Genomic DNA, 54,883 nt, shown 5'->3' with positions numbered 1-54,883 from the left:
CTGCCTGGAGGGCGGCCACCGGAAGGAAGCGCGTAGCCTAGCACCGGGCGACGGCCCCGGCAATCGAAACCAGGCCAAGTCCTTGTTTAGTAAAGAGCGCTCGACCCGTGCCGGGCCGGGAAGCGTCGTGCCGTCAGTAGATGGCCGCCAGCGTCCGCTGCAGGGCCGCGGGGTCGGCGACGGCGATCGCTTCCACCCGGGGGTCCGCGAGATCCACGGCCTGGCCTGTCGCCACGCTGACCGCCCGGCTGATACCGGCGGCATCGAACTCATCCGGGCGCAGCACGATGGTGGCCGGCGCGGCCCCGTCCGCACGCTTCGCCCCGCCGGGCAGGTAGATGCAGCCGGTCACGAAATCCACGCCGAAAGCGACCAGCCCGGGCACGAGGAAAACGATCAGTCCGGCGGCGTCGAGGATGGCCACGCCCGGATCGATCTGTCCCGACTTCTGGCCCTTGCGTTCCGGGTAGATCAGCAGGCCGCAGGCCGTGCCCTGCAACACCAGCACGACCAGCGTCAGGGTGGCAATGATGCGCTTCATGGAGCCCTCCAGTGGATTCACCCGGGCTTCCCTCCCCCGGGCCGGCCGAACAACGCGGCAAGCTGGTCGCGGGCAGCCGCCTCGGCGGCTGAACCGGCGGCATCCCAGGCGCCCGGGCGCGGCCGGAAATAGTCGCAGAAATTCGCCTGTTCCTTGTTTCGTACCTCTTCGGCGTCCTCCTCGCGGCACTTGCGCTGGATACGCGGGTCCCAGGAACGGCACATGCGGCAGACGTGCAGCTGGGCGTGGCAGGCCGGACATTCCTCGAGGCGGCGCAGCGGCAGCGACAGCGCCGCCAGCGAGGCCCCGCAGTGCCAGCAGACCAGGTCGTGGCTCATGGTGGCGGCATTATAGCCAGCGGGCCGACCCGCCCGGCGGCCGGGGCCGCGGATTTCCCGGGCGGTGGCCGCAGGCGGCCCTTATAATGCCGCGCTTCCTCCGCCCCGGCACCCGTGACATGTCTGCTGCCAGCCGCCTGCGCAACATCGCCATCATCGCCCATGTCGATCATGGCAAGACCACCCTCGTGGACCAGCTGCTCAAGCAGTCGAGCACGCTGGACGAGCGCTTCGTGCTGCCCGAGCGCGCCATGGACTCCAATGACCTGGAGCGCGAGCGCGGCATCACCATCCTCGCCAAGAACACCGCCATCCGCTGGCGCGACTGGCGCATCAACATCGTCGACACCCCGGGCCACGCCGATTTCGGCGGCGAGGTCGAGCGCGTGCTGTCCATGGTGGACAGCGTGCTGCTGCTGGTGGATGCCGTCGACGGGCCCATGCCGCAGACCCGTTTCGTCACCCAGAAGGCCTTCGCCCGCGGCTTCACGCCCATCGTCGTCATCAACAAGGTGGACCGCGACGGCGCCCGGCCCGACTGGGTTCTGGACCAGACCTTCGACCTGTTCGACCGCCTCGGCGCCACGGACCAGCAGCTGGATTTCCCGGTGATCTACGCCTCGGCGCTCAACGGCTACGCCGGCCGCAGGGCCGATGTGCGGACCGGGGACATGACGGCGCTGTTCGAGGCCATCGTCGAGCATGTGCCGCCGCCGGCGGTGGATGTGGACGGGCCGCTGCAGCTGCAGGTCTCCAGTCTCGGCTACGACTCCTACGTCGGCGTGCTGGGCGTCGGCCGCGTGACCCGCGGCACCATCACGCCCAACACCGCCATCAGCGTGGTGGCAGCCGACGGCAGCACGCGCCAGGCGCGCCTCGGCGAGCTCTACGGCTTCATGGGCCTGAAGCGCACGCCGGTGCAGGCCGCCGCCGCGGGCGACATCGTCGCCTTCAGCGGCGTGGAGGAGCTGCGCATCTCCGATACCATCTGCGACCGCAACGTGCCGGAGGGCCTGCCGCCGCTGCAGGTGGACGAACCCACCATCAGCATGACCTTCCAGGTGAACAAGTCGCCGTTCGCCGGCCGCGAGGGCAAGTACCTCACCAGCCGCCAGATCCGCGCGCGCCTCGACCAGGAGCTGCTGCACAACGTGGCGCTGCGGGTGGAGGAAACGGAGGACGCCGACAAGTTCAAGGTCTCCGGCCGCGGCGAGCTGCACCTCTCGGTGCTCATCGAGAACATGCGCCGCGAAGGCTACGAGCTGGCGGTATCGCGGCCCGAGGTCATCGAGCACGTCGTCGACGGGGTGCGCTGCGAGCCCTGGGAACAGCTCACCGTGGATTTCGCCGAGGAGCACCAGGGCGCGGTGATGAGCCGCATCGCCGAACGCAAGGGGGAGCTGCTCGCCTCCCAGCCCGACGGCCGCGGCCGGCTGCGGCTGGACTACCGCATCCCGGCGCGCGGACTCATCGGCTTCCGCACCGAGTACCTGACGGCCACCGCGGGCACCGGGCTGATCTACCATGTCTTCGACCGCTACGCGCCGCGCGTGCCGGTCGCCATCGGCCAGCGCATCAACGGCGTGCTGGTGTCCAACGTGGCGGGCAAGGCGCTCGCCTACTCGCTGTTCAACCTGCAGGAGCGCGGCCGCCTGTTCATCGGCCACGGCGAACCCGTATACGAGGGCATGCTCGTCGGCATCCACAGCCGCGGCAATGACCTGGTGGTGAATCCCACCAAGGGCAAGCAGCTGACCAACATCCGCGCCGCCGGGTCCGACGAGAACATCCTGCTGACGCCGCCGATCCGCTTCTCGCTGGAGCAGGCGCTGGAGTTCATCGACGACGACGAGCTGGTGGAAGTCACCCCCGGCAGCATCCGTCTGCGCAAGAAACTGCTCACGGAGAGCGACCGCAAGCGCGCCTCGCGCCTGCCGGCCTGAGACAGGAGGAAGACCGCATGACCAAGGACACGCTGTTCCTGCTGAAGCCCGACTTCCACAACGATGGCAAGGGGCCCTTCTATTGCCCCGATTGCGCGCTGGTGGAGGGCCTGCTTTCCTACTATCCGAAGCTGCGCCACAAGATCGACGTGCACTACGTGGACTTCGCCCGGCCGCGCACCGCCATCGTCGCCCTGCTGGGCGAAGCCAACCAGGGCTGCCCGGTGCTGGTGCTGGCCGACGGCCGCCGCGTGCTCGATGCCGGCATCGAGGTGCAGGAGGCCCAGGGCCACCGCTTCATCGCCCGCGAAGCCGACATCCGCCGCTACCTGTCGGGCAGCTTCGGCATCGGCCACGCGGCCTGAGGCCCGGGCAGCCGGCTCCAGGCCCGGCCTGATCGCATGCCAGGCCCCGAGGAGGAAGCGCGCAACCGCCCCAGGGGCCGCTCGCTGCGGCCGCTGCTGGCGCTGCTGCCGTACCTGCGGCCCTACCGCGGCACGCTGGTGCTCGCCGTCATCGCCCTGCTCAGCGCCTCCGGCCTGATGCTGGCGCTGCCGGTGGCGGGCAAGTACGTCATCGACCACGGCTTCTCCGCGGGCGGCGGCGAGCGCATCAACCTCTATTTCACGGGGTTTGCGGCGCTGGTGGTGCTGTTCTGCGCATTCGCCTCGCTGCGCTACTACCTGCTCGCCTGGATCGGCGAGCGGGTGGTCGCCGACATCCGCGACCGGATCTACGCCCACGTGATCCGCCTCGACCCGGCCTTCTTCGAGGTGACGCGCACCGGCGAAGTGCTGTCGCGGCTCACCGCGGACACCACCCTGATCCAGTCCATCGCCGGCGTGAACTTCTCCATGGTGCTGCGTTCGCTGGTACAGCTGCCCGGCGCGCTGGTGATGCTGGCCATCACCAACATCCGGCTGATGGGCGTGATCGTGCTGTTCATCCCCGCGGTCATGGCGCCGGTGATCCTCATCGGCCGCAGGGTGCGCGCCCTGTCCCGCGCCTCCCAGGACCGCATTGCCGACACCAGCGCGCTCGCCAGCGAGTCGCTGAATGCCGTGCAGATCGTGCAGGCCTTCACCGCCGAACCGATGCTCACACGCCGCTTCCATGCAGCGGTCGAATCGAGCTTCGCGACGGCCATCGACCGCACCCGGGTACGGGCAGTGATGACCTTCGTCACCTTCGTCGCGGTGTTCGGCGGCATCACCTTCGTCGTCTGGGTCGGCGCGCGCACCGTGCTCGCCGGCGGCATGAGCTACGGCGAGCTGGCGCAGTTCCTGCTCTACGCCATGTTCACCGCCACGTCGGCAGGTACCCTCACGGAAATGTGGGGCGAGGTGCAGCGCGCTTCCGGCGCCACGGAGCGCATGGTGGAGCTCCTCGACGCCAGGCCGGCGGTACACCTGGCCCCGCAGCCGGTCGCCATGCCGGCGCCGGGACGCGGCCACATCCGCTTCGAGGGCGTGGGCTTCAGCTACCCCTCGCGCCGGGAGCAGAGGGCGCTCGACGGCTTCAGCCTGGAGATCCGGCCCGGCGAGCGCGTGGCCTTCGTCGGCCCCTCAGGGGCCGGCAAGAGCACCACCTTCCAGCTGCTGCTGCGTTTCTACGACCCGCAGGCGGGACGCATCGTCGTCGATGGCGTGGACATCGCCAGCGCGGATCCGGCCGAGCTGCGTGCGCGTATCGGCCTGGTGCCCCAGGAGACCATGATCTTCGGCGACACCGCCCGCGAGAACATCCGCTTCGGACGTGCCTCGGCAACCGATGCCGAGGTGGAGGCGGCAGCGCGCTCGGCGGTCGCCGCCGGTTTCCTCCGCGAGCTGCCCCAGGGCTTCGACACCTTCCTCGGGGAACGCGGCATGCGGCTCTCCGGCGGCCAGCGCCAGCGGCTGGCCATCGCCCGGGCGATCCTCAAGAACCCGCCGATCCTGTTGCTCGACGAGGCCACCAGCGCGCTCGACTCGGAGAACGAGCGGCTGGTCCAGCAGGCGCTCGACCAGCTGATGGAGAACCGCACCACCATCATCATCGCCCATCGCCTTGCCACCGTGCTCAAGGCGGACAGGATCGTGGTGATGGATCGCGGGCGCATCGTCGACATCGGCACGCACGATGAGCTGGTGGCACGCGCGCCGCTGTATGCGCGGCTGGCCGAACTGCAGTTCGGCGCGCCCGACGCGCCACCCGCCGCGGCCGCCACGGCCTGACCGCGGCCATGCGGCCGCTGGCGCCCCGGGCCGTCGCCGCCTAGACTCGCCGCATGGGCAGCTGGTCAGTCGCCATCGCCGCCAGCATCTTCCTGATACTGCTCGGCCTCGTCACCCACTGGAGCCTGATACTCCTGGGCGTGCTGCTGCCGCTGTGGCCCGTGCTCAGCGAACTCATCCGCCGGCGACGGCAGCCGCCGCCTGCCTGAGCCCGCCAGCCGCGCTCAGTGCGGAGCCGGCCGGGCCAGGGTATCCGCCACCGCCTGGTCGATCCACCTGAGGAAGTTCGGGTGCTCGGAGATGCCCTTCTCCTGGAAGCGGAAGTCGAGCCCCGCCAGGTCCTTCTGCAGCTTCGGCTGCACGCCTGCGACATTGATCACGTAGGGCACCACGATCACGTCCTCGCCCCGCACGCGCGCCTCGCTCACCTTCGCCCGGAAGGCCCTGGCGTTGGCGGCGCGCACCGGCGGCGGCGCATCGTCCTGGATGTTGAGGGCCTCGACGCTGGCGAACCGGCTCTGCTGCTTCAGCCAGGCGGCGAGCTTGCGCAGCTCGACCAGGTCGCGCTCGTTGTCGGCATTGTCCTCCGGTCCGTGGGCGATGATCACCACCGCCTCCTTCGCTTCGTCCCGGCTCAGCTCGCGGGCATGGTCCAGCAGGATCTGCCCGACCAGCGGGCTGTCATTGACCGAGCCGGTCATGAGCATCGGCGCCTTGCTGGTCACCTGCGGCACCTTCGCATACGCCGCCTGCCCGCGCAGGCCGAGGATGTACTGCCACTGCCGGCGCAACGAGCGGTAATCGCTGGTGCCGTAGTCCACCGCGACGATGGTCTCCACGCCCGCGGCGTTGAGTTCATCGGCGGCCTGCTGCAGCGCCTGGCTGGTCGTCATGGCCATGCCGAAGGCAATCGCCGTCGGCTGCCGCGCCGCCAGCGGTTCCAGCCGCGAGCGGAAGGTCTGGTCCGAAGGCTCGCTGACCCCGTGGTTGAGCACCAGCAGGCCCACCTTGCCCCGGACCTGTGCCGGGCTGATGTACCAGGCGTAGTCGGCCCGCATGCTGTTCATGATCATGTGCAGCACGTTGTCGGGCATGGTCGCGAACACCGGGATGTTGGCACGCAACTCGGCGGTGGCCTCCGGGCCGTGGTCGTGGGGGATCATCGGATGGCGACCCGGCTCGAGCGGATCGGGCTGGAAGTTGACGTCTCCCGCCGCCCGCACGGGACCCGCCATGACGAGGCCGGCCAGCACCAGGGCCAGCGATGGAAATGCCTTGTGATTCCTGATCATGGTCTGCTCCCCCGCGATGCCCGACCGGCGCTGGCGCCCGCCACCGCCCGATGGCGGACTATAGCAAGCCCATGCGCTCAGGACGGCAGGGTCGCGGCCAGGTCCGCCAGCAGCGCGGCCGCCACCGCAGGGGCCTTCAAACGAGCCTGGTTGAGTTCCAGCTCGATGCCGAGGTAGGGCTGCGCGGCGAAATGGCGGCGCAGCGCCACCACCAGGCCGTCGGCGGTACCCCGGTACGGGTAGTTGCGCCGCAGCTTCCAGTCGGGGGCGCACACCGCCATCCGCGACTGCCACTCACGGCAGAACGCCGCCTCCTCCGCACGCGCCGGGTCATAGAGCAGGCCCACGTCGGCATTGCGCCGCTGGCCATCGAGGACCGGCGTGAAGGAGTGCACCGACAGGTGCAGCACCTGCTCGCCGCGGTCGAGGTGGCTGGCGACCCAGGCGCGCAGCAGCCGGCGATACGGATGATAGTGGCGTGCGAGCACCCGCTCGCGCTCCTCCGCGGCCAGGCGCCGGGATGGCCCGGAGAACAGCGCCGGATGGCCGATGGAGCGGTTGAGGTCGACCAGCAGCCGGGTCACGGTCGCCGCGACCAGCGGCGCGTCGAGCCGCCGCTGCAATGCGCGTGCCGCCGCCAGCGCGCCGATGTCCAGGCCGCGGTGCGAGGCGAGCAGCCGCTGCCGGCCTGCAAAGAGCCGACGGTACGGCACCGGCACGCGGTTGCCGCCGTGCTCGCAGCTCAACAGCAGCCGCAGCGCCGTGCGCGGCGCCGGCTCAGCGGCGCGACGGCGCGGCATAGGGCTCGTCCATCGCCAGGCACTGGCAGAGCTGGCGGTACACGCGCTCCAGGTCACTGCGGCCCGGCTCGCGCGGCAGCGCCGCGACGATGCGCGTGGCGAGCGTGCCATGGCGCAGATAGTGTTCCAGCGCTCGCTCAGCATCGCGGTCCAGCGCCCCCGCCTGCGCCGCGCGCTCGGCGAGGACACCCCAGAGCTGGCCGACGCGGATACTGCTGCCGCGGTAGCCCAGCGCGGCGAGATAGCCGCTGTCGTGGATCTCGGTGGCCTCGGCATCGACGATGGTCGCGGCCAGGTAGCGTGCCAGCCCGGCGGTGTCCCGGTCCTGCAGCGACCGCAGGTCGCAGTGCCGTTCCTCGCAGAGCGAGCGCAGCACCGCGACGATGAGCTGCGCGAAGGCGAGGTCCATGCGCGGGCATTCCTGCACGTCGAGCACGCGGATCTCCAGCGCCATGCGCCCGAAGCGCGGGATCGCGCCCCGCGCATTGACCCACTCCTCGGCCAGCAGGCCCTGCGGGTCAAGCGGCGCCAGGTCGGCGTAGATGCGCCCGAGGATGCGCCGCTGGTACTCGGCGATGCCATACACCGGCTCGGGCACCACCTCGCCGGTCACCGAGGGGATGCGCCGGCAGTTGCCGCGGTAGACATCGAGCCGGTTGTCGGCGATGCCGGTGAGCCGCGCATCCATCACCGGCGAGCTGGCCGCAAGACCCGGCATCAGCGGCAGGAGGAAACGCACCGCCGCGTGCAGGGCGGCGAACTCCCGGTCGTCGGCGAAGGGCAGGTTGATGTGCATGCTCTGCAGGTTGGCCCAGCCGTGCCCCTTGCAGGAGAAGATGCGGTCGAAGCAGTCGTAGACCTCGCGGTTGTCGTGGGGCCAGAGCCGCAGTTCCCGCGACGGATCCATCCACGGGTGCATGGCCGAGGGCATCAGCGCCAGGCCGCGGCCCGCCAGCAGCGCGTTGGCCCTGGCGATCTCGCCATGGAAGCGCGCGGCCAGGCCGCCAAGGCCCGGTGCCGGGCCGTTCAGCTTGAATTCGATGACGTGCAGCGCCAGCTCGTTGTTCCAGGCCATGTCGCCATGGCAGTACTCGCCGGTGATGTCGCCGGCGGCCTCCGCCAGCAGCCAGTCCGCCCGCGGCGCGACGTCGAGGCTGTCGGCGGCGACGAGCATGTACTCGAGCTCGATGCCGAAACCCTGGAACAGCCGCAGCATGGCCGGACTCAGCGGCCGTTGCCGCCGCGGGCCGCCTCGAGCCGCGCGCGGAACACCTGCATCACCCGCTCGTACAGCGCATCGCCGAGTGCCTGGTCCTCGACGCCGCGCTCGACGCTGGGGTTGTCGTTGACCTCCATCACCACATGGCGCCCGCCGATCTCCTTGATGTCGACGCCATAGAAGCCGTCGCCGATGGCATTGGCCGCGCGCAGGCCGAGCTCCACCACCCCGGCCGGCGCCTCCTCCACCCGCAGCGTTTCCCAGCGCCCGCCGGTCAGCTTGCCGCCGGCCTGCTGCTTGTAGATCTGCCAGTGGTTGCGCGCCATGAAATAGCGGCAGACGTAGAGTGGCCGGCGATCGAGCACGCCAACGCGCCAGTCGAAGGAGGTGGGCACGAACTCCTGGGCCACCACCAGATCGCTGCGCTCGAGCAGCTGGCGCAGCGCTGCGCGCAGTTCGCCCGCATCCTGCACCTTCACCACGCCCTGGGAGAAGCTGCTGTCCGGCTGCTTGAGCACGCAGGGCAGGCCGAGTTCGCTGGCCACGCGCTCGACGTTGTTGCGATGGGCAATGACGGTCCGCGGCGTCGGGATGCCGAGGCGGGTCATGAGCTCGGCCAGGTACACCTTGTTGGCGCAGCGCACGATGGAGTCCGGGTCATCGATGACGATGAGCCCCTCGGCACGTGCCCGGCTGGCGAAGCGGTAGGTGTGGTGGTTGACCTGGGTGGTCTCGCGGATGAACAGCGCATCGAACTCGGCGAGCCGGCCGAAGTCGTCGGGGCCGATGATCTCGACCTCGAAGCCGTGGGCTTCGGCGGCGCGCTCGAAGCGCCGCAGCGCCGGCGGATCCGAGGGTGGCGACCGGTCGGCAGGGTTGACGAGGATGGCCAGCTCATGGCGCACCGCCGGCGCCTTCGGCGCCGGCATGCGCCGCGCGAAGTGCTGCTCGATGGCGCCGCGGAGGAACTCGCGCTGCCCGGCCGGGATGTCGCCCACCGGAATCGGCCGCAGGCCCTGCAGGCGCCATTTCGGGCGCCTGAGGAAGCTCGCCTTGAGCAGCGGCACCGGGAACAGGTTGAACAGCGCCTGGGCGAGGCGCTGGAACCTCGACTCCGGATGGTGGCCGAAGTAGACGCTGAGCTCGAAGCGCTCCTCGGCCATGTCCTGGAGCGAGCGCTGCATCAGCTCCTCGAGTTCCTCGGTGGGCCGGATCAGCGCCGGGGACTTGATGTCCTGCATGGTCAGCACGTCGGGCAGCGGGCGGTGGCCGCGGGCAGCCGCCAGCAGCGAGACGTAGTAGCCGCTCGCCTGGTAGGCGTAGGACTCGCAGAGGTTGTACACGCGCGGGCGCCGCAGGGCGCTGAAACGCGCCTCGGTCAGGTAGCTGCGCGCCGCCACCACCTCGGCCGACGGGATCTGCAGGGGCCAGTCCCGCGGCTCGTCCACCACGATCAGCGTAGCCATCGACGGCGCCTCGGCACCTCGATCACGAGCAGGTTGGCGTCATAGGTCAGGCTGCCGAGGAGCACGGCGTTGATGAGCCGATGGAGGTCTACCGAGTAGTAGCGCTGGCCGCTGATGGGATTCCATTCGTAGGGATCGGCGACATCGACCAGCCGGGTGGCGCGATCATAACCCGACAGCACGACGAAATGCCCGGCGGGCTGGCCACGCACGTCGTCGGCCACGCAAGTCTCCGGAATCTCGCGCCGGGCCTGGTAGAGGTAGGTGGCCGAGAGCCCGGTCATCACCGGCACGCCACGGCCGAGGAAGCGTCGCAGCAGCGCGGGACGCAGGTCCTCGAAACGCAGCTTGCCGCCGAGTTCGAGGAAGCGAATATAGCCGCTGCTGGCGAGCTTCAGCTTGGCGTCATCCTTGGCGGCTGCCTGGGCCTGCAGCCTGGCCATCAGGTCGCCGACCGGCAGCAGGGCCCAGGTGGGATCGAACAGCCGCAGGTTGTAGGTGTACAGCGTGACGCGGTAACCGCGTGCCAGGGCATGGTTGGCCAGGAAGACGTCCAGCGTGCCACCGCCGCTGCCGAGCATGTCGACGCCGCCGATGACGTCCTCGAGGCCGATGTCGTCGCCGAGGTAGCGGTAGATGCCGTGCAGGCAGGTCGGCCCGCAGGTGACTTCATCGGGCTGCGCGGCAATCTGGAATCGCAGCCGCTGGTGCATGGCGCCTCCCCCCGGTCCGCGCGGCCTCAGCCGGGGAACTCGGCGACCCCGGCGAGGCTGCGGAAGGGCTTGGCGAAACCGGTGTCGATCTGGCCGCGGATGCGGCCTTCCTGCAGGTCCACACGCGACATGACGCCGGTGAAGATGTTCGCCACCAGCGCAAAGCGTTCGTCCCGGCAAACGCGGATCATGGCGTAGCCATACTCGTCCAGCTGGATGCTGCGCAGGGTCCTGCCGGCCTCGTCGACGAAATCGATGAAGCTGCCGCGCAGGAGCAGCAGCGTGCCGTCGCCCAGGTAGGCGACGCCGGTGGTCCACTTGCGGGCGTACTCGGCGCCGCCGGGATAAGCCACCAGGTCCGGCAGCTGGCGGCCGGCGACCACGTCGAAGCGCATCACGCGCATGCCGAGGTCGGTGATGTAGCTGAGGATGCGCCCGCCCGGATGCATGGCCGTGTGGGTGACGCCGTGGAAGCCGGTGGGCGACACGGCGGTCTCGTTGTCGAATTCCGCGATCACCGACAGATCCGCGCCACGCTTCTGGATGCGGCCATGGCCCACCACGCCGGTGCCGGGCAGCAGCCGCATGTCGCCACCCTTGTAGGGACGGTTGCCCTTGAGGTACTCGCCGAGGTAGATGCTGCCATCGGGGCCGAACGCCACATTGCCCCAGGCACGACCGCCGGTATCGAAGGCGGGCAGCTGCCGCCCGTCGCGCCCCACGCGTACCACGCAGCGCGCGAACGGATCGAAGGCCCACAGCGTGCCGTCGGGGCCAAAGCCGAGGTTGATCACCAGGTGCGTCGTGCCTTCGGTGTACAGGGTCCCCCTGGGTACCAGGTCGCGATCGAACTGCAGGATGCGCCCTTCGCCGGCATGGTCATCCTGGGGGTCGTTCAGGTAGGTGCATCCCAGGAAGATGTCCCCCGGCGCGAACGGCTTCATGGTCGAGACCTTGGTCACGCTTTCTCCCCTGCCTGCGCTGCCATGCCGAAGGAGCCGTGACGGATTACACATAATCCGGCCGGCTGCCCCGATAGCATCTTACAGGCATAACTTCATCCGGTGCCCGACTCTCCCTGATGCGGAGCCTACGCCTCAAGATCCTCGCGCTCGCCGCGCTGCTCGTGGTCCTGACCCAGGCGGGGACCATCGGCGCGCTGCTGTTCACCGCCAGCCACGAAGTCGAACAGCGCATCCGCACCGATCTCGCGACCTCGGGCGACGTCCTCGATCGCGCCATGAAGCTGCATTCGGAGCGCCTGCGGGAAGCCATGGCCATCCTCGCCGGGGATCCGCAGTTCATGCGGGCCAGTGCCGCGGCCGATCGCCCTGCCCTGGCGCGTGCGCTGGCGCGCTCCATGGCTCAGTCCGACACCGATCTGGCGGTCGTACTCGACGCGGGCGGCCGGGTACTGGCCGGCACCGGGAGTGCGCAGTCCCTGCCGGATGTGCTGCCCGGTCTGCTGCGCATCGCGGCCGGCCAGGAGGCCGCGCGTGGCGTGCTGGAGACCGGAAATGCTGCCTACCATGTGACGACGGTCGCCCTCCACGAACCCGGCGGACAGGCCGTCGGCTGGCTGGTGACGGGCGTGGCGCTGAACGACACGAGAGCGCGACGCATCGCCGCCTTCGGCGGCCAGGACATCGCCTTCGTCACCGGATCCGGGGACAGCCTGCGGGTGGTCGGCTCCTCGCTGCAGGACATCGACCTGGCCGGGATCGGCGGGCGACTCGCGGATATCGATGACACCACCGGCGCGACGCTCGAGGCCCGCATCCGCGGCACCGACTACATCGTGGCCCACAAGGTGCTGGTGCCCGGATACCCCGATGCCCAGGTGCTGCTGTTCCAGTCGGTGGAACAGGCGATGGCCCCTTACCGGCTGTTGCGCTGGTCCGCCCTGGGCGTCGGCCTGTTCGCGCTGCTGGTGGCGCTGGCCGGGGGAGCGATCGTCACCCGCGCCATCACCCACCCGGTGCGGAACCTGGCTGCGGCGGCCGCACGCATCCGCGGCGGCGACTACAGCCGTCCGGTGGAGGTGGCCGCCAGGGATGAACTCGGCATGCTGGCCGGCGCCTTCAACACCATGCAGGGCGGCATCGCCGAACGCGAGGCGCGCATCACCTACCAGGCGCAGTACGACGCCCTCACCGGCCTGCCCAACCGCCTGTTCGCGCTGGAGCGGCTGGAGGAGGCCGTCACCAGGGCACAGGCCGCCTCGACACCGGTAAGCCTGCTGGTCGTCGAGCTCGGCAGCTTCGCCGACATCGCCGCGGCCCTCGGCCACGAGATCGGCGATGCGCTGCTGTCGCAGGCTGCCGAGCGGCTGCGGGCCAGTGCCGACGCCCGGCATACGGTGGCGCGGCTGGAAGGTGACGAGTTCCTGATCATCCTCGACGGCCTCGGCCTCGACGCGGCGCGGGAGCTGGCCGAGGACCTGCTGCGCCTGCTGGGCGTGGGGCTCTCGGTGCGCGACGTCAACATCAGTCTCGACGCCGTGGTGGGTATCGCGCTCTATCCCGAGCATGGCCGCGACGCCAATCAGCTGCTGCTGCGGGCGAGCGTGGCGAGGAACGACGCCCGCAACGCCCACGAACCCGTCCATGTCTACCAGGACGGGCGCGAGGAACGCCGCGTCCGCCAGCTGGCCATCCTCGGCGACCTGCGCCGCGCCGTGCGCCACGATGAACTGAAGCTGTACCTGCAGCCGAAGGTGTCGCTGGCCGATGGACGCGTCTGCGGCGCCGAGGCGCTGGTGCGCTGGGACCACCCGAGCTTCGGCTGGCTGCCGCCGGGCGAGTTCATCGGCATTGCCGAGCAGTTCGGCAACATCTCCCTGGTCACCCACTGGGCGCTGACCGCGGCGGTGCGCGAGTGCCGCCTGTGGGTGGAGGACGGGCTCGACATCTCGGTCTCGGTGAATCTCTCGGGCCGCGACCTGCTCGACCAGCACCTGCCGGTGTTCATCCTGCAGCTGCTTCGCGACCACGACCTCGCGCCGCGCTACCTCACCGTGGAGATCACCGAAGAAGCGCTGGTGCGGGACTTTGCGCGCGCCACCCTGGTGCTCGAATGCCTGCGCGACCTCGGCGTGCGCGTCTCCATCGATGACTTCGGCACCAAGTACTCCTCGCTGGCGCAGCTCAAGCGCCTGCCGGTGGACGAGCTGAAGATCGACCGCACCTTCGTCATGGAGCTGCCGCAGGACCGGGACGACGCCGCCATCGTCCGCTCGACCCTGGACCTGGCCCACAGCCTCGGCCTCGAGGTGGTCGCCGAGGGCGTGGAATCACCGGCCGCCCTGCAATGGCTGGCGGCCCATGGCTGCGAGCGCGCCCAGGGATTCCACATCAGCCGGCCGATGCCTGCCGAGGCATTCGGCAACTGGGTGCGACGCTACGGCAGCAACGCAGAGCACGCCGGGCACATCGCCCGCGCAGAAGCCGTCTGATGGCTACCGGGCCGCCCGGCCCGGACTAGGCCTCGGTGGGGGCCGTCACGCCCGCCGGCAGCGCGGCGAACACCTGGTCGTAGAGTTCCTGCTCCAGGCTCATCTCCGCCTCGGTCACGCCGGCCATGTAGGTCCAGTCGTCAATGGAGAAGAGCTTCTGCGCCAGCTCGGTGATGGCGCCATGGTGTCCCATGTTGGCGGTGATGTAGGCGGTATAGGCGCGGGCAACCCGCTCGAATTCCCCGACCGCGGCGGCGCCCTGTGCCCGCAGCGCATCGCGGGCCACGATCAGCGCGCGGAGATGACGCTGGTTTTCACCGAGGCGCGTGTCGAGGTCGTCGAGCGCCCGCTGGGCATCGGCATCCAGCGGGGTTCCCAGGCGGGAACGGATCATTTCCCCCATGCGCACGTCCTGGATATGCAGGCGGTGCATGGCGGCTTCGATGTAGTCCCCCTCGGCGATATAGAAAGGCAGGTAGGCCGGATTGCCCCGCGCGCCGTTCTCCAGGGCTGCCGACAGTGCCTGGCGTACCGACTTCAGCCGCCGACGCTCGCGGGCGACGCGCTCACGCAGGGGGGGATTGCTCATGCTGTCGTCCATGGCCGCGCTCGCAGCCTGTTGCGGGGAAACCGTCCAAACCTTGGGCGATCATAGCGCCTGGCCGGAGTCGCCGCGAGCCGGTGGCGTGAATCCGGCAGGAGGCACCGGCCCGGCTGGCGGCACGGGCAGGCCGATGCGGCCGCTGGCGGCGATGGGTAGCCGATCCGGGCCGCGCCGTTCCACGTAGACGACGCCCTCCAGCGAGTACTCCAGGCCCTGACCGGTGGCGTCGGCGGTCAGTGCGCGCAGCAGCGCGGGACCATCGCGCAGCAGGTGGGTTGTGACACGGATGTCGGCGTCCACCGCGGCGCCGGGTGGAACCTCCAGCGGGGCCAGGGTGCGTCCGGTGGCCGCCCCCACGCCGCCCAGCTCCAGCCGCAGCTCACCCCGCGAGATCTTCAGCGGCACGGTATTGGGATTGAACAGGCCGAGCCGCGCACGGAACACCTGGCTGTTGATGCCCAGCGCCTCGGGTTCCAGGCTGCGCAGGGTCACCGCCGGAGGATCCAGCGGTTCCGGCTCGACCAGGCTGCAGGCCGGCGCCAGCAGCACCAGCCCCATGGACACCAGCATGGCCCGAATCCGCCTCCGGCCCTCCATTCCGTCGATCTCCGTCCATCCGCTGCGGGCAGCATAGCACCGCCCTGGAACCGGCCGGCTCGGGACGGGGTGTGCGACGCAGCGGCGCCCGTATACTGGGCGCCGGCCGGTCCACGCCCCAGAGGAGAGACCCCATGCCCCGCCTTTCCCGCACCCTGTTCCTGATCGCGGGCGTCAGCCTGATGCTGGCCGCCATGCTCAGTGCCTATGGCTTCCACGGCCTGCCCGGCAAGGTACCGGAGGCGAAGCTGGCATCCTGGGGCTGGGCCACCCAGTTCCAGATCCACCATTCCATCGGCCTCATCATCATCGGCTTCATGCTGGCGAAGGCGCCGGCCTCGAAGCTGCTGCGGCTGGCCGCGGCGCTGATGATGACCGGCCTGGTGCTGTTCCCCGGCAGCATCTACGCCACCACGTTCGGCGCCCCCGAAATGCTGGTCGAAGTGGCTCCGCTCGGCGGCAGCTCCTTCATGGCTGCCTGGCTGCTCACCGGCATTGCCGGCTGGCGCCTGCCCGCCGCCTGAGCCGGCTGCCGAACCGCAGCGGCAATGCGCTATCCTTGCGCCGCAGCTGATACCGAGGGAGTCTCCAGCAGATGTTCCAGCCATTCTCCGCGCTGACGCGCCGCCTGGCGCTGGCGCTCCTCGCCTGCACGGCTGTTGCCTGCACCGGCATGGGCAAGCCATCGAAGACCGTGCTGGTCGCCGGCGCCACCGGCCAGACCGGCATGCAGATCGTCAGGCACCTGCAGCAGCAGGGCTACCGCGTGCGGGCGCTGGTCCGTGACACCGACAAGGCCCGGGAGCAACTCGGCGCGGACGTCGACTACGTGCAGGGCGACGTGAAGGATGCGGCGGCCGTGAAGACCGCCACGGCGGGCGCCTTCGCGGTGATCTCCAGCATCGGAGCCCGCGGCAAGGACGGCCCGGACCGGCCGGAAATGATCGACTACCAGGGCGTGCGCAACCTGGTCGACGCGGCCAGGGCCGCCAGGGTCCGGCAGTTCGTGCTGATCTCCTCGCGCGGCGTGACCCAGGCCGACCATCCGCTCAATCGCATGTTCGGCAACGTGCTGGTCTGGAAGCTCAAGGGCGAGGACTACCTGAGGGCCAGCGGCCTCGCCTACACGGTGATCCGTCCGGGCGGCCTGCTCAACGAGCCCGGTGGCATCAGCGACATCGCCTTCGAGCAGGGGGACACGCCGGTGGGCACGCGCGTGCTGTCCATCCCGCGCGAGGATGTCGCCATCGTCTGCGTCGAGGCCCTGCGCCACCCCGAGGCGAAGTTCCGCACCTTCGAGGTCCATCGCCTCGCCGGCCCGCCGCCTGCCGACTGGCAGGCGCGCTTCGCCGCGCTCAGGCCCGATCCGGCCCGCTAGCCGGTCGCTTCACCGCCGGAGGGCCGGCGCCGCAGCGCGTAGGCCTGCTCGTGCATCGCGGTGATGCCCCGCTCCTGGAAGCGCGGCTCCTGCCCGAGCACGTCGTTGCGCTCCAGGCTGGTCACGGTGAAATCGCGCGCGTGGCGCGCCCGAACCTCGGCTTCGTCCACCGCAAAGGGCGGTCCCTGGGCTGTCGCGGGCGTGTAGTCCAGCGTCACCAGCAGGCCGCGGGCGCCTGGCGCCAGCAGTTTCGCCAGATGGTCCACGTAGGCCCCACGCATCGCTGCGGGCAGGGCGATCAGCGCGGCGCGATCGTACCAGGCATCCACGCGACCCAGGTCCTGCGCACCGATGGCGAAGAAATCACCACAGAGGATCTCGATGCGGCCGGCCTTCAGCCGCGTGGCCGCGGGCAACACCTCCACCGTGGGCTGCAGGCGGTGTTCGGCGAAGAAGGCATCGGCCGCCAGCCGGCTCAGCTCGATGCCCACCACCTCATGTCCCTGCGCCGCCAGCCAGTCCAGGTCGAGGCTCTTGCCGCACAGGGGCACCAGCACGCGCGAGGCGGCACCGAGCACCGCATGGTGGCGCAGCAGCATGCCGTTCACGTCGCTGCGGTGGAAGCCGATCTGGCCCAGCTTCCAGCGCTCCATCCAGAAAGCGTGATCCACGATGCCTCACCTCCTGCCGCAGTCTGCCTGCTGCCGGCTCATTGCAGTGGCCGCGCAAGCCAGTCGGCGCTGCGGGCGCAGGGACTGGCGGCGTTGCTGCCGGCGCCGCAGTCGGGCGCTTGCCAGGCGATCTCGTAGGCCGGCCAGTAGATCTGGTCGAGCTTCAGCGTCAGCACGTCGGTGAAGCCGTTCCAGCTGACCGTGGTCAGCCGCACCGGGGCGCGGTCGGGCCTGCCGCGGACGGCGGCGATGAAGGCGTCGGTATCCGGCACCGGCCGGCCATCGACCGCGGTGATGCGCCGGCCGGCCAGCAGTTCGAAGCGGGAGGCGGGCGAACCGTAGGCGAAGAAGGCCACGTAGACGCCGTAGGGCTCCACGGCGCGCTGCGCCGCCATGTCGCGGTAGGGCGCCTGCAACAGCGCTCCCGCCCACATCATGGCGCGGCGCACGCCGCTGCCACCGAGCGCGACGGTGGCCAGTGGCAGGGCCTGCACACGGCCATCGCGCAACAGCAGCAGCTGCACCTGTTCCTTCTGGGCGGCGCGTTCGGCCTCGCGAAAGCGCGTCACCGGCTCGTCGTCGATGGCGAGCAGCAGGTCGCCCGGCTGCAGCAGTTGCGCGGCGGGCGTGCCCGCCACGGTGCGCAGCACGCTCAGCACCTGCGGCCGCAACGGGTCGTGCTCCTGCAGGCGCCGCACCCATTCCTCCGTCAGGCCGAGGTCACGGGCATTGGCCAGCGGCACCTGGGCCCACTCCACTTCCAGCGAGCGCAGCTCCCGCTGCTCGCGGGCCAGGTCGACGATCTCGCGCACCAGGTCCACCGGGATACCGCGATTCTCCTGCGCCGCCTCGCCGCTGCCCTGGAAGGAGAAGCTCGACCACAGCGCGGCGACATCGCCGCGCCGGTCGAGGATGACGCCATCGAAATCCCCCGGGCCATTGACCAAGTCGAGGGTTTCGAGGTTGCTCTCGCGGAAGCGCATGGTGCGCGACAGCGGATACTGCACGGGATTCACCGAGGCCACCTCGGTGTTGCGGAACACCAGCGAGAAGTCCGGGCGCAGGCCCACCACCTGGATGGCGTCACCAGCCACGGGTGCGCTCTTCGCCAGGCTGGCCGCGCGCACCGGCGTGTCGCCGATCAACGCCGGGTCGTAAGCCACCAGGGCGAGGTTGTGCGTCGGGTGGACATAGGCCACACGCCCGGGCACCTCGAGGTTGCCGCCGAAGGTGATCTGCACGTCACCCATGGCCTCCGGAACGGTATTGCGGTCCACCACCACGAAGCCGCGCGCGGCGTCCACCACCAGGCCGGTGCCGTAGTAGTGGCGCTCGGCCACGCCCGAGATGGTGTAGGGCATGTCGAACTTCACCATGACCAGCGAGGCGGCCATGCGATCGAGGCGCTGGTCACGCTGCGCGGCGAAGCGCGTCGAGCGCGGTTCCGGCGGCTTCGCGGCCGGCCCGGCCGCCAGTGCGCGGCAGGGCCACAGGCCGCTCTGGTCGTCGCGATGGCAGCGCTGCGCGGGAAACCAGCGCCGGTCCATGCGGATCACGCGCAGCTTGCTGGTGGTCGGATCCTCGAGGGCATAGTAGCGGACCGCGGCGCGCTGGCGGTCCGCCAGCGTGGCGAGCACCGCTTCCAGCTCATCGAGGTCGTTCACCGGCCGGTCGTCCACGCTGACGATGACCGCTGCCCGGGGTATGGCCGCGGTGCCGAACACGTAGCCCGGATTGGCGACGTAAATTCCGGAGACCGGGCGGTTGTAGTGCCGCGCCAGCTGCAGCGACAGCGGGTGGACCACCGCTTCGCCGAACTCCAGGTATTCCGCCGGCGATACGGCATCGAGGTCCTGCACGTCGATCGACAGGTCCAGCGGTATGCCGCTGCGCTCCACGGTGACAGCCACCGGCCGGCCCACCGCATCGTCGAGGATGGCCTCCAGCGGCACGAACTCCGCGACATCCCGGCCCTGCACCGCCACCAGCACGTCGCCCACCTGCAGCTTGCCGTCCGCGCTGCCGCCGGGAATCACCTGGCCGACCACCAGCATGCCGGTCTGGCTGGGGAAGCGCTGGCGGAAACGGGCCTCGGTCGCCTCGCGCAGCCCGAGCCGGCGCAGTTCGTCGTAGGGCTGCTGGGTGAAGACCGCCGCGAGGTAGCCGCGGGTGACCGGCCGGCCGGCGCGCAACAGCTCCAGCGCGCGGGTGACGCGGTCCAGGGGCAGGAAGAAGCTGGTGGCGGCGGCGCTGCTGCCGCCCGCATTGAGCGCCACGGCACGGCCGTCGATATCGATGACCGGCGAGCCCGAGGAACCGCCCGAGGTGCCGGAAGCGGCCTGCAGGTAGAAGGTGTTGAAATCATTGTAGTTGCCGCGCCCGTAATCGGGAGCGGGCCGGCGCAGGCGGGCGATGGTGCCGGAGAGGATGGAGAGCTGCTCGCCGGCATCGTTGCCGACCACGCGGATCTCGCGGCCCAGCCGTGCCCGCTCCGGCGCCAGCGGGATCTCCGCGGGCTTGATGTAGCGCAGCTTCGCCGGGTCGTAGCGGAAGAAGCCGAAGTCATGCACCGGATCGCGGTACACCGGCGTCAACTCCACCTCTTCCTGGTTGACGAACAGCGCCTCGGCACGCACCGGACCGGCCGAGACCACGTGCCGGTTGGTGAGGATCAGCCCGTTGCGGGCATCGACGACGAAGCCGGTGGCCTGCGCCGACTCGTTCCAGCTGGTGTCGAAGGCGCGGGTCGCATCGACCTTGATCGCCACCACGCCCGAGGCGATGCGCTCCAGCGTCTGGCGCCAGGCGACGGATTCCCCATTCTCGGCCCCGGCGGCTGCCGCGCCCGCCGGCAATGCCAGCCATGCCAGCACGGTCCAGGCCAGGCACTGCAGGACGCGCGCGCTGGTGCCCCTGTCGCCGGCGGCCATCACAGCGCGATGGCCTGGCCGAAGGCCGCCCGGTAGCCCGCCATCAGCGAAGCCGGCGTGAAGTGGTGGTTCTGCGTGCCCTTCTCGGCGATCTTCAGCGAACCGATCAGCGAGGCCAGGCGGCCGGTCTCCTCCCAGGCGAGGTTGCGCCCGATGCCGTACAGCAGCCCGGCGCGATAGGCATCGCCGCAGCCGGTCGGATCGGCGATGCGCACGGGCGACACCGGGGGGATGTCGATGCGCCGGCCGCCAGTGAAGATGGTCGAGCCCTGACCACCGCGGGTAACGACCAGCGCGCGTACCTGGCCGGCAATTTCCGCTTCGCTCCAGCCGCTGCGCTCGGTGAGCAGGCGCCCCTCGTAGTCGTTGACGGTCACCCAGGCAGCCTGGCTGATGAAGCGGCGCAGGTCCTCGCCGTCGAACATCGGCAGTCCCTGGCCGGGATCGAACAGGTAGGGGATGCCGGCGGCGGCAAACTGCGCGGCGTGCTCGATCATGCCCTGGCGTCCGTCCGGCGACACCACGCCGATGTCGATGCCGGCAGCCACCGGCACGCGGTTGACGTGGGCATGCTCCATGGCACCAGGATGGAAGGCCGTGATCTGGTTGTCGTCGAGATCGGTGGTGATATAGGCCTGCGCGGTGAGCGCCTCGGGGATCTCGGTGATGTAGCGCGGATCGAGCCCGTTGGCGGCGAGGCGCGCGCGGTAGCGGTCGAAATCGCGGCCGACGGTGGCCATGATCAGCGGCTCGCCGCCGATCAGCTTGAGGTTGTAGGCGATGTTGCCGGCGCAGCCACCGAGTTCCTGACGCATGTCCGGCACCAGGAAGGCGACGTTCAGGATGTGGATCTGGTCGGGCAGGATGTGGTCCCGGAAGCGGCCACGGAAGACCATGATGTTGTCGTAGGCGATCGAGCCGCAGATCAGTACCGACACGGTGTTTCCTCCGGAGTGGATCAGGCGCCGGCCGGCGGGCGCGGCTTGCTCTGCCAGGTGAGGTCGAGATCCCTGGCGGCGCGCACGTCGTCCAGACGGCGCACCGGCGTGCGGCGCGGCGCAGCCTTGACCTCGGCCGCATCGCGTCGTGCCAGGTCGCGGATCTCCAGCATGGCGGCGACGAAGCCGTCGAGCTCCTCGCGGCACTCGGTCTCGGTGGGTTCGATCAGCAGGCACTCGGGCACCAGCAGCGGGAAGTAGGTGGTCGGGGCATGGAAGCCGCGGTCGAGCAGCGCCTTGGCGAAATCCATGGCGGTGACGCCGGTATCGCGTGCAATGGCCTTCAGCGAGATGATGAATTCGTGGCTGGCGCGCCGCTCCGGGTAGGCGACGTCGAAGCCCGCGGCGCGCAGCCGCACCATCAGGTAGTTGGCGTTGAGCGTGGCATGGCCGGACACCCGGCGCATGCCCTCGGCGCCCAGCATGCGCATGTAGACATAGGCGCGCAGCAGGATGCCGGCGTTGCCCATGAAGGCCGAGAGGCGGCCGATGGAGGCAGGCCGCTCGCGCTCCGTCAGCCAGATGAAACGCCCGTCCTGCCGGCCGACGATGGGGGCCGGCAGGTACGGCTCCAGCTTCGCGTTCACGGCGACGATGCCGGCGCCCGGCCCGCCACCGCCGTGGGGCGTGGAGAAGGTCTTGTGCAGGTTGATGTGCACCACGTCGAAACCCATGGTGGCCGGCAGCGCCCGGCCGAGGATGGCGTTGAGGTTGGCACCGTCGTAGTAGAGCAGGCCACCGGCGCCATGCACGATCGCCGCCAGCTCCTCGATGCGCCGCTCGAACACGCCGAGCGTCGAGGGGTTGGTGAGCATGATGCCGGCGGTGTCGGGCCCGACCGCCGAGCGCAATGCCTCGAGGTCGACGTCGCCCTGCGTGTCGGTGGGGATCTCGCGCACCTCGTAGCCGCACATGGTGGCGGTGGCCGGATTGGTCCCATGGGCGGCATCGGGCACGATGATGACGCGCCGCGCGGTGTCGCCCCGCGCCTGGTGGTAGGCGCGGATCATGGCCACGCCGGCATACTCGCCCTGGGCGCCGGCCATCGGCGTCAGCGACACGCCGCACATGCCGGTGACGCTCTTCAGCATCTCCTGCAACTCGTACAGGCAGGCCAGGACCCCCTGGCCGTGCTCCTCCGGCGCCAGCGGGTGGCGCCCGAGGAAGCCCGGCAGCATGGCCAGCCGGTTCGAGGCCCGCGGGTTGTACTTCATGGTGCAGGAGCCGAGCGGGTAGAAATGCGTGTCGATGGAGAAATTCAGTTGCGACAGCCGCGTGAAGTGACGCACCACCTGCAGCTCGGAGACCTCCGGCAACAGCGGCGGCGTGCTGCGCAGCGCGGCGGCCGGCAGGTCACCGACATCCGCCATGTCGGGCGGTGCATGCGAGGGCGCGCGCCGGCCGGGCCGCGAGTGCTCGAAGATGACGGGTTCGGCTGACATCAGGCGGATCCTTGGGCGGCGGGCCGCGCCAGCAGGCCGGCCAGGGCCTGGGCGTAAGCGTCGATATCCGCTGCGCTGCGCGTCTCGGTGGCGCAGACCAGCAGGGCATGGCCAAGCTCGGGATAGTCCGGCGACAGGTCGTAACCGCCGAGGATGCCGGCTGCGGACAGCCCGGCCAGCAGCGGCGCCACCGGCCGCTCGAAGCGCAGCACCGCCTCGTGGCAGTACGGCCCGAAAGCCAGCGACACGCCGGGCAGCGCGGTGAGCGCCTGCACCAGGCTGCGCGTGTTGGCATGGCACCGGGCGGCCACGCGCCGCAGGCCCTCGGCACCGAGCAGCGACATGTAGATCGTGGCGCCGGTGACCATCAGCCCCTGGTTGGTGCAGATGTTGGAGGTGGCCTTGGAGCGCCGGATGTGCTGCTCCCGCGCCTGCAGCGTCAGCGTGAAGCCGGGGCGGCCATCGATATCCAGGGTACGGCCGACGATGCGCCCAGGCATCTGCCGCACCAGCGCGCTGCGGCAGCTGAGGTAGCCGAAGTACGGCCCGCCGGAGGCGAGCGGGATGCCGAGTGGCTGGCCTTCGCCGCAGGCGATGTCGGCACCGGTGCTGCCCCAGCTGCCCGGCGGCTCGAGCAGGGCTAGCAGCAGCGGGTTGCACACGCCGATGACCAGCATGCCGCGCGCATGGGCCCAGTCGGTGAGTTCATCGACGGCTTCCAGCGTGCCGAGGAAGCCCGGCTGCTGGATGGCGAGCGCGGCGAAATCCTCGTTGCCGAGGCCCGCCAGCGCAGCGGTGTCGGTGCGCCCTGCGGCGAGCGGCAGCTCCACCAGCTTGATCCCCTGCCCGGCCAGCAGGCCGCGTGCCACCGCGCGGTACGCCGGGGCCAGCGAGCGCGTGGTCAGCACCCGCCGCGAGCGCGACTTGCGGTTGGCCCGCACCGCCATCAGGCAGGCCTCGGCGAAGGCGGTGGCACCGTCGTACATCGAGGCGTTGGAGAACTCGAGGCCGGTGAGGCCGGCCATCATCGACTGGTATTCGTAGATGAGCTGCAGCGTGCCCTGGCTGGCCTCGGCCTGGTAGGGCGTGTAGGCGCTGTAGAACTCGCCCCGGGTAGCGATCTCCCAGACGGCGGCGGGGATGTAATGGTCATAGGCGCCGGCACCGATGAAACAGAGCGGGCGGCCATCGCGGCTGGCGCGATCCAGCATCAGCCGCGTCACCTCGGCCTCCGACAGGCCTGGCCCGATCGCCGGCAGGCCGGCGACCGCCAGACCCGCGGGGATTTCGTCGAACAGCGCATCGATGCTGCTGGCGCCGATGACGCCCAGCATCTCGGTCACGTCGCGGGCAGTGTGCGGAATGAAGGGCACGGCGCGGCTCCGGGCTTCAGCCTTCGGCGTCGAGGAGTTGCTGGTAGGCGGCGGCATCGAGCAGGTCGGCCGGCGCCGCGGCGGGCGCCAGGCGGAACAGCCAGCCGTCGCCATAGGGGCTGGTGTTGATCAGGCCCGGCTCCTGCTCCAGCGCGCCATTGACCGCCACCACGGTGCCGGCAAGCGGCGCATAGACGTCGGAGGCGGCCTTCACCGATTCCACCACCGCGCAGCCCTGGCCCGCGCTGAGCGTGGCGCCCGCCTCGGGCAGCTCGACGAAGACCAGCTCGCCGAGCTGGTGCTGGGCGTGGTCGGTGATGCCCACCACCACGGTTCCATCGCTCTCCTGCCGCAACCACTCGTGGTCGCGGGTGTACTTCAGTTCCCCAGGCACGGCGCTCATGGTTTGTCTGCCTCCGCAGCAGTTCCGGTGTTGTCAGGCGACGAGCACGCGACCGCGCCGCACGAAGGGCGGACGCACCAGCCGCGCCGGGCGCAATGCGCCGCGGATCTCGACCTCGCAGGCCCCGGCAGCGGCGGCGGGCACGCGCGCCAGGGCGATGGAGCAGTTCATGGTGGGCGAGAAACCACCGCTGGTGACCAGGCCATCGCCGGCGTCGGTGGCCACCCGCTGGCCGCGCCGCATGACCCCGCGTTCGCCGAGCACCAGGCCGACGAGCCGCTGTGCCGGTCCCGCGGCGCGCTCGCGCTCCAGCGCGGCGCGGCCGGTGAACCCGCGCTCCGCCGGTTCCCAGGCCACGGTCCAGGCGAGGCCCGACACCAGCGGCGAGGTCGACTCGTCCATGTCCTGGCCATAGAGGTTCATGCCGGCTTCCAGGCGCAGCGTATCGCGGGCACCCAGGCCGCAGGGCGCGATGCCCGCGGCCAGCGCCGCATCCCAGAAAGCGAGCCCGGCAGGCACAGGCATCAGCACTTCCCAGCCATCTTCGCCGGTGTAGCCGGTGCGCCCGACGAAGGCATCGCCTGCCTCGGCGGCATGGAAGGGCTTGAGCGCCAGCGCCGCGTCCCGCAACGCTGCCGGCAGCAACGGTGCGGCGCGCTCGCAGGCCCGGGGTCCCTGCACCGCCAGCATCACCATGTCCGGACGCGGCTGCAGGACCAGCTCGAAGCCGGCGGCGGCCGCGCGCATCCAGGCCAGGTCCTTGTCGCGGGTGGCGGCATTGACGACCAGGCGGTAGGGCGTGGCGGCGCCCGCGGCACGCCGGTAGGCAATGAGGTCGTCGATGACGCCCCCTGCCTCGTCGAGCATGCAGCTGTAGAGCGCCTGGCCCGGATCGAGGCGCGCCACGTCGTTGGCCAGCAGCCGGCGCAGCCAGGCGGTGGCTCCCGCCCCGGACACGTCCACCACGGTCATGTGCGAGACGTCGAAGATGCCGGCGTCCCGCCGCACGCGATGGTGCTCCTCGATCTGGGAGCCGTAGTGCAGCGGCATGTCCCAGCCACCGAAAGGCACCATCTGGCCCCTGGCGCCCACATGACGGTCATGCAGCGGCGTGCGCATCGACATGGCGGGTTTCCGAATGAAAAAGGGCGGCAGACTCCAGGCCTGCCGCCCCCCTGTCCTGGGACCTGAGAGATCGGGTCCGGCGCTCCACCGCGATCACGGGTGATCCGGCGCGTGATATTACGCCATGGCGCCGGCGGCCACCACAACGGCGGGCCACTCAGGCCCCTCAGGCCACCGGGCCGCGACGCACCCAGTCCGGCACCTCGCCGGCCAGGCCCATGGCCATGCAGGCAAGACGCGTCTTCACCGGCCCGAGGCGATCGACCAGTGCAAGGCCCCTGCCGGCGGCCTGCGCCAGGCCGGGTACCGTGCTGGTGAACGCGGCATTGAGCAGGCTCATGACACGGATCGTGGCCGCATTCTCGCCGCGGCGCGCCCGCTCGAATCGCCGCAGGGCAAATGGATCACCCGGATCGGCATGCGGCAGCGCCAGATGATCAGCCAGCACCTGCGCCAGCACCGCGGCATCGCGGAAGGCCAGGTTGACACCCTGGCCGGCCAGCGGGTGCACGCGATGCGCGGCGTCGCCGATCAGCGCGTAGCGCAAGCCGCTGTACTGCGCGGCATGAACGGCAGCCAGCCCGAAGGCGGCGCGCGGCGTGGTGAGGCGCAGCTCGCCGAGCACGCCACCCACGGCCGACGTGACCTCGCGCTCGAACGCGGGGCCGGCGAGTTCGAGCAGGCTCGTCGCCCGGGACGACGCACAGGACCACACCAGCGACACCCGGCCATCGGCGAGCGGCAGCAGCGCAACCGGGCCATCGGCCTGGAAGCACTGCCAGGCCGTCTCGTCATGGGCACGCCCGCTCGCGAGGTGGGCGACCACGGCATGCTGGCCATAGGCCTGGTGCCGCGCGGCGATGCCGAGTGCCTTTCGCAGCCACGAAGCGTGCCCGTCGGCGCCGACCACCAGCCGTGCCCGCAGCCGGCCACCGCCGGCGAGCGTGACGCTGACGGCATCCGCGTCGATGGCCACGGCTGCAGCCGATTCGGCCGCCAGCAGCTGCACGGCACCGCCCGGCGCATGCCAGAGCGCGGCGCGCAGCAGCTCGTTCTCGACGATGTAGCCGAGCTCCGCCACGCCCTGCGCGGCGGCGTCGAAGTGGATGGACGCCGCGCCATCGGGCGCACCGGCGTGATGCCAGACGACCATGCGGCGATACGGTCCGACACGCGCGGCCGGCAGCAGCGGCCAGGCGCCGCAACGCCCGAGGATGTTGCACGAGGCCGGCGACAGCGCCACCACCCGCAGCCCGGTTTCCGCGGCGGGCCGGGCCGGCGGGGCCGGCGCGCCATCGATCACCGCGATGACGAGTCCGGGCCGGCGCTCGCCGGCCAGCACCGCGAGCAGCCGCGCGAATGCCAGCCCGGCGTGGCCACCGCCGATGACCAGCACATCGACATCGGTGACGGCGCTCACAATGGCAGCCCGCGGGCGAGGCGTGTCATCGGGCCGGCCATGCCCATGGTGTGGCGCGCCAGCGCGCGCTTCGCGCCCGGAAGCATGTCGAACAGCAGCAGCCCCGCACCGCGCGCGGCACCCATGCCCGGCGCGGCGAGGCCGAACAGGCGGATCAGGCCGTCGGTGAAGGCGATGACATTGCGCCGGTCGCGCCGGCGAAGCTGCGCATGGCGCGCCAGCGTCGCCGCACCGCCCGGGTCCGCGCCGGTGCGCAGCGCTTCGGCCACCACCTCCGCCAGCGTGGCGACATCGCGCAGGCCGAGGTTGTAGCCCTGGCCGGCGACCGGGTGCAGGCCCTGCGCCGCATTGCCGATGACCACGGCACGCGGCGCGCCGAGCTCGCGGGCCTGCAGCAGCGACAGCGGATAGGCAGCGCGCCGGCCCAGCTGCACGAATTCACCGATCCGGCGCCCGAAGGACTCCTGCAGGAGCCGCAGGAACGCCGCCTCGTCCATGGCCAGCGCCGCCTCGGCGGCTGCCGGCGGCCGCGCCAGCACGAATACATGGCGGCCGTCGCGAAAGGGCAGCAGCGCCAGCGGCCCCTCGACGCTGAAACGCTCGTAGGCCGTGCAGCTGCCGGATACGCCGGCGATGGCGACATTGCCCACCACGGCGGTCTGCCCGTAGCTGCGCTCCGTGGCGCCGATGCCGAGCGCCTGGCGCAGGCCGGAGCGCGCGCCGTCGGCGACGACCAGCAGCCGGCCGCGCAGTTGCCCGGCACTCTGGCCACCACCCTGGCCGGCATCCAGCTCGACGGTGATGGCCGCCTGCCCCACCACCGGTGAATGCAACGTTCCCGGACAGAAGACCTCGATGCCCGGCAGCGCGCCGACCCGCCCCCAGAGCGCGGCGCCGAGGTCGCGGCTGGCGACCACATGACCGAGGGCGTCCACGCCCTGCTCTTCCGCGCTGATGACGGCGCTGCCGAAGCGCCCACGCTCGGAGACATGGATGCGCCGGATCGACGTGGCGACCGCGGCCACGGCCTCCCAGGCGCCGATGCCGCCGAGGATCACGCGGCTGGTACGCGAGAGGGCGATGGCGCGGTCGTCGAAGGACGGCTGCGTGGCGCTGCTGAGCGGTACCGCCTCCACCAGCGCCACCCGCAGCGGCAACGACGCCAGCGCGCAGGCCAGGCTGGCGCCGACGAGGCCGCCACCGGAGATGATGACATCGAACTCCGCGGCTGCGCTCATGACGCGCTGCCCACCAGTGCCTCGATCTCGTCGGGCTCGACAGGCAGGTCGCGGGTCAGCACCTCGATGCCGTCGCCGGTGACCAGCACGTCGTCCTCGATGCGCACGCCGATGCCCTGCCAGCGCGCTGCCACACCACGCGTGCCGGGCGCGATGTAGATCCCCGGTTCCACGGTCAGCACCATGCCGGGCTCCAGCACCCGCCACTGGTCGCCGACCTTGTAGTCCCCCACGTCGTGCACATCCATGCCGAGCCAGTGGCCGGTGCGATGCATGAAGAAGCGGCGATAGTCGCCATTGCGGATGATGGCGGCGGGCGTGCCCTCGAGGATGCCGAGGCGGCGCAGGCCGCGGGCGATGACCGCCACCGCGGCGTCGTGCGGCTCGTTCCAGTGGTTGCCGGCGGCGATCGCCCTGAATGCGGCCCGCTGCGCCTCCAGTACCAGCTCGTAGATGGCCCGCTGCGGCGGCGAGAAGCGCCCGCTGACCGGCCAGGTACGGGTGACGTCGGCGGCATAGCAATCATGCTCGCAGCCCGCATCCACCAGCAGCAACTCGCCCTCCTGCATCTGCCGGCGGTTCGCCGAGTAGTGCAGGACGCAGGCATTGGGTCCCGAGCCGACGATGGGAAGGTAGGCCGGGCGCATGCCATGGCGCCGGAACTCGTGGAGGAGATCGGCCTCGATCTCGTACTCGTAGAGACCAGGCCGGCAGCCCGCCATGGCGCGGCGGTGGGCGCCGATGGTGACCGCGGCCGCGCGACGCAGGCAGCCCAGTTCGGCGCGGCTCTTGTACAGGCGCAGGTCGTGGAGCAGGTGATCGAGCGCGACGAACTCGTCGGGCGTGTGCGTGCCGGGGCTGCCGCGGTTGCGCAGTGCCGTCACCCAGCCGATCAGGCGGGCGTCGAACTCGGGGTTGGCGCCCATGGTGTGGTACACGCGCTCGGCCTGCTCGATGATGCCGGGCAGGATCTCGTCGACGTCGCCGATGGGAAAGGCGTCGCTGGCGCCGAACTCCGACACCGCCTGCTCGGGCCCGGCGCGGGCGCCGTCCCAGGTCTCGCGCTGCGGGTCGCGATCCCGGCAGAACAGCACGTACTCCCCCTGGGGGCGGCCCGGCGCCAGCACCGCGATCGCCTCCGGCTCGGGGAAGCCGGTGATGTAGTAGAAGTCGCTGTCCTGGCGGTAGGGGTACTCCACGTCGCGGTTGCGCAGCCGGGCGGGTGCGGCCGGGAGGATGCCGATGCCCCCACGGCCGATCATGCGCATCAGCTGGCGCCGGCGCCGGACAAACTCGCTGGCGTTCACCACGGGGCCGTCAGTGCAGGCTGGTGCTGCCCGCGGCGTCGCGCGCATCGTGCAGCTCCTCGAACATGAGCTGGACGCTGACCCGCACGAACTCGACCAGTTCGGCGTAGGCCGCCTCGCCTTCCGGCTCGGTCTCGGCCTGGCTGACGGTGGCACGGGCGATCTCGGCGAAGTCGCCGATGATCTCCCGCGCCGTGTCGCTGGCGAGCGCGGCACGTGCCCCCGGGCTGGAGGCAGCCTCGCCGAGGCCCTCCATGAAGCCTGTGCACCAGGCGCCGAGCGCCTCGGTACGCTCGGCGAGCGGGCGTTCGTCGGGAGGCAGCAGCGGCATGAATGCCATGGCGCCCTCGGCCAGCGCCGTGCAGCTGGCCTCGGCCAGCTCGCCGAGCAGGTCCGCCGTGCCGGCACCTGCCTCGCCGGCGGCATCCCCGGCCAGCAGCGAGGCGACCCAGGCCGCGCCCGCCCGTCCGCCGAGCACGCAGGCCAGGCCGCAGAGACAGCCGTGCGCCTCGGTCACGCCCGTGCTGGCGCCCAGTTCGCCCAGGGCGTCCTCGACCAGGAAATAGCTCGGCAGTCCTGTGCTGGCCATGGGGTGCAGCCGTGCCGGCATCCTTCGTTTTGCATAACCGGGCGATGGTCCGGCAAGGCACTTATCCTAGCATCGGCCACCGCGCCACGCATTTGACCGTCGCCCGGCGGCAGAACTATATTCATTTGATGACGGAAGAAAGCGAAAGGTCCTTCGGCGACGAGCTCGAGCGACTCGGCAAGCGGCTGGATGACCTCGTCGTGACCTGCAACCAGCTGAAGGAGGAGAACCGCTCCCTCCGGCAGCGCCAGGACGCCCTGACCGCGGAACGTGCCAACCTGCTGCAGAAGAACGAGCAGGTCCGCGCCCGGGTCGAGGCCATGATCGGACGTCTCAAGGGCATGGAGCACGGCGCATGAGCGAGGCGACCCGGGTCAACATCAAGATCCTGGACAAGGACTACCAGGTGTCCTGCCCCCCCGACGAGCGTGCCGCCCTGCTGGACTCCGCGGAGCTGCTCAACGGCAAGATGCGCGAGATCCGCGACAGCGGCCGGGTGGTCGGCCTCGAGCGCATCGCGGTCATGGCGGCCCTGAACATGGCGAACGAATTGCTGCGCTCGCGGGAACGCGGCGAAGTGCTCGAGACCAAGGCAAAGGCGCGCGTACGCGCCATGCGCGAGCGCGTCGAGGGCGCGCTGCGCCCGGGACAGCAGCTCGAACTCTGAGCCCCGCCTGCAAGGCGCGCCGGGTGTCGCATTTTTTGCCGGACGCAGCCCGTATAATCAGTACCGGCGTTTCCTGCGGTGTTCGAGAAGAGCTGACTGCCTTCGACCCTTAAATGCACTGCAGGGACCTGGGCCTGTCGGCAGCTTTGTGCATTGCCGCCACGAGCGGAAAGCCTGCTCTGCCACGGTCTGTCCCACCTTTCGCTCGGGTCCGAGAGCGACGGTTCGAGACGGCACATGCGGGAACGCCACCCTCCACCTCCCCCGGCCAGCATGCGGGGTGCCGCTGAGTGAAGGCGCTGCGCGCCAGCCTGCGCCGCCGCCGTGCACAGCTGCCACCGGCGCTGGTCAGCGCCCGCTCGGCCACCATAGCCCGCAGCCTCTGGCAACTGCCAATGCTGGCCCGCTGCCGCCGCATCGCCTGCTACGAGGCGGTCGATGGCGAGGTGGACTGCTCTTCCTTCATGGCGGCGGCGCTGGCCCGGGGCCGGCGGATCTACCTGCCGGTGGTGCATGGCCGCTCGCTGGTGTTCGCACCCTGGCACCCCGGCCTGCCCATGGCGCGCAACCGCTTCGGCATCCCCGAGCCGGCGACGGACCCCGCCACCTGGCTGCGGGGCACGCAGCTCGACGTTGTGCTGACGCCACTGGTGGCATTCGATGCGGATGGCCGGCGGCTCGGCATGGGCGGCGGCTTCTACGATCGCAGCTTCGCCTTCACGCGACAGCGCGGACGCTGGCGGCGTCCGCTGCTCATCGGCCTGGCCCATGAATTCCAGTGCGTGGCATCGTTGCCCGACCGTTCATGGGACGTCGGCATGCACGCGGTGGTGACGGAGAGCGGTGTCAGGTTGTTCTGAACCGCGTGCCATGCGCGGGCAATGATCGGCGGATGACCGATGCAAGGCGGATGCTCGCCGACAAAAAATCTGCGGACCAGTTCACTGTAATCAGTGGAATTTTGATTTCGGTTGTATATACTCAACCGCGGTTACCCCGACAGGAGACCAATGTCATGGCAAAGAAGAAGGCTGCTTCGAAGAAGAAGGCCAAGAAGAAGGCCAAGAAGAAGCGCTAGCAATAGCTGGCAAATCGCGGGAACCGGCAACGGTTCCCGCGGCTTCCCAAAAGGAAGTGTTTGATGAATGTGCCCGCCTCTGGCGGGCACATTTCTATCCGGGGTCCTTTGCGCACCACCACGCCGACTGCGGAATTCCCCGGGAAAATCGCTATCATCCGCAGCGGGACACAGGCAGGCCTCCACCCGACGGGAGCACGCATGGACCAGGGCCAGAAGAAGCGGCAGGTAGCCAGGGCTGCCATCGACCTCATCGAACCCGGCACCCGCCTCGGGGTGGGCACGGGCACCACGGTCAACCACTTCATCGAAGAACTGGCCCGGGTGCGTGACCGGGTGGCGAGCGTCACCGCCAGTTCGCGTGAGACCGAGCAGCGCCTCAAGGCCGCGGGCTTCGAGGTTGCGGAGCTGGCCGAGACCGGCGACCTCGACCTCTACATCGACGGGGCCGACGAGGCCAACAAGCACTTCCACCTGATCAAGGGCGGCGGCGGCGCATTGACCCGGGAGAAGGTGCTGGCGGCGGCATCGCGCCGCTTCATCTGCATCATCGACGACTCGAAATGGGTGGCGGTCCTCGGCAAGTTCCCGCTGCCGGTGGAAGTGGTGCCGATGGCCCAGTTCTACGTGGCGCGGCAGATGGTGCGGGCCCGCGGCCAGCCGATCCTGCGCAAGGGCTTCGTCACCGACAATGGCAACGTCATCCTCGACGTGCACCAGCTCTCGATCACCAACCCTCCGGACCTGGAAGCACGCTTCAACCAGATTGCCGGCGTGGTGACGGTGGGCATCTTCGCCAGCCGGCCGGCCGACGTGATCCTCATGGCCGAGGATGCCGGCATCAAGCGCTTCGACCGTCGATAGAAAAAAGCCCACCGCTTGGGGTGGGCTTTTTCCGGCCTTGGACTGGCTGGGGGACTAGGATTCGAACCTAGGTTAACGGAGTCAGAGTCCGCTGTCCTACCACTAGACGATCCCCCAACGACCCGGCGCGGATCGCGGGCGGGGGCGAATCCCGCCAGCCCCGATCAGCGCTTCGAGTACTGGGTGGCGCGGCGGGCCTTGCGGACGCCGACCTTCTTGCGCTCGACCTCGCGGGCATCGCGGGTGACGAAGCCGGCCCGGCGCAGGGCGCCGCGCAGGCTGCCGTCGTACTCCATCAGGGCCCGGGTCAGGCCGTGGCGGATGGCGCCGGCCTGGCCGGTCATGCCGCCGCCGCTGACCGTCACATCGACGTCGAAGCGGGTGGTGAGCTCGGTGAGCTCCAGCGGCTGGCGCACGATCATGCGCGCGGTCTTGCGGCCGAAGAACTCGTCCAGCGACCGGTCATTGACGGTGATCGAGCCCTTGCCGGGGCGGATGAAGACCCGCGCAGTGGAACTCTTGCGCCGGCCGGTACCATAAAAAGCCTGGGTAGCCATGAATTGCTCAACCTGCTTCAGGATCAGATTTCGAGGGGCTGGGGCTGCTGGGCGGCGTGGCTGTGCTCGGCGCCCGGGAAGACCTTGAGCTTGCGCAGCATCGCGGCCCCGAGGCGGTTCTTCGGCAGCATGCCCTTGACGGCGATGCGCAGCACGCGGTCGGGGGCCCGGTTCAGCAGGTGCTCCAGGCTCTCGGTCTTCATGTTGCCCACGTACCCCGTGTGGCGGTAGTAGGTCTTGTCCTTCATCTTCTGGCCGGTCACGCGGATCTTCGCGGCGTTCACCACGACGATGTAGTCGCCGGTGTCCACATGGGGCGTGTAGATGGGCTTGTGCTTGCCGCGCAGCCGCCGCGCGAGCTCGGTGGCCAGCCGGCCCAGGGTACGCCCGTCGGCGTCCACCAGGTACCAGCCACGTTTTACTTCTTCCGGCTTGGCAGAAATCGTTCTCATGGGCCTGTCTGCAAGGTGTCGGGACCCGCGTCGACCGCGGGCGCAAGGGCGGCGATTTTAATGGGCCTCCCCCCGCTTTTCAACGACAACCGGGCCCCGGAGTCAGGCCCCCGGAACGGGACCCCCCGTCCGGACCCGCTCAGAACTTGTATTCCAGCGAAATCGAGGTCTGGGTATCGGTCTTGTCGGTGCCGGGGAGCACATCCGTGTTGTGCTTGACCAGGTAGCCCAGCACCAGCGCCACGTTGCCGATGATTCCGGCCTTGAGCTCGGTCAGGGACTCGTAATAGGTGTTGTCGGAGCCGATGCTGCTCGACAGCTTCTCGCTGAACACCGCGTTTTCGCTGAGGTGCCAGTGGTAGTCCATGCCGATCCGGCCGATCATCTCGTTGTTGTCGGTGCCGTCATCGAGCCTGGACTGGGTGGCACCGACACCGGCTTCCAGTGCCAGCTCCTGGGTCTCGCTGCGGAACACCCGCCAGCCAAGGCCGGCCACCTCGAAGATCTGGTAGTCGTAGGAGCTGAAGCGGTCCTTGTTCCACTCGCCGAGGCCGAAGGCGTAGATGGCCTCGCGCAGGTCGTACTTGGTCTTGAGCTGGGCCTTGTAGGCCTCGGAACTGGTGTCGCCGTCGCGGCTGGCCCCCATGGCCGTGGCCAGCGCGCTGTGATGCCAGCGGTCCTGGTCGTACAGCACCTCGCTCTTCAAATTCGCCGTGGTGCTCTCTGAATTGCCTCGCACCGCCACGTAACCGGCGGCCACGTTGCCGGACCAGCCCTGCGGGACTTCCTTGCCCTTCTCGCCATGGGCAAAGGCTGGATGGACGGAAATCAGGCAGCCGAGTGCAGCCAGGATGGCCAGAACCTTGTGCAACTGGAGTCTCCCGAAGAAGGGTCAGGTCGTAGCGCCCGGAAGAACCGCGCCGGGCAGCCCGCATCGCGGCGCACTCTAATGGCGCGGCGCAGTCGCTGCAATACCGTCCGGCAGCCGGCCGCTGCGTATACTTGCCGGGTGGAAGCGCGCCAACCCGGCCTGATGGACCGCTGCATCACCGAGTTCGATGCGGCGCTGCGCACTGTCGCTGCTGCCGGTTCCCCGGACGAGCCTGCGACGCCTGCGGCGGCCCGCACGGGGCCGGAACCGCTGACCGCCAGCGAGCGCGACCTGTCCGCACGCCTGATGCGGGTCAACCACGCCGGGGAGATCGCCGCCCAGGCCCTGTACCGCGGTCAGGCACTGGTGACGCGTGACCAGGCCTTGCGCAGCGCGCTGCTGCGGGCCGCCGACGAGGAACACGAGCATCTCGTCTGGTGCCGCGAGCGGACGACCGCACTGGGCGCCGGCATCAGCCAGCTGACGCCCTTCTGGTATGCGGGTGCCCTGGCCATCGGCATGGCCGCGGGGCTGGCCGGTGACCGCCGCAGCCTCGGCTTCCTCGCGGAGACCGAGCGCCAGGTCACCGGGCACCTCGATGGGCACCTGGCGCGCCTGCCGGGACAGGACCAGACCAGCCGGCGCATCGTCGAGCGCATGCGGGCCGACGAGCAGGCCCATCGCCAGGAGGCACTCGACCGCGGCGGTGTCGAGCCGCCGGCCCCGGTGCGCCTCGCCATGCGGCTGGCCTCCCGGGTCATGACCACCGTGGCCTGGTATTTCTAGGCGGCCCGGGCCATGGGCGGTCCCTTCCGGGCGGTGAAGCCCGTGACGGCGTTCACGTTCCGCGCCCGGCCACCCACCCTGAGCCGCGCATCCTTGTGACCGCCCTCACATTTCAGGAATCCGGCTTGACATACTTCCGGCCTGCAGCCCTTACACTGCCTGCCTATTGAACATATCGCCATGCCTTGCGTCTCGTGGCGTGTGTAGATTGGGTCTTCGTTGTTGTTGTTGTTGTTGTTTGTCTCGAGGGGAGGGTGAGCCCATGGCTGCCAACGGAAGAATGCTAAGCGACATCCCGGCCATCAACCGGTTCCTGACCTATTGCCGTGTGCGCACGGTGCCGGGCAAGACGGTGATGATCCACGCGGGCGACACGCCCGACACGCTCTACTACATCATCGACGGCTCGGTCGAAGTGATGATCGAGGACGAGGATGGCAACGAGATGGTGCTGGCCTACCTCAACAAGGGCCAGTTCTTCGGCGAGATGGGCCTGTTCAACGAGCAGCCGAGCCGCAGCGCCTGGGTGCGCACCCGCGTCTCCTCCGAGATCGCCGAGATGACCTACCCGCGCTTCCGGCAGATCGCCAGCGAAAGCCCGGGACTGGTGTTCGAGCTGGCCACGCAAATGGCCACGCGACTGACGCGCACCAACCGCAAGCTCTCCGATCTCGCCTTCGTCGATGTCACCGGCCGCGTCGCCCACGCGATCCGCGACCTGTGCAATGAACCCGACGCCATGACGCATCCGCAGGGCATGCAGATCAAGGTGAGCCGCCAGGAGCTCTCGCGCCTGGTGGGCTGCTCACGCGAGATGGCAGGCCGCGTGCTCAAGGTGCTGGAGGACGAGGGGCTGGTCTCGGCCAGCGGCAAGACCATCGTGGTCTACAACGTCCGCCCGCAACCGAAGATCCGCGCCGTGCCGGCCGCCCCGGCCCCGGCCGCCGCCGCGAACGGCCAGTAAGCGTCCCTGACAGCGGCGGTCGTCGCCCTCAGGCGGCGGCCGCCACTTCCTTCCGCAGGCCGCGGATCGTCGCGGCGTAATCCGCGCTGCCGAAGATCGCCGAGCCGGCCACGAAGGTGTCGGCGCCCGCCTCCGCCGCCGCGCGGATGTTGTCCACCTTGATGCCGCCGTCCACCTCCAGGCGGATGTCGCGCCCCAGCGCCTCGATGCGCTTGCGCACCTGGCGCAGCTTGGGCAGCGCGGAATGGATGAACGACTGGCCACCGAAGCCGGGATTCACCGACATCACCAGCACGAAGTCGAGCTTCTCCAGCGTGTAGTCCAGCCAGCCGAGCGGGCTGGCCGGGTTCAGCACCAGGCCCGCCTTGCAGCCAAGCTTGCGGATCAGTTCGATGCTGCGGTCGACGTGGTCGCTGGCCTCGGGGTGGAAGCTGATCCAGCTGGCCCCGGCCGCGGCGAAATCCTCCACCAGCCGGTCCACGGGCCGTGTCATCAGGTGCACGTCGATGGGCGCGGTGATGCCATGCTTGCGCAGCGCGGCGCACACCAGCGGGCCGATGGTCAGGTTCGGCACGTAGTGGTTGTCCATGACGTCGAAGTGGATCTGGTCGGCGCCGGCATCGAGGACGGCACGGACCTCGTCCCCGAGACGGGCGAAGTCCGCCGAGAGGATGGATGGGGCGATCAGCGCGGGGTTGCGGGCCACGGCGGCCTCCTGCGGGGGAACCCGGCGCGATGGTAGCACGGGCCTAGCGGAAGCCCCGGTGCTCGCGCACCGCGTCATACGCCGCGCGGATCTCGCGCGTGCGCTCCTCGGCGATCTCGCGCATGGAATCGGGCAGCCCGCGCGCCGCCTGCTTGTCGGGATGGTGCTGGTTCATCAGGCGCCGGTAGGCGGTCTTGACCTCGCGGTCGCTGGCGCTGGGCTGCACGCCGAGCACCTGGTAGGCCTTGGCCAGGGCGTCGGCCCGCGGCGGTTCGCGGCCGGCATGGCCCGGGCCACCGTACTGGCCACGCCGCATGTGCAACAGGGTCTCGATCTGCGCGAGCGCCAGCGCGCCGAAGCCGAGCGCCGCGGCGATGCGCCCGAGGAGCACGCGCTCGGCCGCGCTGATCTCGCCGGTGGCGAGTGCGACATCGACCTGGATCTCCAGGAACAGCTGCAGCAGCTGTGGCTCGCTGCCGCAATACTCGCGCAGGCGCGCCACCTGGGCGTCCACCGGGTAGCCCTGCTCCTTGCCGGTGTTGAACAGGCGGATGGCCAGCTGGCGCTGGCGCTCGTCGAGCCGCATGCGCTGCATGACGCCGCGGGCCGCACCGATCTCCGCCTCCGAGACCCGGCCGTCGACCTTGGCGAGATGGCCCATGACGATGAAGGTGGTCTCGAAGAACACCCGTTGCCGGTCGGCCGCCGTGCCCGCGGCGCGCGGCTGCACCCGCAGCCCGCGGTCGAACTGATGGCCGAGGATGACGCCGATGACGGCACCGGGCAGCCGCGCCACCGCGTAGCCGAGCACGCCGCCAGCGAGTTTTCCGATCCAGGCCATCCGCCTCCATCCGCATTGACCAGGCATGCCCCTGCGGCGGGTTACCCGGCCTGCGGCACCGGCATACAATAGCGGGCCTGCTGCATCACTGGACGGAAATTGCACATGAGCGCGACGGCCGGGGAACCCGCGTTGTTCGAATCACGGCTGAGCGGACTGAAGCGCATCAGCCAGGGCAAGGTGCGCGACATCTACGAAGTCGACGCCGATCACCTGCTGATCGTCACCACCGACCGGCTCTCGGCCTTCGACGTGGTGCTGCCCACGCCCATCCCGGGCAAGGGCGAGGTGCTCACGCAGCTGTCCAATTTCTGGTTCGCGCGCATGCAGTCCCTGGTGCCGAACCATCTCACCGACCGCAGGCCGGAGGACGTCGTCAGGGATCCCGCCGAGCGCGCGCTGGTGGCGCGCCGCGCCAACGTCGTGCGCCGCCTGAAGCCGCTGCCGGTGGAGGCCGTGGTGCGCGGCTACCTGATCGGCTCCGGCTGGAAGGATTACCAGGCCAGCGGCGCCGTCTGCGGCATCGGGCTGCCGAAGGGCCTGCCGCTGGCGGCGCAGCTGCCCGAGCCCATCTTCACACCGGCGACCAAGGCGGAGATCGGCCAGCACGACGAGAACATCAGCTTCGCGGACATGGAGAAGCTGGTGGGCGGCGCTCTGGCGCGCAAGGTCCGCGACCTCGCCATCGGCATCTATACCCGCGGTGCCGAGTACGCGCGCAGCCGCGGCATCATCATCGCCGACACCAAGTTCGAGTTCGGGCTGGACGCTGCCGGCGAGCTTTACCTGATCGACGAGGTACTGACTCCCGATTCCTCGCGCTTCTGGCCGGCGGGCGAGTACCGCACCGGCATCAGCCCGCCGAGCTTCGACAAGCAGTACGTGCGCGATTACCTCGAGACGCTCGACTGGGGCAAGAAGGCGCCCGGCCCGGCGCTGCCCGCCGAGGTCATCCGCCACACCACCGCCAAGTACCGCCAGGCGCTGGAACTCCTGACGCGGCCGGCCTGAAGCCGGGCGACGGCGGAGCAGCCTCCCGGGGTCACCTGCCATCACAGGAACGACGCAGGCTTGAGCTTCAGCGGACGCATCGAGGGCTGGCTCTGGCACCCGCGCTGGAGCGCGCTGCCGGGCCTGCCGCGCCTGGCACTGGTGCTGGTCCGCTATGCCTACGCCCTGCTCCGCGATGTCATCGCCGGCCCGCTGACGCTGCATGCCATGGGGCTGGTGTACGTCACGCTGCTGTCGGTGGTGCCGCTGCTGGCGGTGAGCTTCTCGGTGGTCAAGGCCTTCGGCTTCCACCACCAGCTCGAACCGCTCCTCTTCGGTTTCCTCGAGCCGCTGGGGGCGCGTGGCGCGGAACTCACCGCAAGGGTCATCGGCTTCGTGGACAACGCGCAGGGCAGCGTGCTGGCAGGGGTCGGCCTGCTGTTCCTGTTCATCACCGCGCTCAGCATGGCGGGCCAGATGGAAGTCAGCTTCAACCGCATCTGGCGCGTCGAGCAGCCGCGCAGCCTCGGCCGGCGCGTGACCGAGTACCTGTCGGTGATCCTGGTGGGCCCGGTGGTGATGGTCACCGCCATGGCGATCATCGCCGGCCTGCGCAGCAATGCCCTGCTGCAGGCACTCGGTGGTTCACCCCTCGGCGCGATCCTCGGCATGCCGGCGACGATCCTGCCCTATGCGCTGGTGTGCGTCGGTTTCTCGCTGGTGTACTGGTTCGTGCCGAACACCAGGGTGCGGCCGGGCGCCGCGCTGGCCGGCGGCCTGCTCGGCGGCGTGCTGTGGGTCGGCACCGGGGTGCTGTTCGCCAGCTTCGTGGTCAATGCCGCGGCGACCATCAGCATCTATGCCACCTTCGCCATCGTCATCAGCGCCCTGTTCTGGCTGTACCTGTCCTGGCTGATCCTGCTGGTCGGCGCGCAGTTCGCCTTCTACGTGCAAAGGCCGGATTACCTGCGGGTGGGCTTCCGCCGCGCCGTGACCGGCACCGGGCAGATGGAAGCCGCCGCGCTGGCGGTGATGCTGCTGGTCGCCCGCGCCTTCCGCGCCGGCGCCGCACCCCTGCGGCCCGCCGACATCGCCGCGCAGACCGGGCTGCCCGGGCTGGCACTGGCGCCGGTGATCGCCAGGCTGGAAGCGGCCGGACTGCTCTCGCGCACTGCCGGCGAGGCGTTGCTGCCGCAGCGTGAGCTGGCCGGTATCCTCCTGCACGAGATCATGCAGGCGGTGCGCCATCCGACGGCCGCGGACATCGGCGGGGAGATCCGCTGGCCGGCGGCGGTGGCGGATCTCACCGCCCGCCTGGACAGCACGCTCGCCAATGCGCTGCGCGGTCGCAGCCTGGCGGATCTCGCCGACGAGATTCCGCGATCCAGCTCCTGAGGGCGGCGCGTCGGCTGGCTGGCGCTGTCGTCAGCTGCCTGTCAGGCGCCGCCGGACGAGGGCCAGCAGGCCGATCAGCGGGCCGAACAGCCATCCCGCAGCCGGAAGCGGCACGGCGGCGGCGGCGAAGTTCAGCTGCAGGCCGGCCTTGCCGCCGCTGGATGTCCAGTCGGCCGACTCGAATACCAGCGCCGAGCCGTTGAAGCTGGCCAGCGCCAGGTTGTAGTCGTCGATGCTCTGCTGGGCGCCGGCGATGACGTCATCACCACCGATCACGCGGCTGAAGGCGGTGCCGGGCCCGTAGGTCACGGTGCTGTTGTCAATATCATCGCCACCGAACAGGTAGTTGCCGCACATGCTGGCCCTGATCATGTTGCCAAAGCCGCCGTTGGTGCAGTTGTAGGCGGTGGAACCTGCGGCACTGCCGCCGACGATGTTGAGATCGGTGATGAAGCGGTCGAAATGCAGGCCGTTCCAGGTCGGCGAGGTCTGCACGCGGAACTGCGCCACCCCGGAACTCGACAGCTCGCCGGTGACGTCGTTGAACCAGAAGGTCGGCATCGCGATGCCGGCCACGTCACCGGAGAACGTCGGTGCTGGGTTGATCTTCCACGCGGTTGGCGCCCCGGATGCGCGACCCGTCAGGTGCGACACCGGAGTGACCTGGATGATCGCCGCGTCCACGCTTGCCGAGAGCGCCAGCATGGCAGTGGCCAGGACGAGATTTTTCATAATGCACCCCCGCTGTTCTGGTTTTCACCAAACCTAGCAGCGGCGCAACAGGCCGGTCAACCGCCTAGCTCCCGGCGATGGTCATTTCCCGCACCAGGATCGAGCCGCTGCGGATGCCGCCGCGCAGGTCCACGTCACCACCGACGGCGATGATGTCGCCGTATATGTCGCGCAGGTTGCCGGCGATGGTGACTTCGCTGACGGGGAAGCGGATCACGCCGCCCTCCACCCAGAAGCCGGTGGCGCCGCGCGAGTAGTCGCCGGTCACGGGATTGACGCCGCTGCCCATCAGCTCGGTCACCAGGAAGCCGGTGCCGAGTTCTGCCAGGAGCTCGTCGAATGCCGGTGCGCCCGTGCTGCTCGACACCAGCAGATTGTGCGTGCCGCCGGCATTGCCGGTGCTGGCCATGCCGAGCTTGCGCGCCGAGTAGCTGCCGAGCACATAACCCTGGATCACGCCGGCATCGACCAGGCGACGGTCGGCGGTCGCCACGCCCTCGTCGTCGTAGGGTGCGCTGGCCAGCGCCCTGGGCAGGTGCGGGCGCTCGTCGATGCTGACGTGCCCGGCCAGCACCCGTGTCCCGAGGCTGTCGAGCAGGAAGGAGGCGCGGCGGTAGAGCGCGCCACCGCTCAGCGCACCGACGAGATGGCCGATGAGCCCGCGGGCCAGGCGCGCGGGATAGAGCACGGGTGCGCGGCGGGTGTCGAGCTTGGTGGCGCCCAGGCGCGCCAGCGCACGGACGGCGGCTTCGCGGCCCACGGCGGGCGCAGCCGTGAGTTCCACCGGATCGCGCGCGGCGGTGAATTCGAAATCGCGCTCCATCTGCTGGCCCTGGCTGGCCAGCACGGCGCAGGAGAGGCTGTGGCTGGTTTCGCGGTAGCCGGCGAGGAAGCCGTGGCTGTTGCCGTAGGCCCGCGCGGCATCGTGGCTGCTGACACCGGCACCCTCGGAATTGGTGATGCGCGGATCGTGGTCCAGCGCTGCGGATTCACAGCGCGTGGCCAGTTCGATGGCGGCATCCGCATCCAGTGACCAGGGGTGCCAGAGATCGAGCTCGGGGATGTCGCGGGCCAGCCGGTCGGGCTCGGCAAGGCCTGCGCAGGCGTCCTCGGCGGCATGGCGCGCCAGGCTCGCCGCCTTGCGCACACTCTCCTCGATGGCGGCCGGGCGCAGGTCCGAGGTGCTGGCACTGCCCTTGCGCTGTCCGAAGTACAGCGTGATGGCGATGCCCTGGTCGCGGTGGTACTCGAGCGTCTCCACAGAGCGCATGCGCACCGTCACCGAGAGACCGGTGCCGGAGCTGGCGCTGGCCTCCGCCTGCGTGGCACCGAGGCTTCGGGCCAGGGCGAGCGCCCCGGCCACGCGGGCCTTGAGGTCCTCGACGTCATGTCCTGCGGATGGAGTACTCATGCCTGCCTGCCCTGCCAATCCGGGCGGCATTCTAGCAGGCAGGCGCACCCGCCCCGCTGGGGCTGCGGTATCATCGGCTGCTGCGGAAACGGCTGCAGGGAAAAGGGCGCTGCGGAACATGAAACCACTGGTCGGCATCCTCATGGGCTCGCGCTCGGACTGGGAGATCATGTCCCACGCCGCGGCGACGCTCGACGCGCTCGGCATCGCCCACGAGGTCAACGCCATCTCGGCCCACCGGGCACCGGATGCCATGGGCAGCTACTGCGAGGGTGCCCGCGACCGCGGCCTGAAGGTGCTGATCGCCGGCGCCGGCCTCGCGGCCGCCCTGCCCGGTTGCGCCGCGGCCAAGACGCCGCTGCCGGTGCTCGGCGTGCCGCTGCCCTCGCCCGCCCTCGGCGGCATGGACGCACTGCTGTCCATCGTGCAGATGCCGCCCGGGATCCCGGTCGGCACGCTGGCCATCGGCAAGGCCGGGGCCATCAACGCCGCGCTGCTCGCCGCGGCCATCCTCGCGCTCGGTGACGAGCGCATCCGCGAGGCGCTGGACGCCTACCGCGCGAAGCAGACCGCCACGGTGCTCGCCAACTCCGATCCGCGCTCGGGCTGAAGGCCGCCGGCGCGGTCAGCCCGCGCCGACCGTGCCGCCGACGGTCATGCCATCGATGCGCAGGGTGGGCTGGCCGACGCCCACCGGCACCGACTGCCCGTCCTTGCCGCAGGTGCCCACGCCCTCGTCGAGCCGGAGGTCGTTGCCGACCATCGATACCTGGCGCAGCACCGAGGGGCCATCGCCGACCAGCGTTGCATCGCGGATCGGCGCACCGAGCCGGCCCTTCTCGATCAGGTAGGCCTCGCTGGCGGAGAACACGAACTTGCCCGAGGTGATGTCCACCTGGCCGCCGCCGAAATTGCGCGCGTAGATGCCCTTGTCCACCGAGGCGATGATCTCCTCCGGTGCATGCGGGCCCGGCAGCATGTAGGTGTTGGTCATGCGCGGCATCGGCAGGTGGGCGAAGGACTGGCGCCGGCCGTTGCCGGTGGGCGCCATGCCCATCAGCCGCGCGTTGAGCTTGTCCTGCATGTAGCCGGCGAGCCGCCCGTTCTCGATCAGCGTGGTGCACTGGGTCAGCGTGCCCTCGTCGTCGACGTTCAGCGAGCCACGCCGCCCGGGCAGGGTGCCGTCATCGACGATGGTGCAGAGATCCGAGGCGACCTTCTCGCCGAGTCGCCTGCTGAAGGCGGATGTACCCTTGCGGTTGAAATCGCCTTCCAGCCCGTGGCCGATCGCCTCGTGCAGCAGGATGCCGGGCCAGCCCGGTCCGAGAACCACCACCATCTCGCCCGCCGGTGCCGGCACCGCCTCCAGCGCCACCAGCGCCTGGCGCACCGCCTCGCGGCCGTAGGCGATGGCCCGGTCCTCGTCGAGGAAGTGCTGGAAGCCGACGCGGCCACCGCCACCGGTGTAGCCCTGCTCGCGCCGGCCGTTCTCCTCCACCAGCACCGAGACGTTCATGCGTACCAGCGGACGCAGGTCGGCGGCGAGCACGCCATCGCTGCCGCAGACCATGACCACCTCGTGCACCGCCACCAGGCTCGCCATGACCTGTTTCACCCGCGGGTCGATGGCGCGCGTCGCCTGGTCCACACGCTGCAGCAGCGCCACCTTGTCGTCATCGGCAAGCGATGCGAGCGGATCGAGCGGTGCATACAGCTCGCGGCCCGCCTGAACCGCCCAGGCCTGCAGCGTGCCGTGCTGGCCGGCGCGGGCGATGGCGCTGGCCGCATCCGCCGCCTGCATCAGCGCCGGCACGACGATCTCGTCCGAATAGGCGAAGCCGGTCTTGTCGCCGGACAGGGCACGCACGCCCACGCCCTGCTCGATGCTGTGACTGCCCTCCTTGACGATGCCATCCTCCAGCGACCAGGCCTCGTGACGCGAGGCCTGGAAGTAGAGGTCGGCCGCATCGACGCCGCCGCGGAGCAGGCTGCGCAGGGCGCGGTCGAGGTCGCGGTCATCGAGCCCGGCCGGCGCCAGCAGCGAGTGGCGCGCCAGTTCGACGGCATTGCGCGGTGTCATGTCCTTCACCTTGCTCCTTCCGGCATCAGCCGGCGGCCACGCCCGTCGCCAGGCGGCGATGGCTCAGCGCCGGGAATTGCGCCCGCAGGCGCTGCAGGTAGTCCACGTCCAGCGTGGCCGTGACCACGCCGGGCCCGTTGCCGGCCTCGGCCAGCACCTCGCCCCAGGGTCCGGCGATCAGCGAATGCCCGTAGGTGCGCCGCCCGCCCGGGTGCTCGCCGCCCTGCGCGGCCGCCACCACGTAGGCCAGGTTCTCGATGGCGCGCGCCTTCAGCAGCGTGTGCCAGTGGGCCTGCCCGGTGCGCTGGGTGAATGCCGCCGGCAGCGCGATCACGCTGACCTCGCGTTCCAGCATTGCCCGGAACAGCTCGGGGAAGCGCAGGTCGTAGCAGACGGCGATTCCCAGCGCGCCAAAGGGCGTGGCGAGCGTCAGCGGCGCGTTGCCGGGCATGGTGCGCGCCGACTCGCGGTAGGCCTCGCTGCTGTCGGGCACGCGCACGTCGAACAGGTGCATCTTGTCGTAGCGGCCGACGCGCCGGCCCTGCTCGTCCCAGACGCAGCAGGCCGCGTAGGGCCGCCCCGGTTCCGCGCTGCCGATGGGGATGGTGCCGCCGACGATCCACAGGCCGCACTCGCGCGCGGTGGCGGCGAGGAAGTCCTGGATCCGCCCGCTGCCGTCCGCCTCGGCGATGGCCGCGCGGGCACTCTCGCTGGCCGACATGAAGGCGAAATTCTCCGGCAGCACCGCCAGCCGCACGCCATGGCGCGCCGCGGCCTGCAGCTGCTGCCGGGCCACGGCGAGGTTGGCGGCGACATCGTCGCCCGAGGTCATCTGCACGGCGGCCAGCCGGATGTCGTTCATGGTCCTGCTCAGCGTTCTGGTGGTGGCGCCCGCGCCGGAGCTGGCGCCACGGCGGGCGACGAGCCGGCGAGTGCTGCCTCGATTTCCTTCTCGCAGTCCTTGAAGGCGCCCGCATCCACCTCGTCGCGCTGCACACGAGCGACTTCAGGCTTGTCCCAGCCGCCGGTGACGCGGTAGTAGGACTCGCCCAGGGTGCCGAGGGATTTGCGGAACAGCTGCGAGACCAGCAGCATCGTAACACCGCCCACCGGGCCACCCAAGACGGCGCCACCGGCGGTCAGCACGGTGGTGGCGATCTGCGGGCGCACCACTGCTACCTGGTCATAGCTGTGCCGGTCGAGGTCGGTACGCCCGACGATGGCGATCTCCACCGCGGGCCCGCTGAGGCCGACGTTGCAGGTGTAGGCGCTGCCGCCACCCAGCGTGAAGTCGCCCTCGATGACGTCGTAGCCGAGCCCCTTGTCGAAGACATCGCGGAAATCCAGCGACAACCGGCGCGGCAGCGCGGCGATGCTGAGCAGGCCCACCAGCCGGCCGCTGCCCGGATCGAGCTCGGTCACCTGGCCGGACTTCATCTCGAGGCCGATGTGACCGGTGGAGCGCTCGAGGAAATCGCCGGCCGGCGCGCCCGGCCAGCTGAGCTCGGCCCTGACCCGCCCGCTCTTGCCACTGATCGCCGAGCCGAAGCCGAGCTGCACCAGCGTCTCGCGCACGTTGCTGGACTCCAGGGTCGCCTTGAGCTGCGTCTGCTGTTTCGACACGTCGTTGCCGAGCACACGCCAGCTGCCGTCCCCCGTCACCGTGAAGCTCGGTGCCCGGCTGCTGAATCGCTGCAGCTGCAGTCCGTCGGGTACCCGCGCCGCGACCAGCTCGACCTGCCCGAGCCGCCAGTGGCCGAGCGCCGCGTCCGCCACCCTCGCCTCCATCGCCATGAGGCTGCGCGGGTCCGTGTGGCCGCCGTTGCCAGGCTCCTCCTCGCCGAGCCAGAGCTTCTTCATGTCCAGGCGCATGGGCCGCGCCGTGGCGTCGAAGGGCACGACGATATCGCCCTCCGCAGCGGGGCCGTGCACGCTCACCTGCCAGGCCTCGGCGCCGCGCGTGGCCGTGACCTGGAGGTCCCTGAACCGCTGGCCCGCCACGCTGAGCTGCGCAGCCTCGAGGGCGAAGTCGCGGAAGAGCACATCGGGGCCACGCATGGTGCTGGCCCCTGCCTGGGCAGCAGCGGGAACCGGTGGACCGGGCTGACCGACGGACAACCAGGCACCGACGTCCAGGCTCGCCACCTGCCCGGTCACCTCCAGGCCGCGGCGGGCCGGCAGCCGCACGTTACCCGGACCGGCATGCAGGGCACCGCGTTCGACATGCCACCGGTCGGCGGTGGACACCAGCCGCAGGGCCGCCGCGAAGTGCGGATCGAGCTGGGCGCTGACATCGAGGGTATCGGGCGCCGGAAAGGCCAGCAGTACCTCCGCGGGCCAGGCCAGCGCGGCATCCTTTGCCAGCGGCGCGGGCAGCGTGCTGGCGACTCCGCGCAGATCCGAGCGCAGCGCCACGGTGAGCGGCGCGGCAGCGGCGCCATCCTGCTGCACCGGGATGCGCAGCGTGGCACTCCAGCCCAGACGCCCGTCCAGGTATTCGCGCAGCGGCAGGCTGAAGGTGGACATCAGCCGCTGCACCGGCAGTGCCCCCGCCAGGGCCACCAGCTGCGCCCGCATCGCGCCGCCGGCAGCGGTCTCCGGTGCCAGGCCGATGCGCACCGGCTCGCCGAGCATGACGGCCTGGACGCCGTCGGCATAGAAGCGGGTGTTCTGCAGGCGCACGCGGCCACGCAGGTTCTTCAGGTCCAGCGGCAGCCGCGCCAGGCCGAGCTGGCACCCCCGCGCGTCGAGCAGCAGCTGCAGGTCCCAGGCGGCCGGGTTCGTCAGCGGCAGGGCCAGGCGCAGCGCGGCGTCCACCGGCCCGGCGGCGCTGGCACGCTCCAGCGTCGGGCCGACGTGGCCGGCGACCGGCGTGGCCCGCACGAAGCCGAGCAGCTCGCCGAGGTCCGCCCGCTGCTTGCCGGCGACGGTGAGCACGCCCTTGCGCATGTCCGGGATGGCCACCGCGAAGTCCCGGACCGGCAGGTTGCCGACCATTGCCTGGTTGCGGGCCGAGGACATGCCGGCACCGTCGAATACCACCTGCGCGTCCAGGTGCTCGATCCGCGGCCAGTCCGGAGCGTAGTCCAGGGTGCCATCCTGCAACTCGAGGCTGACACGGAACTGGCCTTCGCCGTGGTCGAAGGGAAACCCGCTCAAGGGTCCGCGGAAGACGCCTTCCGCCGACGGCACACGTCCGGCCACCACCGCCCGCTCGAGCCAGTCCACCACCTGTGGCGGGAAGTGCCGCAGCGGCAGGTAGCGCAGCACCTGCGGGGCCTCGGTGGCGCTGGCGCGCGCCTTGAGATCGAGCACGGGGGAGCTGCCGTCGACGGGGAACACCAGCTCGAGCCGGGAACTGATGTCCATGGCGCCGGTCTTCAGCCGGACGTCGTCACTGAGGAAGCGCATGCCCTCCGGGGCCCGGCGCCACACCAGCAGGCCCTGCAGCGAGCGCGCCGGCAGGGGATTGCGGAACCACCGGGCGAGCGTCAGCACCACTTCGCTGCTGTCGAGTTCCAGGCGGCCGCCATCGCCGTCCGCGGCGAAGCGCCCGGTCAGCCCGGACACGCCCACCTCGCCGGTGCTGCTGGCGGCCACCAGCCGCGCGAAGCCGAGGCGCACCGAGTAGCGGGTGGCCTGCCCCGCACTGACGTCGAATTCCGCCGCCAGGTTGCTCAGGTCGCCGCCCAGTTCACGGGGCAGGCGCTGCGCCAGCTCGCTGCCGGCCAGTGCCGCACGCGCCAGCGGGAACAGGTCATCGAGGCGCAGGAAGCTGGCGCTGGCGATCCAGCGCGCGGGTGCTTCCCCGCTGGCAGCACGCCACTGCAGTTCGCCGGTAGTGGGTGGCGCTTCCCGCCCTGCCCGGCGAAGCCGCAGCCCGGTGACCGCGGCATCCCAGCCACCGGCGTCGCGTTGCCAGCGGCCGCTGCCCGAAACCCGCTCGTAGGCCGTGGCTGACACCGCGGAGCCGACCGCCAGGTCCTTCAGGTCCGCCTCTGCCGTCACCTGCTCGGCCCGCCCGCCGCGCACCGTGACGCGCAGGACAACGTCACCGCCGCCAGCGCGCAGCGCGCCGGCATCCCCGGTGCCCCAGGCCAGCAGGCCCGGCAGGTCCAGCCCGCGGCCCTGGATCCTCGCGTCCCAGTCCGGCGGCAGGGCCAGCGGCTCGGGCAGGGGCAGTGGCAGGCTCAGCTCCACGTCGAGTTCGCGACCGAGCGGCGCCGGCAGGGTGATGCTGAGGGTGGCGGCGATGTTCTCCTGGCGCACATCGGCGGTGAGGCGGCGCAGACCCAGCCGGATCTCCTGCGGACGGCGACGGCCGTCGACATAGGTGATCGCGATGTCGCCGAGGGACAGGTCCAGTTCCGGCCGCTCCGGGCTCGATGGCGGCAGCAGTTCGGCCAGCCGGCGACCCTGGACCAGCAGGCTGCCGTCGGCGGCGCGTTCCACCCGCAGCGTCGAGCCGCGCACGGCCACGCGCCCGGGACGGGGCGCGCCGGCGCGCAGCGAGCGCCAGAAGCTCAGGCCGATGGAGAACTCGCGCGCGGTCACCACCGGGCGCGGTTCGCCCGGGCGGGTAAGGCTGACGTCGACGAAAGTCAGCTCCGGACCCGACAGCGGCCAGCTGGCGCTGATGCCACCGAAGGCGATGCCGTAGCCGGTGGCGGCACTGGCCCAGGCGCGGATGTCGTCCTGGTAGCTGGGCACCATCGGCAGCAGCAGCCTTGCCGCCCCCACCAGCAGCGCCAGAGTGGTGACCACGCCGGCCGCCGTCCAGGCGAACATGCGCAACCAGCGTTGCGGCCCGGCGTCCATATGGCTAGATCAGCACCACGTCGAACTGGTCGGGCGCATAGCCGGCTTCGGCCTGCAGACGGATGGGCCTGCCCGTCAGGTCGGAGACTTCGGCCAGGCCCGAGGCTTCCTCGTCGAGCAGCATCTCGATCACGTCGGAATGCGCCAGCACCACCATTTCACGGATGGCGAACTGCCGGTGCTGGCGCAGGATCTCGCGCAGGATCTCGTGGCACACCGTCTCCGGGCTCTTGACGAAACCGCGGCCGGCACAGGTGGGGCAGGCCTGGCACATGATGTGCTCCAGGCTTTCCCGCGTGCGCTTGCGCGTCATCTCGACCAGGCCCAGCGGCGAGGCCTGGGTGATCTGGGTGTGCGCGTGGTCCTCGTCGAGCGCGCTGCGCAGCGCGGCAAGCACCTGCTCGCGGTGCTGGGCCTCGATCATGTCGATGAAGTCGATGATGATGATGCCGCCGAGGTTGCGCAGCCGCAGTTGCCGCGCGATCGCCACCGCCGCCTCGAGGTTGGTGCGGAAGATGGTCTCCTCCAGGTTGCGGTGGCCGACGTAGGCACCGGTGTTGACGTCCACCGTGGTCATGGCCTCGGTCTGGTCGATGACCACGTAGCCGCCGGACTTCAGCGGCACGCGCCGCTCCAGCGCCTTCTGGATCTCGTCCTCCACGCCGTAGAGGTCGAGGATCGGCCTGCCGTCGGCATAGTGCTCGATCAGCGGCGCCAGCCCGGGCATGAAGGTGTCGGCAAAGGCGCGCAGCCGGGCGTAGGACGCGGCGCAATCGACGCGCACGCGCTCGATGTCGGTGGTGACGATGTCGCGTGCCACCCGCACCGCCAGCGGCAGGTCCTCGTGCACGAGGTGCCCGGCAGGCAGGTCGCGGGCATTGGCGCAGATCATGTCCCAGACCTTGAGCAGGAACAGCATGTCCGCCTGCAGCGCCTCGGCGCTGGCCCCCGCGGCGGCAGTGCGCACGATGAAGCCGCAGGCGCGTGCCGGATCGATGATGCCGCCCAGCACGGCCTTCAGGCGCTCGCGCTCCGCCTCGGCGGCGATCCGCGAGGAGATGCCGATGCCCGAGCCCCGCGGCAGCAGCACCAGGTAGCGCGAGGGCACGGTGATGAAGGTGGTCAGGCGCGCGCCCTTGGTACCGATGGGATCCTTCAGCACCTGCACCAGGATGTCGTCGCCCTCGCGCAGCAGGTCGCGGATGTCGGTCTCGCGTCCCTCGGCCGCGGCCGGCCGCCCCGGCGGCGGCGCAATATCCGAGGTATGCAGGAAGGCGGTGCGCTCCAGGCCGACCTCGATGAAGGCCGCCTGCATGCCGGGCAGCACCCGCGACACCCGGCCCTTGTAGATGTTGCCGAGCAGGCCGCGGCGGGAAGCGCGCTCGATCAGCACTTCCTGCAGCACGCCGTTGGCCACCACCGCGGCCCGGGCCTCGCGGGCCGTGACGTTGATGAGGATCTCCGCCTTCATGCGAGCACCTGCACGCCATGCCCGGCCAGCAGCCGCGCGGTCTCGAACAGCGGCAGGCCCATGACCCCGGAGTAGCTGCCGCGCAGCTCCTCGATGAAGATCGCGGCGCGGCCCTGGATGGCGTAGCCGCCGGCCTTGTCGGCGGGTTCACCGCTGCGCCAGTAGGCGTCGATCTCCGCGGGCGCCAGCGGCCGGAAAGCGACCTGGCTGCGGCTGAGGGCGCTGCTCTCGCCAGCCGCCGAGACGACCGTCACCGCCGTCAGCACCTCGTGCACGGTCCCCGAGAGGCGCGCCAGCATGCGCCGGCAATCGGCCTGATCGGCAGGCTTGCCGAGCACCTCGGCGCCGGCGACCACCACGGTATCGGCCGCCACCACCGGCCGCGGCGCCACCGCGCGCACCTGCTCCCACACACGCCGCGCCTTGGCCGCTGCGAGACGCCCGACGTAGGCCTCGACACACTCCCCCGGATGCAGGCTCTCGTCGAGATCCGCCGCCATGGCGACGCAGTCGATGCCGATCTGTGCCAGCAGCTGGCGCCGGCGTGGCGAGGCCGAGGCAAGGTAGACCGCGGGTTCACCGGTGTGCGTCATGCTCAGGCCCGGTGGTAGGGATGGCCCTGGAGGATGGTCCAGGCCCGGTAGAGCTGCTCGGCAAGCAGGACCCGCACCATGCCGTGGGGAAAGGTCAGCCGCGACAGCGACCAGATGCGGTCGGCCCGCTCACGGCAGGCGGTGGACAGGCCATCCGGGCCGCCGACGAGGATGGCCACGCGCGGCTGGCGCTCGAGCCAGAGCCGCAGCTGCCCGGCCAGTTCCAGGGAACTCCACTGGCGGCCGTGCTCGTCGAGGGCCAGCGTCAGCGCGCCGGGGCGCACGTGGCGCAGCAGGCGTTCGCCCTCCGCCTCCACAGCGGCGGCAGTCCCCGCCGCACGCCTCGCCAGCGGCACCTCCTCGAGTTCCAGCCCGAGGTGCCGCGGCAGCCGGGCCTTGTAGGCGTCAAAGGCGTCGTAGACCCAGGGCTCCAGCCGCGTGCCGACGGCTGCGACGGTGATGTGCATGGAAAAGACCCGGAAGCTTCATATGGCCGCCAGCATACCGGGGGACGGGCGCGACGGCATCAGGCGGCGCCGCGCGCCACCGGTGACTGCCGGGCCGCGGCAGGAATCAGACGGCGGCTTCGGCCGGCGGGGCCTGCATCTCCCAGAGATTCTCGAGCTTGTAGAGGTCGCGCACCTTGCCGAGCATCACGTGCACGATGACATCCTGGAGGTCCACCAGGACCCACTCGCCGGCTTCCTCGCCCTCCAGGCCCAGGGGTTTGCAGCCAGCCTGCGTGGCCCGCTCGGCAACGCGGTCGGCGATGGAACGCACATGGCGGTCCGAGGTGCCCGTGGCAATGATCATGTAGTCCGCCACGGTGGTCAGCTTGCGCACGTCGATGACACGCACGTCGCGTGCCTTGACGTCATCCAGGGCCGCCTTGGCCAGTGATGCGAGTTTCTTGCTTTGCACTCCGTTGCGCCTCCTTGGAACCGGCCGGGGGACCGGTATTCGATGGGTAACACCGGCTGGCCATGATCAGCTCGCGCACGGCCTCCGGCACCAGGAATCGGGGATCGCCACCACTGGCCAGCAGCGCGCGGATCGCCGACGCGGAGATGGCGAGCGGTGTCACCGGCTGCATCCGCAGCAGCCCCGCGCTGCTGGCAGCCAGCGCCGCCGCATCCTCGCTGCGGCGGCCGGCAAGCCATGCAGCCAGCTCCGCGTCCGGCTCGAGCCGCGTGCCGGGACGCTCGACCACCACCAGGTGCGCCAGGGCGAACAGCTCGCGCCAGCGGTGCCAGCCGGGCAGGCCGAGGAAGGCATCGGCGCCGAGCACCAGGCACAGCGGTCGTGTGCCGACCGCGGCGCGCAGTTCGGCGAGCGTGTCGACGGTGTAGGACGGCCCGCCGCGACGCAGTTCGCGATCATCGACCACCAGCCGCGGTTCGCCCGCCACGGCCCGTCGCAGCATCTCCAGGCGCAGGGGCGCCGGGGCGCGGGGCTGCGGGCGGTGGGGCGGGACCAGCGCGGGCACCAGCCGCAGCTGCTCGAGGCCACAGCCCTCGAGAACCTCGAGTGCCGTGCGCAGGTGGCCATGGTGCACCGGGTCGAAGGTGCCGCCGAAGACGCCGACCGGACCGCCTCCCTGGCCGAGCTGATCGCTCACGCCGTCTCCGCCAGCGGCAGCGCGGCGCCACAGAGTTCCATGGTGACCTCCAGCAGCGCATTCCAGGCGTTGCCGGGGCGCGCCCCCTTGAGCACCTGGTCGGCGCGCGCGGCGCTGCCTAGCAGACGGCCGACATCGGCGCCGCGGCGCCGGCGTGCCGCCCGGCCGAAGGCCTCGGCGCGGCTGCGCCAGACCCCGGCATCCTGCAGCGCCTGCTCGACGCTGCGCCCCTGCGCGGTCCTCGCCAGCACGTCGGCCAGCTGCAGGATGTCGCGGACCAGCGCCCAGAGCACCAGCACCTCGGCCTCGCCCTCGCGTCGCAGGCCAGCGAGCACGCGCGCCGCACGGGCCGCGTCCCCGGCCAGCGCCGCATCGCTCAGCTGGAAGACGTCGAAGCGTGCGCCGTCGGCGACGGCATCGCGCACCACCCCGGGCGTGACCGGGCCCGCGCCCGCCAGCAGCACGAGCTGGTCGATCTCCTGCTTCGCGGCCAGCAGATTGCCTTCCACGCGCGATGCCAGCAGGTCCAGCGCGGCGTCATCGGCATCGAGGCCGGCAGCCCGCAGGCGCTGGCGCAGCCAGGCGGGCAGCTGCTCGCGCCGCGGCGGGCGCAGTTCCACCCACACGCCGGCCTCCGCCAGGGCGGTCGCCCACTTCGAACGGCCCGAGGCGGCATCCAGCGCGGGCAGCAGCAGCACGAAAACATTGCCGGTGTCGCCCGCGGCGGCCAGCGCGGTCAGGAAACGGGCACCGGCGTCACCGGGCTTGCCGCCGGGCAGGCGCAGCTCCACGAGCCGGCGGCTGGAGAACAGCGACAGGTTCTTCAGGCTGGCGCCGAGCGCATCCCAGTCGAAACCGCGCTCGGCCACGTGGCTCTCGCGCTCGCCGCAACCCGCGGCACGCGCCTGCTGGCGGATGGCCGCGAGGGCCTCGTCGACCAGCAACGGCTCGTCGCAGGCGAGCACGTAGAGCGGCGCCACGCCCCGGGCGAGTTGCGCGGCGAGCCTGTCGGCGGGGATCTTCACCGTGCGGCGTCGCCGGTCCGGCCTGCGCTCCCGGCCGCCGCCGGCCCCGGCGAGCCTGCCGGCACGGGCGGCCTCACGGGGAGAGCTGCCGGAGATCGATGCACTCGTGGTCCAGCAGGATGGGCATGCCGTCGCGCACCGGGTAGGCGAAGTGGCCATTGCTGGTCACCAGCGCCTCGGCAAGGCTGTCGGACAGGAGCTGCTCGCCCTGGTTGCGGATGGTGCCGCCGGCGATGGCGGCGTTCAGGCGGGACAGACGCTCGGCCGCGAGCAACTCCAGGGGCAGGTGAGTCGCCGGGCAGCAGATGATGTCGAGGAGTCGCTTGTCCATTTCCGCGGGCCCGCCGTCTGCGAAAACCCTTTTCGCGCCGGCTGCACGATGCCCGGGACTATAGCACAGGGCCACCGCGGTGCCGGCGCGCACCGCCCCGCCAGCTGAACTGCTCGGGCAGCGGATCACAGCCGCCGGCGCAGAACGGGTGGCAGCGCAGTATGCGCCGGAGGCCGAGCCAGCCGCCGCGAAGCAGGCCGAAGCGCTCGATGGCTTCGCGGGCATAGGCGGAGCAGCTCGGCAGGAAGCGGCAGCGCGCGCCGAGCAGCGGCGAGAGCCAGCGCTGGTAGGCGTCGATGGCGCCGATGGCGAGGCGCGCGCCGGGCCCAGGGCGTCCTGCGCCGCGCGGCGGCGCCGCGGTCATGCGGCCTCCGCGGCCGCGCCCGTAATGGCCTTGAGCATCGCCCGCAGGCCGTTGCTGCGGGTCGGTGACAGATGGGCGTCGAGGCCGATGGCCTTGACGAAGTCGGGGCGGCTGGCGGCGATCTCGGCGGCGAGGCGGCCGTTGTAGACCCGCATCAGCACGGCGATCAGCCCGGAGACGATGGCCGAATCGCTGATGGCCTGGAACTCCAGCCG

General features: G+C 70.6%; 57 protein-coding genes, 1 tRNA gene and 1 other RNA gene (1 of these 59 only partly in view). 18 read left to right on the top strand and 41 right to left on the bottom strand.

All coding sequences use genetic code 11. The annotated features are described in order from the left end of the window. Positions 1-133: 133 nt before the first annotated feature. Together HRU81_00600 and HRU81_00595 are read right to left on the bottom strand one after the other, a co-directional pair. Positions 134-541, bottom strand: coding sequence for a hypothetical protein (locus HRU81_00600; GenBank protein QOJ30733.1), 408 nt, complete (start codon positions 539-541; stop codon positions 134-136). A gap of 17 nt (positions 542-558) precedes the next feature. Beyond that, complete coding sequence (locus HRU81_00595) at positions 559-879, bottom strand: hypothetical protein (protein QOJ30732.1); 321 nt, start codon at positions 877-879, stop codon at positions 559-561. Positions 880-998: 119 nt separating this feature from the next. Here HRU81_00595 and typA point away from each other — a divergent pair, with 119 nt between their 5' ends. The 4 genes from typA to HRU81_00575 are packed head-to-tail and all read left to right on the top strand — an operon-like array spanning position 999 to position 5,244. After that, positions 999-2,822: a translational GTPase TypA gene (gene typA, locus HRU81_00590; protein ID QOJ30731.1), complete on the top strand. Its 1,824-nt coding sequence runs from the start codon at positions 999-1,001 to the stop codon at positions 2,820-2,822. Positions 2,823-2,839: 17 nt separating this feature from the next. Next, on the top strand, positions 2,840-3,187 hold the full coding sequence (locus tag HRU81_00585) for a DUF3088 domain-containing protein (GenBank protein ID QOJ30730.1): 348 nt from the start codon (positions 2,840-2,842) through the stop codon (positions 3,185-3,187). Between the two features lie 36 nt (positions 3,188-3,223). Continuing rightward, positions 3,224-5,035 carry an ATP-binding cassette domain-containing protein gene (locus HRU81_00580; GenBank protein QOJ30729.1) on the top strand — a complete coding sequence of 604 codons (1,812 nt, stop codon included), beginning with the start codon at positions 3,224-3,226 and terminating at the stop codon, positions 5,033-5,035. 53 nt (positions 5,036-5,088) lie between these two features. Then, positions 5,089-5,244: a hypothetical protein gene (locus HRU81_00575; protein QOJ30728.1), complete on the top strand. Its 156-nt coding sequence runs from the start codon at positions 5,089-5,091 to the stop codon at positions 5,242-5,244. Positions 5,245-5,259: 15 nt separating this feature from the next. Here the strand turns inward: HRU81_00575 and HRU81_00570 are convergent, their stop codons facing one another. The 6 genes from HRU81_00570 to HRU81_00545 form a co-directional block, all read right to left on the bottom strand. Then, entirely contained in the window at positions 5,260-6,327 is a 1,068-nt protein-coding gene (locus tag HRU81_00570; GenBank protein ID QOJ30727.1) for a hypothetical protein, read from the bottom strand. A 77-nt stretch (positions 6,328-6,404) separates the two neighbouring features. Then, positions 6,405-7,127 carry an N-formylglutamate amidohydrolase gene (locus HRU81_00565; GenBank protein ID QOJ30726.1) on the bottom strand — a complete coding sequence of 241 codons (723 nt, stop codon included), beginning with the start codon at positions 7,125-7,127 and terminating at the stop codon, positions 6,405-6,407. After that, positions 7,105-8,343: a glutamate--cysteine ligase gene (locus HRU81_00560; protein ID QOJ30725.1), complete on the bottom strand. Its 1,239-nt coding sequence runs from the start codon at positions 8,341-8,343 to the stop codon at positions 7,105-7,107. Before HRU81_00560 ends, HRU81_00565 begins: the two co-directional genes overlap by 23 nt. A gap of 8 nt (positions 8,344-8,351) precedes the next feature. Further along, positions 8,352-9,812, bottom strand: coding sequence for a RimK family protein (locus HRU81_00555; GenBank protein QOJ30724.1), 1,461 nt, complete (start codon positions 9,810-9,812; stop codon positions 8,352-8,354). Then, positions 9,800-10,525 (bottom strand): hypothetical protein, encoded by a 726-nt coding sequence (locus HRU81_00550; protein ID QOJ30723.1) that lies wholly within the window; start codon positions 10,523-10,525, stop codon positions 9,800-9,802. Before HRU81_00550 ends, HRU81_00555 begins: the two co-directional genes overlap by 13 nt. 26 nt (positions 10,526-10,551) lie before the next feature. Next, positions 10,552-11,487: a hypothetical protein gene (locus tag HRU81_00545; GenBank protein QOJ30722.1), complete on the bottom strand. Its 936-nt coding sequence runs from the start codon at positions 11,485-11,487 to the stop codon at positions 10,552-10,554. Between the two features lie 119 nt (positions 11,488-11,606). On the opposite strand from HRU81_00545, the gene HRU81_00540 reads away from it, so the two are divergent. After that, positions 11,607-13,979, top strand: coding sequence for an EAL domain-containing protein (locus HRU81_00540; GenBank protein ID QOJ30721.1), 2,373 nt, complete (start codon positions 11,607-11,609; stop codon positions 13,977-13,979). A 25-nt stretch (positions 13,980-14,004) separates the two neighbouring features. Here HRU81_00540 and HRU81_00535 read toward each other — a convergent pair whose 3' ends face one another. Beyond that, a complete protein-coding gene (locus HRU81_00535; GenBank protein ID QOJ30720.1) occupies positions 14,005-14,568 on the bottom strand; it encodes a hypothetical protein in 564 nt (187 codons plus the stop codon). 60 nt (positions 14,569-14,628) lie between these two features. Beyond that, positions 14,629-15,153: an LEA type 2 family protein gene (locus HRU81_00530; GenBank protein QOJ30719.1), complete on the bottom strand. Its 525-nt coding sequence runs from the start codon at positions 15,151-15,153 to the stop codon at positions 14,629-14,631. 161 nt (positions 15,154-15,314) lie between these two features. On the opposite strand from HRU81_00530, the gene HRU81_00525 reads away from it, so the two are divergent. Together HRU81_00525 and HRU81_00520 are read left to right on the top strand one after the other, a co-directional pair. After that, positions 15,315-15,704 carry a DUF423 domain-containing protein gene (locus HRU81_00525; GenBank protein ID QOJ30718.1) on the top strand — a complete coding sequence of 130 codons (390 nt, stop codon included), beginning with the start codon at positions 15,315-15,317 and terminating at the stop codon, positions 15,702-15,704. Between the two features lie 71 nt (positions 15,705-15,775). After that, complete coding sequence (locus HRU81_00520) at positions 15,776-16,558, top strand: SDR family oxidoreductase (GenBank protein QOJ30717.1); 783 nt, start codon at positions 15,776-15,778, stop codon at positions 16,556-16,558. Here the strand turns inward: HRU81_00520 and HRU81_00515 are convergent. From HRU81_00515 to HRU81_00465, 11 genes are all read right to left on the bottom strand, one after another. Further along, positions 16,555-17,229: a thiopurine S-methyltransferase gene (locus tag HRU81_00515; GenBank protein ID QOJ30716.1), complete on the bottom strand. Its 675-nt coding sequence runs from the start codon at positions 17,227-17,229 to the stop codon at positions 16,555-16,557. The two genes, HRU81_00520 and HRU81_00515, sit on opposite strands and share 4 nt — an antisense overlap. A gap of 38 nt (positions 17,230-17,267) precedes the next feature. Continuing rightward, positions 17,268-20,159, bottom strand: a complete 2,892-nt coding sequence (locus tag HRU81_00510) for a trypsin-like peptidase domain-containing protein (GenBank protein ID QOJ30715.1) — start codon at positions 20,157-20,159, stop codon at positions 17,268-17,270. After that, a complete protein-coding gene (locus tag HRU81_00505; protein QOJ30714.1) occupies positions 20,159-21,097 on the bottom strand; it encodes a carbohydrate kinase family protein in 939 nt (312 codons plus the stop codon). Before HRU81_00505 ends, HRU81_00510 begins: the two co-directional genes overlap by 1 nt. Positions 21,098-21,117: 20 nt before the next feature. Next, the gene (gcvPB, locus tag HRU81_00500) at positions 21,118-22,599 is read right to left on the bottom strand and encodes an aminomethyl-transferring glycine dehydrogenase subunit GcvPB (protein ID QOJ30713.1); all 1,482 of its coding nucleotides are present in this window, start codon (positions 22,597-22,599) and stop codon (positions 21,118-21,120) included. Further along, positions 22,599-23,972 carry an aminomethyl-transferring glycine dehydrogenase subunit GcvPA gene (gcvPA, locus tag HRU81_00495; protein ID QOJ30712.1) on the bottom strand — a complete coding sequence of 458 codons (1,374 nt, stop codon included), beginning with the start codon at positions 23,970-23,972 and terminating at the stop codon, positions 22,599-22,601. The genes gcvPB and gcvPA overlap by 1 nt, the downstream gene beginning before the upstream one ends. 16 nt (positions 23,973-23,988) lie before the next feature. After that, the gene (gene gcvH, locus HRU81_00490; protein QOJ30711.1) at positions 23,989-24,375 is read right to left on the bottom strand and encodes a glycine cleavage system protein GcvH; all 387 of its coding nucleotides are present in this window, start codon (positions 24,373-24,375) and stop codon (positions 23,989-23,991) included. Between the two features lie 33 nt (positions 24,376-24,408). Then, positions 24,409-25,500, bottom strand: coding sequence for a glycine cleavage system aminomethyltransferase GcvT (gene gcvT, locus HRU81_00485; GenBank protein ID QOJ30710.1), 1,092 nt, complete (start codon positions 25,498-25,500; stop codon positions 24,409-24,411). Between the two features lie 166 nt (positions 25,501-25,666). After that, a complete protein-coding gene (locus HRU81_00480; GenBank protein QOJ30709.1) occupies positions 25,667-26,920 on the bottom strand; it encodes an FAD-dependent monooxygenase in 1,254 nt (417 codons plus the stop codon). Further along, entirely contained in the window at positions 26,917-28,158 is a 1,242-nt protein-coding gene (ubiH, locus tag HRU81_00475) for a 2-octaprenyl-6-methoxyphenyl hydroxylase (GenBank protein ID QOJ30708.1), read from the bottom strand. The genes HRU81_00480 and ubiH overlap by 4 nt, the downstream gene beginning before the upstream one ends. Then, positions 28,155-29,513 carry an aminopeptidase P N-terminal domain-containing protein gene (locus tag HRU81_00470; protein ID QOJ30707.1) on the bottom strand — a complete coding sequence of 453 codons (1,359 nt, stop codon included), beginning with the start codon at positions 29,511-29,513 and terminating at the stop codon, positions 28,155-28,157. Before HRU81_00470 ends, ubiH begins: the two co-directional genes overlap by 4 nt. Then, positions 29,476-30,054: a UPF0149 family protein gene (locus HRU81_00465; GenBank protein ID QOJ30706.1), complete on the bottom strand. Its 579-nt coding sequence runs from the start codon at positions 30,052-30,054 to the stop codon at positions 29,476-29,478. Before HRU81_00465 ends, HRU81_00470 begins: the two co-directional genes overlap by 38 nt. 128 nt (positions 30,055-30,182) lie before the next feature. On the opposite strand from HRU81_00465, the gene HRU81_00460 reads away from it, so the two are divergent. The 6 genes from HRU81_00460 (at position 30,183) to rpiA (ending at position 32,663) form a co-directional block, all read left to right on the top strand. Further along, entirely contained in the window at positions 30,183-30,413 is a 231-nt protein-coding gene (locus HRU81_00460; protein ID QOJ30705.1) for a TIGR02449 family protein, read from the top strand. Then, the gene (locus tag HRU81_00455) at positions 30,410-30,721 is read left to right on the top strand and encodes a cell division protein ZapA (protein ID QOJ30704.1); all 312 of its coding nucleotides are present in this window, start codon (positions 30,410-30,412) and stop codon (positions 30,719-30,721) included. Before HRU81_00460 ends, HRU81_00455 begins: the two co-directional genes overlap by 4 nt. Before the next feature lie 67 nt (positions 30,722-30,788). Then, positions 30,789-30,971, top strand: a non-coding RNA gene (ssrS, locus tag HRU81_00450) — 6S RNA. A gap of 40 nt (positions 30,972-31,011) precedes the next feature. Further along, positions 31,012-31,581 (top strand): 5-formyltetrahydrofolate cyclo-ligase, encoded by a 570-nt coding sequence (locus HRU81_00445; GenBank protein ID QOJ30703.1) that lies wholly within the window; start codon positions 31,012-31,014, stop codon positions 31,579-31,581. A 32-nt stretch (positions 31,582-31,613) separates the two neighbouring features. After that, on the top strand, positions 31,614-31,799 hold the full coding sequence (locus HRU81_00440; GenBank protein QOJ30702.1) for a hypothetical protein: 186 nt from the start codon (positions 31,614-31,616) through the stop codon (positions 31,797-31,799). A gap of 201 nt (positions 31,800-32,000) precedes the next feature. Next, a complete protein-coding gene (rpiA, locus tag HRU81_00435; GenBank protein ID QOJ30701.1) occupies positions 32,001-32,663 on the top strand; it encodes a ribose-5-phosphate isomerase RpiA in 663 nt (220 codons plus the stop codon). Between the two features lie 43 nt (positions 32,664-32,706). Here the strand turns inward: rpiA and HRU81_00430 are convergent. The 4 genes from HRU81_00430 to HRU81_00415 all read right to left on the bottom strand — a co-directional run bounded on the left by HRU81_00430 (position 32,707) and on the right by HRU81_00415 (position 34,543). Continuing rightward, positions 32,707-32,780: transfer RNA gene (locus HRU81_00430), tRNA-Gln, on the bottom strand. A 47-nt stretch (positions 32,781-32,827) separates the two neighbouring features. Beyond that, on the bottom strand, positions 32,828-33,220 hold the full coding sequence (gene rpsI, locus HRU81_00425) for a 30S ribosomal protein S9 (protein QOJ30700.1): 393 nt from the start codon (positions 33,218-33,220) through the stop codon (positions 32,828-32,830). Between the two features lie 23 nt (positions 33,221-33,243). After that, complete coding sequence (rplM, locus tag HRU81_00420) at positions 33,244-33,672, bottom strand: 50S ribosomal protein L13 (protein QOJ30699.1); 429 nt, start codon at positions 33,670-33,672, stop codon at positions 33,244-33,246. 139 nt (positions 33,673-33,811) lie between these two features. After that, positions 33,812-34,543: a DUF481 domain-containing protein gene (locus HRU81_00415; protein QOJ30698.1), complete on the bottom strand. Its 732-nt coding sequence runs from the start codon at positions 34,541-34,543 to the stop codon at positions 33,812-33,814. A gap of 162 nt (positions 34,544-34,705) precedes the next feature. On the opposite strand from HRU81_00415, the gene coq7 reads away from it, so the two are divergent. Then, positions 34,706-35,329 (top strand): 2-polyprenyl-3-methyl-6-methoxy-1,4-benzoquinone monooxygenase, encoded by a 624-nt coding sequence (gene coq7, locus HRU81_00410; protein ID QOJ33212.1) that lies wholly within the window; start codon positions 34,706-34,708, stop codon positions 35,327-35,329. Positions 35,330-35,609: 280 nt separating this feature from the next. Further along, positions 35,610-36,293, top strand: coding sequence for a cAMP-activated global transcriptional regulator CRP (crp, locus tag HRU81_00405; GenBank protein ID QOJ30697.1), 684 nt, complete (start codon positions 35,610-35,612; stop codon positions 36,291-36,293). 28 nt (positions 36,294-36,321) lie between these two features. Here the strand turns inward: crp and rpe are convergent, their stop codons facing one another. Together rpe and djlA are read right to left on the bottom strand one after the other, a co-directional pair. Next, positions 36,322-37,077, bottom strand: coding sequence for a ribulose-phosphate 3-epimerase (rpe, locus tag HRU81_00400; GenBank protein ID QOJ30696.1), 756 nt, complete (start codon positions 37,075-37,077; stop codon positions 36,322-36,324). Continuing rightward, the gene (djlA, locus tag HRU81_00395) at positions 37,043-37,840 is read right to left on the bottom strand and encodes a co-chaperone DjlA (protein QOJ30695.1); all 798 of its coding nucleotides are present in this window, start codon (positions 37,838-37,840) and stop codon (positions 37,043-37,045) included. Before djlA ends, rpe begins: the two co-directional genes overlap by 35 nt. A gap of 105 nt (positions 37,841-37,945) precedes the next feature. Here djlA and HRU81_00390 point away from each other — a divergent pair, with 105 nt between their 5' ends. After that, positions 37,946-38,851, top strand: coding sequence for a phosphoribosylaminoimidazolesuccinocarboxamide synthase (locus HRU81_00390; GenBank protein QOJ30694.1), 906 nt, complete (start codon positions 37,946-37,948; stop codon positions 38,849-38,851). Between the two features lie 60 nt (positions 38,852-38,911). Beyond that, entirely contained in the window at positions 38,912-40,225 is a 1,314-nt protein-coding gene (locus tag HRU81_00385) for a YihY family inner membrane protein (GenBank protein QOJ30693.1), read from the top strand. Positions 40,226-40,255: 30 nt separating this feature from the next. Here the strand turns inward: HRU81_00385 and HRU81_00380 are convergent, their stop codons facing one another. Together HRU81_00380 and pmbA are read right to left on the bottom strand one after the other, a co-directional pair. Continuing rightward, on the bottom strand, positions 40,256-40,957 hold the full coding sequence (locus HRU81_00380; GenBank protein QOJ30692.1) for a hypothetical protein: 702 nt from the start codon (positions 40,955-40,957) through the stop codon (positions 40,256-40,258). Positions 40,958-41,021: 64 nt separating this feature from the next. Next, complete coding sequence (pmbA, locus tag HRU81_00375) at positions 41,022-42,368, bottom strand: metalloprotease PmbA (GenBank protein ID QOJ30691.1); 1,347 nt, start codon at positions 42,366-42,368, stop codon at positions 41,022-41,024. Between the two features lie 118 nt (positions 42,369-42,486). On the opposite strand from pmbA, the gene purE reads away from it, so the two are divergent. Then, positions 42,487-42,978, top strand: a complete 492-nt coding sequence (gene purE, locus HRU81_00370; GenBank protein ID QOJ30690.1) for a 5-(carboxyamino)imidazole ribonucleotide mutase — start codon at positions 42,487-42,489, stop codon at positions 42,976-42,978. A gap of 15 nt (positions 42,979-42,993) precedes the next feature. Here the strand turns inward: purE and tldD are convergent, their stop codons facing one another. The 12 genes from tldD to HRU81_00310 form a co-directional block, all read right to left on the bottom strand. After that, entirely contained in the window at positions 42,994-44,448 is a 1,455-nt protein-coding gene (gene tldD, locus HRU81_00365) for a metalloprotease TldD (GenBank protein ID QOJ30689.1), read from the bottom strand. A 25-nt stretch (positions 44,449-44,473) separates the two neighbouring features. Next, a complete protein-coding gene (locus tag HRU81_00360) occupies positions 44,474-45,310 on the bottom strand; it encodes a carbon-nitrogen hydrolase family protein (GenBank protein ID QOJ30688.1) in 837 nt (278 codons plus the stop codon). A gap of 8 nt (positions 45,311-45,318) precedes the next feature. Beyond that, on the bottom strand, positions 45,319-49,266 hold the full coding sequence (locus HRU81_00355; protein QOJ30687.1) for a TIGR02099 family protein: 3,948 nt from the start codon (positions 49,264-49,266) through the stop codon (positions 45,319-45,321). Between the two features lie 4 nt (positions 49,267-49,270). Further along, on the bottom strand, positions 49,271-50,737 hold the full coding sequence (gene rng, locus HRU81_00350) for a ribonuclease G (protein ID QOJ30686.1): 1,467 nt from the start codon (positions 50,735-50,737) through the stop codon (positions 49,271-49,273). Continuing rightward, the gene (gene maf / locus HRU81_00345) at positions 50,734-51,330 is read right to left on the bottom strand and encodes a septum formation inhibitor Maf (GenBank protein QOJ30685.1); all 597 of its coding nucleotides are present in this window, start codon (positions 51,328-51,330) and stop codon (positions 50,734-50,736) included. The genes rng and maf overlap by 4 nt, the downstream gene beginning before the upstream one ends. A 2-nt stretch (positions 51,331-51,332) precedes the next feature. Beyond that, positions 51,333-51,797: a 23S rRNA (pseudouridine(1915)-N(3))-methyltransferase RlmH gene (rlmH, locus tag HRU81_00340; protein QOJ30684.1), complete on the bottom strand. Its 465-nt coding sequence runs from the start codon at positions 51,795-51,797 to the stop codon at positions 51,333-51,335. Positions 51,798-51,903: 106 nt separating this feature from the next. Then, positions 51,904-52,251, bottom strand: coding sequence for a ribosome silencing factor (gene rsfS, locus HRU81_00335; protein QOJ30683.1), 348 nt, complete (start codon positions 52,249-52,251; stop codon positions 51,904-51,906). After that, complete coding sequence (gene nadD / locus HRU81_00330; GenBank protein ID QOJ30682.1) at positions 52,205-52,948, bottom strand: nicotinate-nucleotide adenylyltransferase; 744 nt, start codon at positions 52,946-52,948, stop codon at positions 52,205-52,207. The genes rsfS and nadD overlap by 47 nt, the downstream gene beginning before the upstream one ends. After that, a complete protein-coding gene (locus HRU81_00325; protein QOJ30681.1) occupies positions 52,945-53,973 on the bottom strand; it encodes a DNA polymerase III subunit delta in 1,029 nt (342 codons plus the stop codon). The genes nadD and HRU81_00325 overlap by 4 nt, the downstream gene beginning before the upstream one ends. Before the next feature lie 73 nt (positions 53,974-54,046). After that, positions 54,047-54,304 carry a Trm112 family protein gene (locus HRU81_00320; protein QOJ30680.1) on the bottom strand — a complete coding sequence of 86 codons (258 nt, stop codon included), beginning with the start codon at positions 54,302-54,304 and terminating at the stop codon, positions 54,047-54,049. A 58-nt stretch (positions 54,305-54,362) separates the two neighbouring features. Continuing rightward, entirely contained in the window at positions 54,363-54,668 is a 306-nt protein-coding gene (gene yidD / locus HRU81_00315) for a membrane protein insertion efficiency factor YidD (protein QOJ30679.1), read from the bottom strand. Next, positions 54,665-54,883 carry the 3' portion of a SufE family protein gene (locus HRU81_00310; GenBank protein ID QOJ30678.1) on the bottom strand. 195 nt of this gene lie beyond the right edge of the window, so the window shows 219 of its 414 coding nt (coding positions 196-414); its start codon lies beyond the right edge, outside the window; the stop codon is at positions 54,665-54,667. The genes yidD and HRU81_00310 overlap by 4 nt, the downstream gene beginning before the upstream one ends.

The sequence above is a fragment of the Gammaproteobacteria bacterium genome, from assembly GCA_015709695.1.
In the GTDB taxonomy this organism is placed as follows: Bacteria; Pseudomonadota; Gammaproteobacteria; order Steroidobacterales.
The sequence above is the reverse complement of the archived record's forward strand: the minus strand, read 5'-3'. Positions and strand labels throughout refer to the sequence as shown.

What these genes read in the sequence shown, in the direction of transcription:
- HRU81_00600 (QOJ30733.1), bottom strand. Translation starts at nt 541, where the DNA reads ATGAAGCGCATCATTGCCACCCTGACGCTGGTCGTGCTGGTGTTGCAG.
- HRU81_00595 (QOJ30732.1), bottom strand. Translation starts at nt 879, where the DNA reads ATGAGCCACGACCTGGTCTGCTGGCACTGCGGGGCCTCGCTGGCGGCG.
- typA (QOJ30731.1), top strand. Translation starts at nt 999, where the DNA reads ATGTCTGCTGCCAGCCGCCTGCGCAACATCGCCATCATCGCCCATGTC.
- HRU81_00585 (QOJ30730.1), top strand. Translation starts at nt 2,840, where the DNA reads ATGACCAAGGACACGCTGTTCCTGCTGAAGCCCGACTTCCACAACGAT.
- HRU81_00580 (QOJ30729.1), top strand. Translation starts at nt 3,224, where the DNA reads ATGCCAGGCCCCGAGGAGGAAGCGCGCAACCGCCCCAGGGGCCGCTCG.
- HRU81_00575 (QOJ30728.1), top strand. Translation starts at nt 5,089, where the DNA reads ATGGGCAGCTGGTCAGTCGCCATCGCCGCCAGCATCTTCCTGATACTG.
- HRU81_00570 (QOJ30727.1), bottom strand. Translation starts at nt 6,327, where the DNA reads ATGATCAGGAATCACAAGGCATTTCCATCGCTGGCCCTGGTGCTGGCC.
- HRU81_00565 (QOJ30726.1), bottom strand. Translation starts at nt 7,127, where the DNA reads ATGCCGCGCCGTCGCGCCGCTGAGCCGGCGCCGCGCACGGCGCTGCGG.
- HRU81_00560 (QOJ30725.1), bottom strand. Translation starts at nt 8,343, where the DNA reads ATGCTGCGGCTGTTCCAGGGTTTCGGCATCGAGCTCGAGTACATGCTC.
- HRU81_00555 (QOJ30724.1), bottom strand. Translation starts at nt 9,812, where the DNA reads ATGGCTACGCTGATCGTGGTGGACGAGCCGCGGGACTGGCCCCTGCAG.
- HRU81_00550 (QOJ30723.1), bottom strand. Translation starts at nt 10,525, where the DNA reads ATGCACCAGCGGCTGCGATTCCAGATTGCCGCGCAGCCCGATGAAGTC.
- HRU81_00540 (QOJ30721.1), top strand. Translation starts at nt 11,607, where the DNA reads ATGCGGAGCCTACGCCTCAAGATCCTCGCGCTCGCCGCGCTGCTCGTG.
- HRU81_00535 (QOJ30720.1), bottom strand. Translation starts at nt 14,568, where the DNA reads ATGAGCAATCCCCCCCTGCGTGAGCGCGTCGCCCGCGAGCGTCGGCGG.
- HRU81_00530 (QOJ30719.1), bottom strand. Translation starts at nt 15,153, where the DNA reads ATGCTGGTGTCCATGGGGCTGGTGCTGCTGGCGCCGGCCTGCAGCCTG.
- HRU81_00525 (QOJ30718.1), top strand. Translation starts at nt 15,315, where the DNA reads ATGCCCCGCCTTTCCCGCACCCTGTTCCTGATCGCGGGCGTCAGCCTG.
- HRU81_00520 (QOJ30717.1), top strand. Translation starts at nt 15,776, where the DNA reads ATGTTCCAGCCATTCTCCGCGCTGACGCGCCGCCTGGCGCTGGCGCTC.
- HRU81_00510 (QOJ30715.1), bottom strand. Translation starts at nt 20,159, where the DNA reads ATGGCCGCCGGCGACAGGGGCACCAGCGCGCGCGTCCTGCAGTGCCTG.
- gcvPB (QOJ30713.1), bottom strand. Translation starts at nt 22,599, where the DNA reads ATGTCAGCCGAACCCGTCATCTTCGAGCACTCGCGGCCCGGCCGGCGC.
- gcvH (QOJ30711.1), bottom strand. Translation starts at nt 24,375, where the DNA reads ATGAGCGCCGTGCCTGGGGAACTGAAGTACACCCGCGACCACGAGTGG.
- gcvT (QOJ30710.1), bottom strand. Translation starts at nt 25,500, where the DNA reads ATGTCGATGCGCACGCCGCTGCATGACCGTCATGTGGGCGCCAGGGGC.
- ubiH (QOJ30708.1), bottom strand. Translation starts at nt 28,158, where the DNA reads ATGAGCGCAGCCGCGGAGTTCGATGTCATCATCTCCGGTGGCGGCCTC.
- HRU81_00470 (QOJ30707.1), bottom strand. Translation starts at nt 29,513, where the DNA reads ATGCGCGCGACGCCGCGGGCAGCACCAGCCTGCACTGACGGCCCCGTG.
- HRU81_00465 (QOJ30706.1), bottom strand. Translation starts at nt 30,054, where the DNA reads ATGGCCAGCACAGGACTGCCGAGCTATTTCCTGGTCGAGGACGCCCTG.
- HRU81_00460 (QOJ30705.1), top strand. Translation starts at nt 30,183, where the DNA reads ATGACGGAAGAAAGCGAAAGGTCCTTCGGCGACGAGCTCGAGCGACTC.
- HRU81_00455 (QOJ30704.1), top strand. Translation starts at nt 30,410, where the DNA reads ATGAGCGAGGCGACCCGGGTCAACATCAAGATCCTGGACAAGGACTAC.
- HRU81_00440 (QOJ30702.1), top strand. Translation starts at nt 31,614, where the DNA reads ATGACCGATGCAAGGCGGATGCTCGCCGACAAAAAATCTGCGGACCAG.
- rpiA (QOJ30701.1), top strand. Translation starts at nt 32,001, where the DNA reads ATGGACCAGGGCCAGAAGAAGCGGCAGGTAGCCAGGGCTGCCATCGAC.
- rpsI (QOJ30700.1), bottom strand. Translation starts at nt 33,220, where the DNA reads ATGGCTACCCAGGCTTTTTATGGTACCGGCCGGCGCAAGAGTTCCACT.
- rplM (QOJ30699.1), bottom strand. Translation starts at nt 33,672, where the DNA reads ATGAGAACGATTTCTGCCAAGCCGGAAGAAGTAAAACGTGGCTGGTAC.
- coq7 (QOJ33212.1), top strand. Translation starts at nt 34,706, where the DNA reads ATGGACCGCTGCATCACCGAGTTCGATGCGGCGCTGCGCACTGTCGCT.
- crp (QOJ30697.1), top strand. Translation starts at nt 35,610, where the DNA reads ATGCTAAGCGACATCCCGGCCATCAACCGGTTCCTGACCTATTGCCGT.
- rpe (QOJ30696.1), bottom strand. Translation starts at nt 37,077, where the DNA reads ATGACGCGGTGCGCGAGCACCGGGGCTTCCGCTAGGCCCGTGCTACCA.
- djlA (QOJ30695.1), bottom strand. Translation starts at nt 37,840, where the DNA reads ATGGCCTGGATCGGAAAACTCGCTGGCGGCGTGCTCGGCTACGCGGTG.
- HRU81_00390 (QOJ30694.1), top strand. Translation starts at nt 37,946, where the DNA reads ATGAGCGCGACGGCCGGGGAACCCGCGTTGTTCGAATCACGGCTGAGC.
- HRU81_00380 (QOJ30692.1), bottom strand. Translation starts at nt 40,957, where the DNA reads ATGAAAAATCTCGTCCTGGCCACTGCCATGCTGGCGCTCTCGGCAAGC.
- pmbA (QOJ30691.1), bottom strand. Translation starts at nt 42,368, where the DNA reads ATGAGTACTCCATCCGCAGGACATGACGTCGAGGACCTCAAGGCCCGC.
- purE (QOJ30690.1), top strand. Translation starts at nt 42,487, where the DNA reads ATGAAACCACTGGTCGGCATCCTCATGGGCTCGCGCTCGGACTGGGAG.
- tldD (QOJ30689.1), bottom strand. Translation starts at nt 44,448, where the DNA reads ATGACACCGCGCAATGCCGTCGAACTGGCGCGCCACTCGCTGCTGGCG.
- HRU81_00360 (QOJ30688.1), bottom strand. Translation starts at nt 45,310, where the DNA reads ATGAACGACATCCGGCTGGCCGCCGTGCAGATGACCTCGGGCGACGAT.
- HRU81_00355 (QOJ30687.1), bottom strand. Translation starts at nt 49,266, where the DNA reads ATGGACGCCGGGCCGCAACGCTGGTTGCGCATGTTCGCCTGGACGGCG.
- rng (QOJ30686.1), bottom strand. Translation starts at nt 50,737, where the DNA reads ATGAAGGCGGAGATCCTCATCAACGTCACGGCCCGCGAGGCCCGGGCC.
- maf (QOJ30685.1), bottom strand. Translation starts at nt 51,330, where the DNA reads ATGACGCACACCGGTGAACCCGCGGTCTACCTTGCCTCGGCCTCGCCA.
- rlmH (QOJ30684.1), bottom strand. Translation starts at nt 51,797, where the DNA reads ATGCACATCACCGTCGCAGCCGTCGGCACGCGGCTGGAGCCCTGGGTC.
- HRU81_00320 (QOJ30680.1), bottom strand. Translation starts at nt 54,304, where the DNA reads ATGGACAAGCGACTCCTCGACATCATCTGCTGCCCGGCGACTCACCTG.
- yidD (QOJ30679.1), bottom strand. Translation starts at nt 54,668, where the DNA reads ATGACCGCGGCGCCGCCGCGCGGCGCAGGACGCCCTGGGCCCGGCGCG.